Origin of the sequence: Aquitalea sp. ASV15, from assembly GCF_016429115.1 — a bacterium.
GTDB lineage: Bacteria > Pseudomonadota > Gammaproteobacteria > Burkholderiales > Chromobacteriaceae > Aquitalea > Aquitalea magnusonii.
On record NZ_JAELTZ010000012.1, the window covers coordinates 1 to 56,533 of the forward strand.

The window sequence follows — 56,533 nt, forward strand, 5'->3', positions numbered from 1 at the left end:
AGCAAGGGGCTGTCGCCGGGGACGTGGCTGTGCTCGCACCACAGCAGGGTATCGTCACGCCATAGTTCGCTGGCTTGCTGCCACAGGCCGCGATTGAAAGCTGCACCACTGGCCGGGCGTCCCAGGCAGATCACCTCGCCCGCCAGCAGGCGGGCATCGCCATGCAAACGGAAGACGTTGTCCAGCCGCACGCTACTGCCGGCAAACAATATGGTTTCCTGCGGCAGCCATTCCAGCAGGCTGCCTGACTGCTGGCGCACTTGCAGCTGCTGGCCGGCCTGCCGAGCAAAACTGTCATACCATTTGGCCGCGCCAGGGCTGGTGAGCAGTACCTGGCTGCCTGCGGCCAGGTCAATGTCCAGTGTCAGCGTATCCCCACCGGCCATACCACCGGGCGGATGCACCACAATGTGCTGGCACTGGCCATGCGCGTCGATGAAGTGCTTTTGCACCCGCAACGGCCCCTGGTGACGTCGATGCACCGGCACTGTGCGGCCCTGCACTACGGCATAGCCCAATTCCAGTGCGGCATGCCAGCCGGCTTGCAAACCGGCGGGCAAGGGAATGGCCATGCTCAGCGCATTCGGATTCATCAGCAGTCAATCAGCAAGGAGAATGGGGAAAGACACAGCAATTAACATGCCGGTTCAGATGGCCAGCAGTGCGCGCACACCGTCCTGCGCCATGTCGGAACCAGCTCCGCAACGTATCACCTCGCCGCGTGACATCACCATATAGCGATCGGCCAGTGCTTCGGCAAAGTCGTAGTACTGTTCCACCAGCAGGATGGCCATGTCGCGCCGCGCTGCCAGGTTACGGATGACTTCGCCAATCTGCTTGATGATGGAGGGCTGGATGCCTTCAGTAGGTTCATCCAGCACCAAGAGCGAGGGCTGGCTGACCAGTGCCCGGCCAATGGCCAGTTGCTGCTGCTGGCCGCCGGACAGGTCGCCGCCACGACGCTGGCGCATGTCGTACAGCACCGGGAACATCTCGTACACCGAGGCTGGAATGTCACGCCCGGCCTTGCCGCCAAAGCGCGCCAGCCCCATGCGCAGGTTCTCTTCCACGGTCAGCCGGCCAAAGATTTCCCGCCCTTGCGGCACATAGGCAATGCCACGCGCCACGCGCTGGTGCGGCGCACAGCGGCTGATGTCCTGCCCCTGCCAGCGAATGCTGCCGCTCTTGATCGGCAACTGCCCCATCAGGCAGCGCAACAGGGTGGATTTACCCACGCCATTGCGGCCAAGCAGGCAGGTGACCTGGCCGATTTCGGCTTGCAGGCTGACGCGGCGCAGAATGTGGCTGCCGCCGTAGTATTGGTCCAGTTCTTGTATGTCCAGCATGTCAGCGCCCCAGATAGACTTCGATCACCCGTTCATCCGCCTGCACTTGCTGCAAGCTGCCCTCGGCCAGTACCGCGCCCTCGGCCAGCACCGTCACCTTGCCGGCAATGCTGGCGATGAAATCCATATCGTGTTCCACCACCATCAGCGAATGCCTGCCCTTGAGGGTGAGCAACAGCTCGGCGGTCTTTTCGGTTTCGGCATCGGTCATGCCGGCCACCGGCTCGTCCAGCAGCAATAGCTGCGGCTCCTGCGCCAGCAACATGCCGATTTCCAGCCACTGCTTCTGGCCGTGCGACAGCAGACCGGCCTGCCGCGCCCGCTGCTCGCCCAGGCGGATCAACAGCAGCAGTTCGTCGATACGGTCACGCTGCTGCCCGGTCAGGCGAGCGCGCAGGCTGGCCCATACCGAACGCGGCCCGGCCAGTGCCAGCTCCAGGTTTTCCTGCACTGTCATCGCCTCGAACACTGTCGGTTTCTGGAACTTGCGTCCTATGCCCAGCTGGGCAATTTCCGCCTCGGAATGCTGGGCCAGATTGATGGTCTGGCCGAAAAAGGCCGAGCCGCTATCGGCACGGGTCTTGCCGGTAATCACGTCCATCATGGTGGTCTTGCCAGCGCCGTTGGGGCCGATGATGCAGCGCAGCTCGCCTACGGCAATGGACAAGGACAGTCGGTTGAGCGCACGGAAACCGTCAAAGCTGACGCTGATGTCGTCCAGATACAGGATCTGGCCATGGGTGACATCCACCCCCGGCTGCAACAGGCGGCCGCTGGCCGGGGTATCTCCATCCCAGCTTTCACGCTGTACCGCTTGCGAAGTAGTGACGGACATCATGCGTTCTCCTTGTGGCGGCGCAGCAGGCCCAGCAGGCCGCGCGGCAAAAACAGCGTGGTGGCAATGAACAGCCCACCCAAAAAGAACAGCCAGTATTCGGGAAAAGCCACGGTGAACCAGCTTTTGGCTACATTGATGAAACCCGCGCCCAGTACCGGGCCGATCAGGCTGCCACGCCCGCCCACCGCCACCCAGATGGCAATTTCAATGGAGTTGGCCGGTGACATTTCCCCCGGATTGATAATGCCCACCTGCGGCACGTACAGCGCCCCGGCCAGGCCGCACAACATGGCGGACGCCACCCAGATGAACAGCTTGTAATACAGCGGGTTGTAACCGCAGAACATCAGCCGCGACTCGGCATCGCGAATGGCGGTGAGGATGCGGCCGAACTTGCTGTTGACCAGCCAGAAGCCGGCCGCCAGCGCAGCCACCAGCAACAACACGGTCAGCAAAAACAGCGTGGCGCGGGTGCCGGGCGCGGCAATGCCGTAGCCGAGGATGCGCTTGAAGTCGGTAAAGCCGTTATTGCCGCCAAAGCCGGTTTCATTACGGAAAAACAGCAACATGGCGGCATAGGTGAGCGCCTGGGTCATGATGGAAAAGTACACGCCCTTGATGCGCGACCGGAAAGCCAGCCAGCCAAACACCAGCGCCAGCAGGCCGGGCACGCCCACCGCCAGACACAGCGCCCAGGCCAGATGCTCGCTGCCCTGCCAGAACCAGGGCAGGGTTTTCCAGTCGAGAAACACCATGAAGTCGGGCAGGTCGCTCTGGTAATTGCCGTCATGGCCGATGGCACGCATCAGGTACATGCCCATGCCGTAACCGCCCAGGGCAAAGAACAGGCCGTGGCCCAGGCTGAGCAGGCCGGTATAGCCCCACACCAGGTCCATGGCCAGCGCCACGATGGCATAGCACAGGATCTTGCCCACCAGCGTCAGGGTGTAGGCCGACACATGCAGGCTGCTGGCCGGGTCGGTCCACACATGCAGGGCGGGCATGGCCAGTAGCAGCGCCAGGATGGCTGCGCCTGCCAGTTTCAGCGGTAGTGGCCCGATACGGTGGGCCAGCCGCAGGGAAAGTGCGGTTTGCATGATGATGCTCCTAGTCCAGCACCCGGCCCTTGAGGGCAAACAGGCCTTGCGGACGCTTCTGGATGAACAGGATGATGAAGCCGAGGATGAGGATCTTGCCCAGCACCGCCCCCAGCGACGGTTCCAGAATCTTGTTGACGATGCCCAGGCCCATGGCCCCGGTGACGGTACCGGCCAGTTGGCCTACTCCGCCCAGCACCACCACCATGAAGCTGTCCACGATATAGCCCTGCCCCAGCTCCGGGCCGACGTTGCCGATCTGGCTCAAGGCCACCCCGCCCAGCCCGGCAATGCCGGAACCCAGACCGAAAGCCAGCATGTCCACCTTGCCGGTGGGCACGCCCACGCTGTCGGCCATACGGCGGTTTTGCGTGACGGCACGCACAAACAGGCCCAGCCGGGTTTTGTTGAGCAGCAGCCAGGTCAGCACCAGCACGCCCGCAACAAAGGCGATGATGGCCAGCCGGTTATACGGCAGGGTGAGCGCCGGGGTGATTTCCCAGCCGCCGGACAGCCAGGACGGGTTGGCCACTTCCACGTTCTGCGCGCCAAACAGCATGCGCACCGCCTGGATCAGCATCAGGCTGATGCCCCAGGTGGCCAGCAGGGTTTCCAGCGGGCGGCCATACAGATGGCGGATGATCAGCCGCTCCAGCGCCATGCCGATGACAAAGGTGACGGCAAAAGCCACTGGCAGCGCCGCCAGCAGATAGGCATCGAAAGCGCCCGGCCACCAGCTGCGGAACAAGTTCTGCACCACATAACTGGCGTAGGCGCCGATCATCAGCATTTCGCCATGCGCCATATTGATGACGCCCAACAGGCCATAGGTGATGGCCAGGCCCAGAGCGGCCAGCAGCAGTACCGAGCCCAGGCTGATGCCGCTGAAGGCATAGCCCAGCATGTTGTAACGCCACTGGCTGGACTTGATGTCAGCCATGGCCTGACTGGCGGCGGCGCGCACGCTGGCTTCCGGCTCGCTGCCGGCTACCGTCAGCGGGGCCAGCAGGCTGAGGGTGGCCGGGTCGGCACTGTCGGCCAGGGTGTGGATGGCATTCAGCCGCTGTGCGGCATCCGGGCTGGCCAGTTGCAAGCGGGCGCTGGCCATGTGCAGGGCCTGCTTGACCTGGCTGTCCTGTTCCTGCTGTTGCCGGCTCAGCAGCAAGGGCAGCAGGCCGGGGTTGGCACTGTCCTGCAAGGCCTGGATGGCGCTCAGGCGCTTGCTGCGGTCCGGGTCGGCCAGATCACCAGCCGCATGAAACGCCTCCAGCGCGCTGCGCACGCTGTTGTTGACCGGCAAGGCATCCAGACTGGCGGCATCACCTGCTACCGGCTGGCCGTTGTCTACATCGCTGAGCTTGCCGTCCGTCCCTTGCAACAGCACATGGTTGCCATCGGCGCTGGTAAACAGCCTGCCCTCTTCCAGCGCGGCAACTGCCTGACGGCGCGGGCCATCGGCCTGCACCGTCCACTGGGTGATCAGCCCGGCACGGTCGGCCGGGTCGGCATGGGCCAGCTCGGTCAGCGGGCTGGCCGCCACCAGGCCGCTGTACAGCAACAGCAGCAGGAGCAAGGGTTTGAACAATTGCATGGTGCTTTCCTTACAGGATATGCCCGCCACCACCCGGACAGGGCAGCAGCGGGCAAGGGCGTGCGTCGTCCCGTGCTGTGCCTGAAACAATCAACAAGAGCGGCTGATAAACAGGCGCAGCAGGGATGTTGTCAGCCGCTGTTACTTGCTCTTGACCGGGGTGTCGGGCTTCTTGTCATTCCCTGGGATAAAGGGGCTCCACGGCTGCGCGCGGATCGGGGTCTTGGTTTTCCACACCACCGAGAACTGACCGTTGGGCTGGATTTCGCCAATCATCACCGGCTTGTGCAGGTGATGGTTTTTCGGGTCCATTTCCAGAGTGAAGCCGGACGGGGCGGCAAACTTGATGCCGGCCATGGCCTTGGTGACGGCGGCGACATCGGTGGTGCCGGCTTTCTTCACCGCCTCGGCCCACATATTGATGCCCACATAAGTGGCTTCCATCGGGTCGTTGGTCACCAGCTTGTCGGCATTGGCCAGGCCCTTTTTCTTGGCCCAGGCGCGATAGTCGGCAATCCACTTGCTGTTCACCGGGTTCTTCACGCTCATGAAGTAGTTCCAGGCGGCCAGATGGCCCACCAGCGGCTTGGTGTCGATGCCCTTGAGTTCTTCCTCACCCACCGAGAAGGCCACCACCGGCACGTCGGTGGCTTTCAGGCCCTGATTGCCCAGTTCCTTGTAGAAGGGCACGTTGGAATCGCCATTGATGGTGGAGATGACGGCTGTCTTGCCGCCGGCGGCAAACTTCTTGATGTTGCCGACGATGGTCTGGTAATCACTATGCCCGAAGGGGGTGTACATCTCCTGGATGTCCTCGTCCTTCACCCCCTTGCTGTGCAGGAAGGCACGCAAAATCTTGTTGGTGGTGCGCGGGTAGACATAGTCGGTCCCCAGCAGGAAGAAGCGCTTGGCACCGCCGCCTTCCTTGCTCATCAGGTATTCCACCGCCGGAATGGCCTGCTGGTTGGGCGCAGCCCCGGTGTAGAACACATTGGGCGACATTTCCTCACCCTCGTACTGCACCGGGTAGAACAGCAGGCCGTTCAGCTCCTCGTACACCGGCAGTACCGATTTGCGTGAGACCGAGGTCCAACAGCCGAAGGTCACGGCTACCTTGTCCTTGCTCAGCAGTTGACGCGCCTTTTCGGCAAACAGCGGCCAGTTGGAGGCCGGGTCCACCACCACCGGTTCCAGCTTCTTGCCCAGCACGCCGCCCTTGGCATTGATCTGGTCGATGGCAAACAGCGCCATGTCCTTAAGCGAGGTTTCCGAAATGGCCATGGTGCCGGACAGGGAGTGCAACACCCCTACCTTGATGGTGTCGGCGGCAAAGGCCGGCATGGACATGAGGCCGGCGGCGGCCAGAACCAGCGGAGCGGACTTCAGAAAAGTGCGACGAGTGCTTGCCATGTGATTCCCCTGATGATTGGTATGGATGTTGCGCTGCGTCATCAGAGTACGATCCACGCCCGGCCAGCAAAATACGTTACATGACGTAGCAGCCTGCGCAGGGCGGTACAGCCGCAGGCTTGCCGTACCGCCATGCCCTTGTGCTAGGCTGTCTCTCCCCCTTGCTACCGGAGCTGTTCATGCTGCCACGCAGCGCCTGGCGTGATTTCACCGCCGTCATCTTCAGCGTGGCCCTGCTGGGCCTGGGCCTGGGCAGCACCATGCCGCTGACCGCCCTCACCCTGACCGCCCGTGGCTTTAGCCCGGAAGTGATCGGCTGGACCGTGGCGGCCAGTGCCGTGGGCGGCGTGCTGGCCACGGTGGCAGCCCCGGCGCTGGCGCTGCGGCTGGGACGGCGCAATGTGATGCTGGGCTGCCTGCTGCTGGCGACACTATCCGTCATGCCGCTGCAATACCTGGACAGCATTGCCGGCTGGCTGCTGGCGCGCATGCTGTTTGGTGCTGCCATGGCCCCCTTGTTCGTACTGGGCGAAAGCTGGATCAACACCCTGGCAGCCGACCATACACGTGGCCGCATCGTGGCCATCTACGCCACCTGCTTCACCGCCTGCCAGGTGCTGGGCCCCTTGCTGACCGACCTGCTGGCCCGCTGGCCACAGCAGGCTTTTCTCTGGTGTGGCGCGCTGTTCCTGCTGGGCGTTCCAGGCATCATGCTGGCCCGGCCAGAGCAGCGCACCGACATGCATGCGGACCACCCGCAGTCCGCAAGGGCCGACAAGGCCAGCAGTAGCGGCTGGCTGGAGATTGTGCGGCGTGCACCCGCCATCCTGCTGGGCACGGCGTTTTTTGCCTCGTTCGACACGGTGATGCTCAGTTTTCTGCCACTGGTGGCCATGGAGGGTGGCATGAGCCAGAGCCGCGCGCTGGCCTCCGCCTCCATCCTGCTGGCGGGCGATGCCACCTTGCAGTTTGGCATTGGCTGGCTGGCCGACCACCTTGGCCGCCGCCGGGTACATCTGCTGTGCGGAGTGCTGGTGTGCCTGCTGCTGCCCTTGCTGCCGTGGATGATGCAGCTACCGCTGCTGTGGGAGGTCTATCTGTTTGTGCTGGGTGGCTGCGCCGGTGCCATCTATACCTTGTCCATGGCAGCCAGCGGCGAATTGTTCAGCGGCGCGGCGCTGTTACGCATTTCCGGGCTGATTTCGCTGTGCTGGAATGCCTCCAGCAGCCTGGGCCCGGCTGCCACCGGTCTCTTGATGCAGCATGCCGGTTCGGCCTGGATGGTGGCCGTGCTATGGGCCATCGCCCTGCTGTTTGTTGTCAGCGGCTGGCGGCAAGCGGCTGCCACAATAGCAAGCGCCCGACACTGAGCGCTTGCCAATGCACTGACTTTTTCGCAGGCTGGACGCCTTGACGGTTTTCAACGGAATTCACCATGCAGCCAGCCAGACAACCATTGCGGCTACGCGCCCTGATTGCCCGTGAATGGCAGCAATTACGCAGTTTTCAAGCCAGCGACCGCCCCTGGCAGATGCCGCTGACCGCCGCGCTGGCCACCGGCCTGCCGCTCTTGATTGCCGCCTGGACCGGCCACCTGGCCTTTGGCCTGCTGTCGTCGCTGGGTGGCATGGCTTTTCTCTACCTGCCCGCCACCCCCATGCACCATCGCATGGTCACCATCATGGCCTGCAGCTTTGGCCTGATCGCCAGTTTCACCCTGGGCCTGTTAAGCCAACTCCTACCACTGGCCACAGCCCCGGTGCTGACGGTGATTACCATTCTGGTGACGATGATCTGCCGCTTTTACCGTCTGCCACCGCCGGGCAGTTATTTCTTCGTGATGGTGGCCGCGCTGGCCGCCTACACCCCGGTGCCCCTGCTGGAAATACCGCTACGGGTTGGCCTGCTGGCCATGGGCAGCCTGCTGGCCTGCGTGCTGGCCTTCGGCTATAGCCTGCATGTGTTGCGCTGGCGTACACCCAGACCGGTGCAGCCTTTGCCGGCGCCGGATTTCGACTTCGTGGTGATGGATGCACTGATCATCGGCCTCACCGTCGGCCTGTCGCTGCTGCTGGCCGAGTGGCTGCAGCTGCAACGCCCCTACTGGGTGCCGGTGAGTTGCCTGGCCGTGCTACAGGGTGCCAGCCTGCGCGCGGTGTGGAACCGCCAGTTGCAGCGGCTGCTGGGCACGGCACTCGGGCTGTTGCTGACCTGGGGGGTATTCAGCCTGCCGCTGAACGCCTGGTCGGTTGCCTTGCTGGTGATGCTGTTCACGGTGGTAGTGGAAACACTGGTGGTGCGCCACTACGGCATGGCTGCGGTGTTCATCACACCCATGGCAATCTTGCTGGCCGAAGCAGCCCATCTGGGTCAGGGCTCGGCCTTCCCCCTGATCGAGGCCCGCTTCTACGACACGCTGGCGGGCGGCCTGGTGGGCCTGCTGGGTGGACTGGCCCTGCACCTGCCACCGTTGCGACAGGGCATCAGCCGGCTGATTCTGCGTGTGCTGCCGGTGAAAGACGCCAGCTGAGTCAGTCCCGGTGGTCCTGGTGCTCCAGCGCGTCGGCATCGGCCTGCAGCCGGCTGCGCACAAAGTCGATATGGCCGCGCAGCTCGTACAGCAAATCACCAAAGGCCGCCGGTACCGTAATCTTGCTGACCGTGGCATCCACATGGGCCAGCCGGCGTAGCAATTCTTGCTGTTTGCCCGGCACAGTACGCTGCGCTACTGCCTCGCGCTCGATATCAAACAACACCCGGTACCAGCGATTGATGCCGGACTGGATGCGCCAGCGGTAAATGGCCGGTGCCACCTTGAGCGCCGGTATCAGCAACAGCACCAGGGGCAGCATCACTGCCAGCGCCCGCGCCACCAGCCCGGCCAGCCAGAAGGGGAAGGTACGGTACAGCAGACTTTTGCCAGAGGCGTAGTAACGCTGGGCATCCGGGCTGAGGCGGATTTCATGCTCCACCAGCACCGGAAACTCGCCCGCTTTCTTGAACAGGCCGGGCTTGCCATGGACCTCCCGCGCGGCATCCAGCAGCAGGTCGGACAGCGCCGGGTGCAGGCCGTCACGGGCAATCAGCTCCACGGTGGGACCAATCAGCTGGGTATCGCTTTCGGGAATATCCTTGCCCAGATCCAGCCCGCCGCGCGGCAGGGTCAGTTTGTTCAGATAGCTGACCCGGCGGGCATAGGCGTCCGCCTGGACAAAGTTGAACAAATGAATGTCCGGCGTGTGCAAGAGCTGACGCAACAGGTCGGTGGAGGTGGAATCGCCCATCACGAACAGCGCATCCACCTGCTTGTCCAGCAAGGACTTGACGGCATTGCCCGGCAGCGCGTCGAGCAAGATGGTCTTCCCGCCCGCTTCGATGCCATTGAGCTTGAGCAGCGCCAGCGCCAGGGTGTGAGTGCCGCTGCCCGGTTCGCCGATATCCAGCCGCATGCCCTGAAAGTCCGACAGCAAGGTCTTGGGCGCGCCACGGTAGAACACCATCAGCGGCTGATAGGAAATGCTGCCCAGCGACATCAGCCGGCTGCCATCCACCCCGCCGGCCTCGCCGCCCAGCACAAAACCCACATCCACCGCCTGACGCTTGTCCAGCAGGCGATGCAGATTATCCAGCGAGCCGCCGGAAGGCAGTATCTTTACCTTCACCCCCTCGCGCGCCAGGATGGCCTGATAACGCAAGGCGGTTTTCTCGAATACGCTGCCCGGTGGTCCGCTGGCGATGGTGAGGCTGGTCGGTGCCGCGGCATTGGTCAGCAGCAGCCCCAGCAGCATGATGGCCACGCCAGCCAGCACAATCATGAGCATGGACAGCACCAGGCCGCGCCCGAACAGGGCATTCAGCCGGGCGGCCAGACGGGAAAACAGGCTGCGGGGAGAGAACAAGGCAAGACTCCTGACTGGGAACGGCCTGCGCAACAGGCAGCATGGCCGGACCGCCGCAATCTACCACGGCTGCCCCGCCGCCGCGACCCTGGCCGGCGCGAGGCCGGGTATGATGGCGCTTGACTTCGAGTGCACTCCAACTTGCAGACTGCCCCCATGACCACACTCAGCATCCGCCAGATGGCCCGCCTCAGCGGACTGTCAGCCCATACCCTGCGCTATTACGAGGACATCGGGCTGATCGATCCGGTGGCGCGCAGCAGCAGCGGCCACCGCTGCTACGGCGAGCACGACCAGCGCTGGATTGCCTTCCTGCTGCGTCTGCGTGCCACCGGCATGCCGATACAGGACATGCTGGCCTATGCCACGCTGCGCCGTAGCGGCAATCAGCTGGACAGTGTGGTCGCGCGTCAGCAGATGCTGCAACAGCATGTGCTGACATTGGAAAACCGGCTGGCGTCACTGCAAGACAATCTGAGCATCATGCGCGACAAGGTGGCCTTCTACACCGGACTTGCCAGCGCCTTGCAAGCGGACGCACAGCCTGACAGCACAGGAGCAGACCATGACCAACCCTCTTTACCAACAAGGCTGGAACCGCCTGCGTGAAGTCGACGCAGAGGCAGGCGAACGCGTGATTGCCAGCTTGCAGGACATCAGCCCGGACCTGGGGCGTTACATCATCGAATTCGCTTTTGGCGAGGTGTATTGCCGCCCCGGCCTGAGCCTGCAACAGCGCGAGCTGGCCACCATTGCCGCACTGACGGCACTGGGCAATGCCACACCGCAGCTGAAGGTGCATATTGCCGCCGGGCTCAATGTCGGGCTGAGCCAGCAGGAAATCCACGAAACCATCCTGCAGATGGCGCTGTACGCCGGTTTTCCGGCCGCACTCAACGGCATGTTTGCGGCAAAGAGGTATTTGCCGAACATGACGGCTTGCGAAGTAACCGTTTCGGGCTAACAAACGCTGCGCAAACCGCGTAGCGCAGCCTGCCGCGGGAGGGGGTTAGCGGACCTTAAGCATGCCCGCGCCCCAGCGCCATGGCGGCGGCAGCGGTGCGGGTTTCCACCCCCAGCTTGGCAAACACATGCTCCAGATGCTTGTTGACCGTGCGCGGGCTCATGCCCAGGATGTCGGCAATATCGCGGTTGGTCTTGCCCAGGCTGAGCCAGTGCAGCACTTCGGCTTCGCGCTGGGTCAGGCGGAAGGCCGCAATCAGTGCCGCCAGCGTGGCTTGCAGCCCTTCTTCGCGCAGCACCACCAGCCATTCCGGCTCGCCGGGAGTCAGATGGAAGCTGGCCAGCAGCTTCTGCCCGGCTTCGCCCGGCCATTGCCCGGGCAGATCCTCGCCTTGCAGCCTGGCCTGCTGCGCCAGCGCGGCCCAGCGCCACAGTGCTTCGGGTGCCTGTTGATCCTCGACACCGAAATAGCGTTGCAATAGCTGCCGGGCCAGCGCGGTTTGCCACACCAGCCGTCCGCTGTCCGGGTTCAGAGCCAGGGTGGCCTGACCAAAAGCATCCAGCGCGCTGCTGGCCTGTTGCAGCTGACGGGCATTGGCGGTGTGGGCGGCAATGCGTGCCAGCACTTCCGGCGGGCGCAGCGGTTTGGTGACATAGTCGGCCCCGCCGGCGGCAAAGGCCGCCACCACGTGTTCGCTGTCGGTAAGGCCGGTCATGAACACGATGGGAATGGCGCGGGTGACAAAATCCTGCTTCAGGCGACGCGCCACTTCAAAGCCGTCCATGCCTGGCATCACCGCATCCAGCAATATCACATCGGGCAGGCTCAGCCTGGCCCGCTGCAAGGCGGCTTCGCCATGGGTGGCCACCAGCACGGTATGGCCTGCTGCATCCAGTGCATCGTGCAGTAATTGCAGATTGTCCGGCACATCATCCACGATCAGCACCAGGGCACTGCGATTTGCCGCCTGTTCCATCAATCTTGCTCCATCAATCTATCGCCTCTTGCTGCTGCAACAAGCTGCGCAGCGCATCAAACTGAAAGGCCGCTGCCAGGCCCTGGGCGCGGCGCAGGAATTCGCCATGCTCGGCCGCCAGTTCGGACAAAGTCTGCAAGGCCGCTTTCACGCCCTTGGGGTAACCCAGCTCCAGCGCCTCGCGCAGGGGGCGCAACAAGGCAGCATCCGGCAGGGTAAGGCTGGCGGCGCTGGCATGCAGGCTTTGCAGCGTGGTGCCAATTTCAGCCACGGGCTGGCTGTCAGTCTGCCACTCCAGCTGCAAGCGCCTGCCCAGCCAGTCGAGGATGTCATCGAGGCGGATGGGTTTGACGAAGAAATCGGCCGGCAGAATGCCGACATCGTTGTCCTGCCCCTTTTCAAAGGCATTGGCCGAGATGATGGCCAGGGCGGCGGCATCTGCCATGCCTGCCTGCGCCTGACGAATGGCGCGCAAGGTTTGCCAGCCATCCATGCCGGGCATGGCCAGGTCCATGAACACCGCATGCGGGCGGAAGGCCGGCAGCTGTGCCAGACAGTCCTCTCCGCTGCTGGCCTCGGCCAGCTCAAAGCCCAGCGCGTGCAGCATGTGGCGCAACATGGTGCGGTCCACCGCCTCGTTGTCCACCAGCAGCACCCGGCGGCGCGGACCCAGATAGCCGGTGCGCTGCTGGCGTGGCAGGGCCTGTTCGGCTTGCTGGCCGTGCAGGGCAGGCAGGAACAGCCGCACGGTAAACAGCGCGCCCTGCCCCGGCGTGCTGTCCAGGCGGATTTCCCCACCCATCAGGTCGGTCAGCATCTTGCTGATGGTCAGGCCCAGCCCGCTGCCGCCCTGCTGCGACTGCTTGCCACGTTCAAACGGTTCAAACAGCCGTGGCTGGTCGGCCGGGGCAATGCCCGGGCCGGTATCGCGAATGGTGAAGGTGGCCATTTCACGCTGGTAGCGCAAGCCCAGGCTGACCTCGCCACGCTCGGTGAACTTGACCGCATTGCCCAGCAGATTGATCAGGATTTGCCGCAGCCGCTTTTCATCCGCCCGTACCACCGTTGGCAGCTCGCCTTGCGGGACAAAGCTGAAATCCAGCCCCTTTTGCTGCGCTTGCAGGCTGAACATGGCCACCAGCTGCTGCATGAAGGCGGTGAAGTCCAGCGGGCGCATGTCCAGCGTCAGCTTGCCGCTTTCGATACGGGCAATGTCCATGGTGCCTTCAATCACCGACAGCAGGTGGTCGCCACTCCTGCGCACCACCTCCACCGACTGGCGCGCCGCCGCTGGCAGGCTGGCATCAGCATGCAGGATTTGCGCATAGCCCAGAATGCTGTTGAGCGGAGTGCGCAACTCGTGACTGATGGTGGTGACATAGCGGCTCTTGGCCTGATTGGCCTGTTCGGCCGCTTCCCGCGCTTGTTGCAATAGCTGGTCGGTCTGGCGGTGCAGGTCGATTTCACGCTGCAGCAGACCGGTCTGGCGGCGCGATTCCTCCTGCGCCACCTGTCGGCTGTTATGGGTCAGCACCATCCACCAGGCCAGCACACTGCTGGCCAGCAACAACACGGCAAACAGGCGGAACAACAAGCCGCCCAGCCCGGCCACCGCACCTTCCTGCACGGCAATGAAGTACAACAGGCCCAGCAAGAGCAGCCAGAAAGTGCTGATACCGGCCATCAGCAATAAATAATGCCCCAGCCCGCGTTGCAGATAAGGCTGCAAGCCGCGTGGCAGCAGCCGCTGCAACAAGCCCTGCCATTGCGCCGCCAGCGTGGCCTGCGGCTTGCACAAATCACCGCAGCGCACGTCCAGCGTGCAGCACAGCGAACAGATATGCCCCTGATACGCCGGGCAAACCACGATGTCCTCGGCCTCGTACTCGCGCTGGCACAGCACGCAGCGGTGATGGGCGTGCGTACTGGCCGAAGGTCGGCGCGCCAGGTAGTAACGCCCGCCGCTCAGCCAGGCAAACAAGGGCGAGAGCAGCAGCGCCGCACACATGGCCACCAGCGGTGATAGCGCCTGTGCCACCTCGCCTAAAACCCCCAAATGGGCGGCCACCGCCAGCAAGGAGGCCAGCGTCATTGCCCCCAGCCCCACCGGATTGATGTCGTACAGATAGGCCCGGCGAAACTCGATGCCGCGCGGGCTCAGGCCCAGCGGCTTGTTGATCAGCAAATCCGCCACCACGGTCATGATCCAGGAAATGGCGATATTGCTGTACAAGGCCAGCACCTGACCCAGTGCCTGGAAGACTTCCAGCTCCATCAGCAACAGGGCAATCAGGGTGTTGAACACCACCCATACCACCCGTCCCGGATGGCTGTGGGTGAGGCGGGAAAAGAAATTGGACCACGCCAGGCTGCCGGCATAGGCATTGGTGACGTTGATTTTCAGCTGGGACACGATGACAAACAGCGTGGTGGCGGCAATGGCCAGCTTGCCGTCGCTGAACACGTGGGAATAGGCAATCAGATACATCTGGTTCGGGTCCACCGCCTTGGCCAGCGGCACCGCATTGCGCAGCGCCAGCCAGGCCAGCAGCGCACCGCCCAGCATCTTGGCCACGCCCGGCAATACCCAGCCCGGCCCGCCCAGCAGGCAGGCCAGCCACCAGCTACGGGCATTGCCGGCAGTGCGCGGCGGCATGAAACGCAGATAGTCGGCCTGCTCGCCCATCTGGGTGATCAGCGCAATGCCCACGGCAAAAGCTGCACCAAAACGGCGCAAATCAAACTGCATGCCTGCACCCTGCCCACCAGGGTAATGCCACAGCCCTTGCAGGACTGCGGGTTCCTGCCACAGCAAACAGGCATAGGGCAATACCAGCAGCAGCAACCACAAGGGTTGGGTCCAGCTTTGCAGACGGCTGATGGCGGTGACGCCGTGGGTGACCAGCGGCAGCACCAGCAAGGCACACAGCAGGTAGCCCGCCACCGGCGGAATGCCAAAACCCAGCTCCAGCGCGTAGGCCATGATGGCCGCTTCCAGCGCAAAAAAGATGAAAGTGAAAGAGGCGTAGATCAGCGAGGTAACGGTGGAGCCGATATAGCCGAAACCCGCACCACGGGTGAGCAGATCCATATCCACCCCGTAGCGGGCGGCATACACCGAGATGGGCAGCCCGGCCAGCAGGATCACCAGTCCGGTCAGCAGGATAGCCAGCAAGGCATTGAAAAACCCGGCTTGCACCAGCATGGTGGCACCCACGGCTTCCAGCACCAGAAAAGACGCGGCACCGCCCAAGGCGGTATTGGCCACCCGCCACAGCGACCACTGGCGAAAGCGGCGCGGGGTAAAGCGCAGGGCGTAGTCTTCCAGCGATTCACGCGCCACCCAGCTGTTGTAGTCACGACGCAGCTGGATGACATGCTGGGGTGGCGATGGCGGCTCTGCGGACACGGGGCAATCCTGTTGGCGATGACCTGCAGGGCAGATGCAAGAAACCTGCCAGCCCGGCTTGGCTAGCCTCCAGCAGGCCAATGGTGCAGGCGGGCCAGCATCATGCTGAAGCCTGGTCCGGCACCAGCTGCAGATAGCCGTCCACCAGCGCCAGCAAAGCTGCCGCCGCAGGGGTGGGGCTGTCGTGACTGGCCAGATACACCCGGCGGCGCGGGCCATCAAGCACCGGCCGCGTCACCAGCCCGGCATGCTCCCCGGCCCCCAGCGCCGGCACCATGCCCACCGCACAGCCAGCACGCACCAGGTCCACCAGCATGTCGGCATGGTTCACCTCGAACGTCACCCGCCGCTTGATGCCCAGGGCGGCAAACGCCATATCGGTCTGTTGCCGCGGGCCGCTGCCGGCCGGCCAGTCCACCAGCGTGCAGCCAGCCAGCTGTTGCAAATCCAGCTGCGGCAAGGCGGCCAAGGGGTGATCCGGGTGCAGCAGGGCCAGCAGGGGTTCTTCCCACAGCAGACGGGCATCCAGGCCCAGTACCGGCTCGCCCGGCCATACGCCGAGAAAGGCCACGTCAATCTGCTGCAAGCGCAGCTCTTCCATCATCACATCGCTCATGCGCATGGCCAGTTGCACATCCACCTGCGGATGGCGGCGGTGGTATTGCGCCAGCAGGGCCGGCAAATCCAGCCGGCCAAGCGTGGAGATACTGCCAATGCGCAGGCTGCCGCGGATTTCCCCGGTGGCGGCCGCCATTTCGTCCTCCAGCCTTTGCGCCGCTTCGCGCACCTGACGGGCATGCCTGACGAAGGTGAGCCCGGCAGGGGTCAGCGTGACCTGGCGCGAGGTGCGCTCAAACAGCCTGGCACCAAACTCCTGTTCCAGCCGGGCAATCTGGTGGCTCAGCGCCGATTGCACGGTATGACAGCGCTCGGCGGCACGGGTGAAGTTTTCTTCTTCGGCCACCGCCAGCACGTAATCAATCTGGCGCAAGTTCATTCAATCCATCTCGTTTCACGATGAAAAACATGAAAACAATACATTGGAGTCATTCTTTAGGCCAGTAGATACTGCCCCGGCATGCATTAAAAGCCGCTGACAAAACAGCGTAGCGTCCCTGGAGCAAGGCGCACCGACGCCGACACTACACAAAAGTACGGCAAGGAGGCGCAACGCAGCAGCAGGGTTTTTGTTAGCGGCTCTGACCACACCCTGCGCAGCCACACCGAAAGCACACACATGCACACCACCCACACCCTTCCCCACTCCGGCCAAGCACATGGCGGGCTCAGCCCGCTGTTGATGTGGCTGATGACGTTAGCCACCGGCCTGGCCGTGGCCGGTAATTATTACGCCCAGCCCTTGCTGCCGGAAATCAGCCGCGCGCTGGGCATTCGCGCGGCCAGTGCCGGCAGCATCATCACCACGGCACAACTGGGCTATGCCCTGGGTTTGCTGCTGATTGTGCCCTTGGGCGACATGCTGGAGCGGCGGCGACTGATCATCAGCATGATGCTGCTGGCCAGTTGCGGCCTGTTGATCAGCGCCACGGCGGGCAGCATCAGCCAGCTATTGCTGGGCACCGCCATGGCCGGTGTGTGTTCGGTGGTGGCGCAAATCCTGCTGCCGCTGGGTGCCAGCCTGGCCAGCGAAGCCGAACGCGGCCGGGTGGTGGGCACCATCATGAGCGGCCTGCTCACCGGCATTTTGCTGGCGCGCACCGTGGCCGGCAGCCTGGCCGACCTGGGTGGCTGGCACACCGTGTACTGGTGCGGCAGCGGCGGCATGCTGCTGATGACGCTGGTACTGGCCCGTCAGCTGCCGCACACGCCTGCCACAGCGGGCTTGCGCTATGGACAGCTGCTGCAGTCGGTGTTGCGCCTGTTTGTGGAAGAACCCAGCCTGCGTCTGCGCGGCCTGCTGGGCGCCATGTCCTTTGCCACCTTCAGCGTGATGTGGACTTCGGTCGCCTTCTTGCTGTCTGCGCCGCCGTTTGGCTACTCCAACAGCACCATCGGCCTGTTTGGCCTGGCGGGGGCCGCCGGGGCCTTGTCGGCCAATATCGTGGGACGGCTGAGTGACCAGGGCCGTGGTGCGCTGGCCTCCCGGCTCAGCCTGGGTCTGATGTTGCTGGCCTGGTTGCCGCTGGCCTTGGCACCGCACTCGATTACCGCCCTGCTGCTGGGCATCCTGCTGCTGGACCTGGGTGTGGCGGGCTGCCATGTCAGCAATCAGGGGGCGATTTACCGCATCCGGCCGGAAGCGCGTAACCGGCTGACCTCGGCCTATATGACCAGCTATTTCATCGGCGGGGCGGCCGGTTCGCTGGCATCCGCCTGGGCCTATGGCCACTGGGGCTGGACGGGCGTAGTGCTGACCGGCGCAGCGTGCAGCCTCACCGGCGTGTGCGCCTGGGCCTTGTCCGGCCCGCGCTATCAGGGCCTGGCGACGGGGGGTGCCAACAGCTGACAGTCATGGTCCTGCACATCCCCTTCGGAGGAGGCAAAGTTACCGGCCAGCACATCCGCCTTGCTGGCCAGTAGCCAGAAGCCCGGCCCGTCGGCCAGGCGGGTGGCAATCACCGCCAGCGTGTAGCTACCCATCTGCCCACTGGCGCCGGCCACCTCATCGGCCAGCAAGCGAAACGGTTGCACGCCATCCAGCGTGTCACCCGGCACGGCACGCGCCAGATAGGCATGGCCGTTGATGCCACCAGGCAAGGGTTGCCACTGCGGGCCAATGCCGGCTTGTTGCAAGCGGGCCGGCAGTTCTGGCCGGACGCAGGAAACATGGATATGCAGCTGGTTCTGGCTGCGGCCCCATTGCGAGTTCACCGTCAGCGCCAGCGCCTCGCGCGGCAAGGGGCTGCCGTGCAGCCGCTCCATCCACCGCCCTGCCCGCCAGGCGGCGGCCCAGTAGTCCGGGGCATCCGCCTGCAATAGCAAGGGGCTTTCAATACCACTGACCCGTGCGGTAGGAATCAACAGATATTGCAGCACACCGTGGATGTCCTTGAGCACGGCATACCCCTGTGCCTCGCCCTGCGCCATGTCAAGTTGGGCACACGGGGCCGGGTCCTCTGCCTGCTGCCAGTGCGGCACACATTGCTGATGCACGATTTGCCACAAGGCATCGGCATTGGCGGCATGCACCGCCCACGACACCAGTAAGCCCAGCAGCGCCAGCGCGGCACTGCCGCGGAAGATTTTCACCGTCATGGAATGGTGCTTTCGCCAGAGGAAAAACCGCATGATCAATCAAGCAGGTGACAAACCGTCGCTCAGCGCGGCGGCAGCAGGCTGGGCAGCGGCCAGCGCTTGACCGTCCACCAGGCATAGCCGCCCAGTGTGGCCGACAAGCCCAGCGACACCACGAAATAACCGGCCGGACCGATGGCGGCCATCACCGCCGAGCACAACAGCGGCCCCAGCGTGCCCCCCAGCGCATACACCATCAGCAGCGAGGCACTGACCTCCACCCGATGGCGCGCTGGCATGGCATCGTTGGCGATGCCGCTAAGCGTGCCGTAAAAGGTAAAGGCCACCGACACATACACCATCACCAGCGGCAGCATCCAGCCGGTGTTCAGCAACTGGGTCAGGATCAGCGACAGCACCGCCACCACCAGCGCGCAGCGCGCCAATAGTGTGGCGCGGTCGCTGCTGTCAGCCCATTTGCCCATCGGCCATTGCAATAGCGGTGCCGCCAGCAAGGCCAGGCCCATGAAGCTGGCAATGTCCGCGGGCGTGCGGCCGGACTGGCTGAGCATGGCCGGCAGCATGGTATAGAAGGCACTGTTGAAGCAACCGGCCAGCAAGGCTCCGGCCAGACTGAGCGGGGCACGCCGCCCCAGCAGGCGCAGGGTGCGCATGGCCCGCGCCAGCACATTGCCCGGCGGCTGTGCCGCCAGCACTTGCGGACGCTGCTGGGTCAGGGTGACCGGGATGATGGCCAGGGCAAACAGCATGGCCACAATGATGAAGGGCCAGCCAGCCTGGCTGAACGGCAGCTTGAGCAGCCACTGGCCGGCACTGGCGCCCAGATAGCTGATGATCAGGTACAGGGAAAACAGCTGGCCGCGCTGGCTGTTGCTGACACAACCGTTAAGCCAGCTTTCCACCACCATGTAGATGCCCACCATGGCCAGACCATTGCCCAGCCGCGCCAGCAGCCACAGCCAGGGCGTGGTGAACAGCGCCTGGCACAGGGTCAGCACGCAGATGATGGCGGTGAGCGCGGCAAAGGCACGGTGATGGCCATACTGGCGGATCATGCCGCTGCAAAAGAAACCGCCCATGAAAAAACCGGCATAGTAGGCCGACTGCACCATGCCGGCCACCGCTACCGGCACGCCATTGGCCAGCAGGCTGAGCGAGGTTTCGGTGCTGCCCAGCGCATTGCCCACCACCAGCAAGGCATAGGCCAGCAACAGGCTGGCCACCGCCCGCAGCATGCTGCGCCAGCTACGCTCCACCACCGTCAGCCCATCCATGCGCATGCCACCCCTTGTCACGCCGGTTCAAAACAATGTCATTATGCTGCCACATCAGCAGCCCTGCTGTTCACCATCCGACCTGTGCGACCTGGCTTGCGCATGGCACGCGGCATGACGGGACAAACAGAAACCGCCCACAGGGAAGTGGGCGGCCTCTTGTCATACCGCTGCCGCGGCGCTTCAGCCGGCCAAAGGCTGTAGCGCCCGCTTTTCGACAAAGCGCTGCACATAGTGATCGGCAGGTCGGGTGAGGATATCAGTTGGCGTGCCGACCTGCACCAGCTGACCGTCACGCAGGATGGCTATGCGGCTGCCAATGCGTAGCGCTTCGTCCAGATCATGGCTGATGAACACGATGGTCTTGTGCAGGCTGGACTGCAACTGCAGCAATTGTTCCTGCATCTCGCTGCGGATCAACGGGTCCAGCGCGCTAAACGCCTCGTCCATCAGGATGATCTCGGTATCCGCGACCAGCGCACGCGCCAGGCCAACCCGCTGCCGCATGCCACCGGACAGTTCATCCGGATACTTGGCCTCATAGCCGGCCAGCCCCACCTTGCCCAGCCAGTTGCCGGCCCGCGCCAGTGCCTCGCCGCGCGCCACCCCCTTGGTCAGCAGCGCATAGGCGGCGTTTTCCAGCACGGTCTGGTGCGGCAACAGGCCAAAGCCCTGGAACACCATGCTGATCTTGTTACGGCGCAAGTCCTGCAATTGTTTTTCGTCATAACGCAGGATGTCTTCGCCGTCGATCAGGATTTCACCGCTGCTAGGATCGATCAGGCGGTTCAGATGCCTGACCAGCGTGGATTTGCCCGAGCCGGACAGCCCCATGATGACAAAGATTTCCCCGGCCTCGATGCTGAGGCTGACATCGATCAAGCCGACATTGGCACCGGTCTTTTCCAGCACCTCGGCCTTGTCGCAATGCTGGCGCAACAAGGCCATCCCCCGCTCGCCCTGTGGCCCGAACACCTTGTATACATGGCGCACTTCTATCTTGCTCATGCTGTTGCTCCTGCCGTTTTTTTCAGCCGCAGCGCCTTTTTCAGCCGGCCGTCCTGCCCATAAGCCTGGCTGATGCGGTCGATGACGATGGCCAGGATGACAATGGCCAGGCCCGACTGCATGCCCTTGCCCATATCCATATTGTTGATGCCGGCCAGCACATCCTCACCCAGGCCGCGCGAACCGATCATCGAAGCGATCACCACCATGGCCAGTGCCATCATGATGGACTGGTTGACGCCGGCCATGATGCTGGGCCGGGCCAGCGGCAGTTGCACGCCAAACAGCAATTGCCAGCGGGTGGTGCCAAAAGAACGGGCAGCCTCCAGCAAGTCGCCATCCAACTGGCGTATGCCCAGATCGGTCAGCCGCACCAGTGGCGGCAAGGCATAGATGACCGTGGCGAAGATGGCCGGCACCTTGCCCAGGCCAAACAGCATCAGCACCGGAATCAGGTAGACAAAGGTGGGCAGGGTCTGCATGACATCCAGCACCGGCACCAGCAGCCAGCGCAGGCGCTGACTGCGCGACATCATGATGCCCAGCGGCACGCCGACCAGCATGGTCAGCACGGTGGCCACCACCATCAGTGCCAGGGTCTGCATCAGCTTGTCCCACAAGCCCAGGCAGCCTATCAGGTACAGACCGGCCACCATCAGCGCGGTCACCCCCTTGCGGCGGGTGCCGTGATAACACAGCACGGCCACCGTCAATAACACCAGTAGCGGCGGCAGGGCGAGCAAGGCCTGTTCCAGCGGCACCAGCAAGGTGGTGAGCAAAACGGCCGTCAACTGATGGAACAGGTCGCCGTATTCGCGCACCAGCCAGCTGACAAACTGGTTGATGCTGTCGGCAAACGAAAACTGCAGAAATATATCCGGCATGGAATCATCCTTTTCATGCGAATCCGAGACACCGGTCGCCGTACTGTGGACCGGTGTCGCCGCCTCACTTCACCGCCTGCTGCACCTTGACGGCGACATCGGCCGGCACCCAGGCCTTCCAGAGGGCGGGCTGCTGCTTGAGGAATTCACGCGCCGTCGTCTCAGGGCTCTGCTTTTGTTCGCTCATTCGGGCGATGGTGCGGTTAAGCAGTTCCGGGCTGAGTTTCACCTTGTTGATGAAGGCAACGATGACAGGCTCGGCTGCCATGAAGTTGCTGGCGATGCCCACCTGCAAGGTGGTCGCCGGCGTGGCGGAAGGGCAAGGTGCCTCGCCCTTGTTGGCCTGCAGTGTGGGCCAGCACCTGGCGTTGTAGGCTGGCTCCCGGAGCTGGATGAACCGGTAGCGCCCCATCAGCGTGGCCGGTGCCCAGTAGTAGAACAGCACCGGCTTGCCGCGCTCATAGGCCGAGGCAATCGCCGCATCCATGGCCGACCCCGTACCGGCGCGGAAATTGGTATAGCTGCTCTCCAGCTGGTAGGCCTTCAGCTTCTGGGTATTGATGCGCTCGCAATCCCAGCCGCTGGGACAGTTCAGAAAGCGTCCCTTGCCGGGTTCTTCTTCATCCTTGAACAAATCCTTGTAGCGCGGCAGATCCGCCACCGACTGCAAAGCCGGTGCCATGGGCTTGATGCCGCGTCGCGCATCACCCTTGATCACATAATCCGGTACGAAAAAGCCTTCATAAGCACCGCCTTGCAGCAGATCGCCAATCAGTTTGATCTTGCCGGATGCCAGACCCTTCTTGATGATGTCGGTGCGGTTCCATTGCTCGGTCCACAGCTGCAAATCGCCATTGACCAAGGCCGTTTCGGTGGCTGCGGTGCTGCCCGGTACGGTTTCAACCTGGCAGCCATAGCCGGTGCGAATGATTTCACTGATGAGGGCTGCGTAGAATTGCCCCGACTCCCAGGTGATGCCGGCCAGCCTGACTGGCTTGCCGGCGGCACACCAGCTGCCTGCCATGCTGGGGCTGCTGCTGGCCAGCAGCAGCATGGACAGGGTGCATCCGAGTAAATGTTTGCCTTGCATATTGTCTCTCCTGTTGTTCTCTTTGGCTTGAAGGTAGTACCGGGGCGTCAGGTACGGTTCATGAGCTTCCCCTTTCCCGAGAGTGGAGTTGCGGCTAGTGGCAATGGCATCACAGCCCGCCAAAGCACAGGTATTTGCTTTCCAGATACTCGTCCATGCCGTAGCGTGAGCCTTCGCGCCCCAGGCCGGACTGCTTGATGCCGCCAAAGGGGCCTACTTCATTGGAAATCAGGCCGGTGTTGATGCCCACCATGCCGCATTCCAGCTGCTCGGCCACCTGCCAGGCGCGCGCCAGGTCACGGCTGTAGAAATAGCCGGCCAGGCCGAATTCGCTGTCATTGGCGGCGCGGATCACCTCGTCGATGTCATCGAAGCAGAACAGCGGGGCCAGCGGACCAAAGGTTTCTTCACGGGCAAACAGCATTGCCGGGCTGGCATCGGCAATGACCGTGGGTTCAAAGAAGCTGCCGCCCAGGGCATGGCGCTGCCCACCGCACAGCAGCCTCCCCCCTTTGGCCAGGGCATCGGCAATGTGCTCTTCCACCTTGGCCACGGCCCTGGCGTCGATCAACGGCCCCTGTGTGCTGCCCGGCGCCATGCCATCGCCCACCTGCAAGGCCTGTACCGCAGCCACCAGCTTGGTGGCAAAGCGCTCATACACCGCGCGCTGCACATAGATGCGGTTGGCACAGACGCAGGTCTGACCGGCATTGCGGAACTTGGACACCATGGCGCCTTCCACGGCGGCATCCAGGTCGGCATCCTCAAACACGATGAACGGGGCGTTACCGCCCAGTTCCAGCGACAGTTTCTTGATGGTGGGGGCGGATTGCGCCATCAGCTGCCGCCCGACTTCGGTCGAGCCGGTAAAGCTGAGCTTGCGCACCAGCGGGCTGGCGGTCAGCACCTCGCCGATCAGGGTGGCCGAACCGGTCAGGACATTGAACAAGCCGGCGGGGAAGCCAGCCTGTTCGGCCAGCCAGCCCAGTGCCAGTGCGGTCAGCGGGGTCTGACTGGCCGGTTTCAATACCATGGCACAACCGGCAGCAAAGGCTGGGGCGGCCTTGCGGGTGATCATGGCGGCCGGGAAATTCCATGGCGTGATGGCCGCAGCCACACCGACAGGCTGCTTGAGCACCACGATGCGTTTGTCCGCCTGCGGGCTGGGCGCCACATCGCCATAGCCCCGTTTGGCCTCGTCGGCAAACCAGTCCACAAAGCTGGCGGCATAGGCGATTTCGCCGCGCGCTTCGCTGAGCGGCTTACCCTGCTCGCTGGTGAGAATGACCGCCAGGTCCTGCTGATTGGCCATGATCAACTCATACCAGCGCCGCAGCAGCACAGACCTGGCCTTGCCGGTCTGCAACTTCCACTGCGCCTGGGCTGCGGCAGCCGCGGTGATGGCGCGCCGGGTTTCTGCCTGGCCCATGGCGGGTACCCGGGCGATCAGCTCGCCATTGGCCGGCTTATGCACCGCCAGATGCTGGCCATCGTCGGCATCCAGCCACTGGCCGTTAATCAGCGCCTGCTGGCGCAGCAGTGCGGGATTGAGCAAGGGGAGCATGGTGTATTCCTCAGCGGGGCGTGCGCGGAATGCGCCGCGCATTGTGGTGGTCGTTGATCACATCGCACGGGGTGTAATGGCGGTCGATTTCAAAACACTCGGCATCGCTCAGCCGCAGGTCCAGCGCCGCAACCGCCAGCTCCAGCTGGGAGACGGCATCCGCGCCCACCAGCATGGAAGTCACCCCCGGCCGCTGCAGCACCCAGGCCTGGGCGACTTGCGCGGCGGCCACCCCACGCGCGGCGGCAACCCGCTCCACCGCCTTGCCAATCTGCCAGGACACTTCGTCGCCGTAGAATTCCTGGGTGAAATTGTCGGTCTGCTTGCGCAGCGAATCGGCGGCACCGGACAACAGGCCGCGTGCCAGCGGGCTGAACGGCGTCACCGCAATGCCCTGATCCTGGCAGTAGGGAATCATTTCCCGCTCTTCCTCGCGGTAGGCGGCATTCAGCTGGCACTGCATGGAGATGAAGCGGGTCCAGCCATTGCGTTCCGCCACATGCTGCATCTTGGCAAACTGCCAGGCGTACATGGTGGAGGCGCCGATATAGCGGGCCTTGCCGCTTTTGACGATGTCGTGCAGGGCGGCCATGGTTTCTTCGATGGGCGTGTCCGGGTCGAAGCCATGCACGATGTACAGGTCCAGATACTCCGTACCGATGCGCCGCAGCGAAGCATCAATGGCATCCAGCAGATGCTTGCGCGACAGGCCGCCATCATTGGGGCCCTTGCCCATGGCGTAAAAAGCCTTGCTGGCCAGCACCAGCTGTTCGCGTCGGGCATGTTGCAGCAGGGTGCGGCCGACCACCTCCTCGCCGACACCCAGCGAGTAGAAATCGGCCATATCGAAGAAATTGATGCCCAGCTCCAGCGCCCGCAGCAGGATGGGACGGCTCTCCGTCTCATCCAGCACCCAGGGCCGCCATTGCGAACTGCCAAAGGACATGGTGCCCATGCACAGGCGGGAAACTTTCAGACCGCTACGACCCAGATTGAGGTATTGCATGGCGGTCTCCTCAGGCTGCGCTGTCGAAAAAGGGATTGGCCGGCCGCGCGCTGGCTGCCGCCGCCTGTTGCAGCGTGGGCAGATTGGCCATGGCACGCTGGATGGCTTCGCGGGTGGCTTGCAGATTATTGGCGAACACCTGGCTGGCATTGTCTGCGCTCCAGTTCACCCATACCGCGGCCACCACCGCCCAGTCGTTTTCGGCCTCGGGTGGCAAGCTGCCATCCAGCAGGCAGTCCTGCACCCCCTTGGCCACGCCAGCCTGCGCCGGGCCCCAGGTCATGGTTTCGTGGGTTTCGCCGCGCAGATCGGCCTTGGCCACGAACAGGGTGGCCGGCTTGACCGGCACATTGGGTTGGAGGCAGGCCATGAAGGGGATGTAACCCAGCCGTGGCGCAGCCAGGCTATTGGCCAGAGACTGGCCTACCGGGCCGCTGCGCGGGCCGATCAAGACATTGATATGTGCTGCATTGGGTCCGCTGCCGACAAAGGATTCGCCGATATGCATGATGCTGACTCTCCAGGGGGAGTGAGAAAACAGGGTGAGTGACTGAGCAAACAGCTCACCACGCCAGGCCGTACCGCGCCCTTGCTCCAGGGGGCCGCCGGGTGCTGCTGCCGCCCCCTGCCCGTTTGCTGTTTGGCCGGTGTTGTGGTGAAGGATTGCTTCGGTTTGCAGCAGAGTAATCGCTCTAATTGACGCGCCACAATGCAGTCAATTTGAGTAAATGACTGCATACAATTCCGCGACAAGCACTGCTACCATGCCGACAGCGTCATCACGGCCCTGCCGGCCCCGCGAGGAAATCATGGATCTGGTATTGCGCATCAAAAGCTGGCTTCCCGACCTGGAAAGCTGCGCCCAGCCTCGCTATCAGGCTATCTGCGATGCCATCTGCGCAGTCATCGATGGCGGCCAGGTTGTCATTGGGGAAAAGCTGCCGCCCCACCGTACCCTCGCCAGCGCCCTGCACGTTACGCCAGGCACCATCAGCCGGGCCTACGCCAGGCTGGAAGAACAGGGGCGGGTCATGTCGCGCATTGGCGACGGTACCTATGTACTGGCACGACAGGTCGCCGGTGACGGACCGAACGACTTGACGCAGCAGGGGGATGAGGGGCTGATCGACCTGGGACAGAACGTGATTGTGGCGGTAGGACAAGACCTGGCACTGGCGCAAACCCTGCTGGATATCAGCCAGGATGCCGAGGCGCAGCGCCGGGTGCTGGACTACCAGCCGGAATGCGGCCATCACCGCCATCGGGCGGCGATTGCCGGCTGGCTGCGCCGCTTCGGCCTGGCAGGCGAGGCTGACCGGGTGGCCATCACCAATGGTGCGCAGCATGCGCTGGCCTGCCTGTTTCGCATTCTCACCATGCCGGGCGATACCGTGCTGTGCGAAGTGCTGAGCTATCCCGGCATCGTGGCATTGGCCCAGCAGATGCGCTTGCAACTGATAGGCGTGGAGGTGGATGAGGAAGGGCTGATTCCGGAGTCACTGGAGCAGATGTGCCGCGCCGTCAACTCGCGCGTGCTGTTTTGCGTGCCTACCTTGCACAATCCCACCACCGCCACCATGAGCGAAACGCGGCGGCGGCAGATTGTCGATATCGCCCGGCGCCAGCATTTGCAGATTATCGAGGATGCCACCCCTGCGGCCATTCTGCGCGACCCGCCCCCTGCCCTGGCCGCCTTGCTGCCGGAACAGGTGTTTTTTGTCTGCAGCCTGTCCAAATCGGTGTCGCCGGGGCTGCGGGTGGGCATGGTACAGGCGCCGCATGCCTGGTCAGGCAAGCTGGCCGCCATCATTCGCGCCAATTGCTGGATGGCGACGCCGTTATCGGTGGAAATTGCCTGTCGCTGGATGGAAAACGGTGTGCTGCACCAGTTACTGCAGGCACAGCGCCTGGATATTGCCTACCGGCGCAGCCTGGCCGAACCTCTGCTGCAGGGCCTGCCCATGCTCAGCCACCACGGCAGTCCGCACCTATGGCTGACGCTGCCGGCACCATGGCGCAGTACCGAGTTCGGCACCATGCTGCGGCGACGCAAGGTGATCATCAAGCTGGGCGATGCCTTTACCGTGGGCCGCACCGCGCCGCCGCATGCGGTCAGGCTGTGCCTGAGCGGCAGCGCCGATCCCTTGCAGATGGAACAGGGGCTGCGCATTATCGCCGCCACCCTGCGCGATGGGCCGGAAGGTTATTTCACCTCGGCCTGAGCCGCCGGCTCAGCCTATGCGCGCGGCCAGCTGCCTGGCCGCCTGGATCAGGGCGCTGGAATAACTGCGGCTGGCCGGCTCGCTCAGTTCATCACTGGCAACACAGATGCTGATGGCCGCTATCGGCTCATGGCTCAGATTGACCACCGGCGCGGCCAGGCAGCTGACACCGCTCTCGATTTCCCCGTGGGTCACGGCATAACCCAGGCGCTGGGCCCGCTCCAGCTGGCTGCGCAGCTCCTGCGGCGCGGTCAGGTACTCGCCATCCAGATAGGCTTGCAGATAGTCCGTGCTGCGCAGGCTGAGAATGGCCTTGCCGGCAGCCGCACGGTGCAAGGGCAGGGTCTGGCCGATATAGGAGTGGAAGCGGTGGCTCAACGCTGACTCCAGCTTGGCCACCACCACCACGGTATTGCCCACCGGCATGCTCAGCAGCACGGTTTTGTGTACTTCGTTCTTGAGGATTTCGGCAATCGGGTGGAAATAGGGAATGATGCTTTGCCGGCCATAGATGGTGGAGGCCATCTGGAAAATCTTCGCGCCGATGCAGTAGGACTTCTTGCGCCCCGGATCCATTACCACCAGCTGGGCCTGTAACAGGCTGCCCAGAATACGGTAACAGCTGGCAACGGGAATACCGGTCTGCGCACTGATCTCGGCCTGGGTCAGCGGGTAGGAGGCATTGACCAGCAACTGCAAAATGGCAATGGAGCTGTCGACAGCAGGTGCGGTTGGTCGCGCTGGCAAGATACTTGTCCTGTGACAAAGCCCTGTGCTGTCGGCTCAGGCAGCCAGCGCAGGGCCTGGTTGATAACAATGGTGGCGGCTGGGCGGCTCAGCGCCAGTCTTGCAAAATCATGGCCGCCGCCTTTTCCGCCACCATCATCACCGGCGCATTGGTATTGCCGGAGGTGATGTTGGGAAAGATGGAAGCATCCACCACCCGCAGCCCGGCCACCCCATGCACTTGCAGCCGGTGCGAGACCACCGCGCTGGCCGGATCGGGGCCCATGGCACAGCTGCCGCACAGATGATAGATGGAACCGGACTCCTCGCGGAAGAAGCGCAACATGCTGTCATCGTCCGCCACCCGGCTGGCTGGCGACACTTCTTCCACCGTGATGCGGCGCAAGGCCTCGGCCTGCATCAGGCGGCGGATGAAACGGCTGCCCTGCACCGCCTCGCGGCGGTCCTTGTCGGTGGACAGATAATTGGGACGGATGCTGGCCGCGACCCCGGGATCGCGGCTGCTGATGGCAACCGCGCCCCGGCTGCTGGGGCGGCAGGGGTTGAAGCACACCAGAAAGCCGGAATAGGGTTCGGGCTTGAGCGCCGCCTTGGCGTCCTTGGGAATGCTGTAGGACAGCGGATTGAAATACAGTTGCAGATTCGGCCGCTCCTCCTGTTCACTGCCGCGGAAAAAGCCCCCGGCCTGATTCACGCTCAAGGCCAGCGGCCCTTTGCGGGTAAAGGCATAGCGCAAGGCCGCCAGCCCCTGCCCCCACAGACTGCCCAGCTCATCATTCAGCGTCTTGCAATTGGCGCGGTAGTAAAAGGACACGCACAGATGGTCTTGCAGATTCTGCCCCACCGCCGGCAGGTGCTGGCGCAGGGGAATGCCCAGCCCTTGCAGCAAGGCGGCATCACCGATGCCGGACAATTGCAGCAGCTTGGGTGAATCCACCGCACCGGCAGCGACAATCACTTCCTTGCTGGCAAAAAACTGGCGTGCCACGCCGTTTTGCCGGACCGCAACGCCATTGGCACGGCCCGTCTCGTCAAACAGGATGGCTTCGGCCTGACAGTGGGTCTCGACTGTGAGATTAGGCCGGCTCATGGCCGGATGCAGATAGGCCGCGCCACTGGATGCGCGTTCGCCATGCTGGATATTTGCCTCGTAAATGCCCGCGCCTTCAAACCGGGCTGCATTGAAGTCGTCGTTAAGCGGCAAACCCAGCTGTTGGCAGGCTTCCAGATAATTCTGGCAGATGGGATGCGCCTGCTCGCGCATCGGGGTGATGCCGATCAGCCCCTTGCTGCCATGCCAGGGCGTATCGCCAGCCGGATGGTTTTCCAGCTGCTTGAAGTAAGGCAGCACATCGCGGTAGCCCCAGCCCGGATTGCCTGCGGCCTCCCAGTCATCGAAATCGGCCGGCTGCCCGCGCACATAGATCATGGCATTGATGGCACCGGAACCACCCAGCACCTTGCCGCGCGGTGCGTACAGCTTGCGCCCGGCCAGCTCGGCCTCCGGCTCGGTGTAATACATCCAGTTGGTTTGCGGGTTGTAATAGTTTTTGACATAGCCCACCGGCAGGCGGAACCAGAAGGAATCATCCTTGCCACCCGCTTCCAGCAACAACACGCGATGCTGGCCGGACTCGCTCAGCCGGCTGGCCAGGATGCATCCGGCAGAACCCGCGCCCACGATGATGGAATCGTATTGCTGGCTCATAGGCTTTTATCCGTATTCCAGCGGTTCTTCCAGGCAGCGGATGACTGCGTCCGCACATCAAACGGCTTGGGGTCCATCAGCAGGTGCAGGCGTTCGCCCTGATAAGGCGAGTGCGCCTTGACCACCTCCATGTTCAGCTCCACGCCAAGGCCAGGCTCGGTCGGCGGGATGATGAAGCCATCCTCCCAGCGGATAGGCTGCTTGAGCACCTGGGAATGGAAACCATCCCAGGTCATGATGCTTTCCTGGATCAGGAAATTGGGCGTGGCGGTCGCCAGTTGAATGCTGGCAGCGGCACCGACCGGCCCGTTATACAGATGCGGCGCAATCTGGGCGTAATAGCCTTCGGCCATGCCGGCAATTTTCTTGGCTTCCAGAATGCCGCCCACCCGTCCCAGATTCATCTGCAAGATGGAGGCCGCGCCCTTTTGCAGCAGTTCCAGGAATTCATACTTGGTGGTCAGCCGCTCACCGGTGGCAATCGGGATGCTGGTCTTGCTGGCCACTTGCGCCATGGCATCGGCCTGGCCGGGGGGGACTGGTTCCTCAAACCACAGCGGGTCGTATTGCTCCAGCCGTTTCGCCAGGCGGATGGCCGAGGCCGGCGTCATCTGACCATGGGTACCAAACAACAGATCGCACTTGCTGCCGACCGCCTCGCGGATCCTGCGGCAGAACAGCTCACACTGGTCCATCACCTCCAGCGACAGATGATGGCCGGAATACACGCTATAAGGCCCGGCCGGGTCGAACTTCAGCGCGGTAAAGCCTTGCTGCATGTATTGCGCGGCGCATTCCGCGGCCAGATCAGGGTCGTCATAGTCGTACTGACCATGGGCATTCCTGGGATAAAGATAGGTGTAGGAGCGCAGGCGCTCATTCACCTTGCCGCCGATCAGCTGGTAGACCGGCTGATTGGCCGCCTTGCCGATGATGTCCCAGCAGGCCATTTCCAGCCCGCTGGCAATGCCCATCATGCTCAGGTCCGGGCGCTGGGTGAAACCGCTGGAATAACACTCGCGGAAGAAGCGCTCCACCTGATGCGGATCATGGTTCAGCAGATAGCGCTCGAACACATCGCTGATGGCCGGCACCATCACCTTGGGATGGAAGGTGGCGGCATACACTTCGCCCACGCCCTCGATACCGCAATCGGTTTTCAGCGTGACAAAAATCCAGTACATACCGCCAACATGTGGCGGAGGAACCGCGACGACATGTGTTTCCATGGAGATGATCTTCATCACACAGACTCCCGTTGTTTATTCAGATGTTTGAAGTAAAACACTGCAACCGTGCCCAGCAAGCCGCAGCAGGCGATATAAGCAAAATAGAAACGGGTGCTATCGATGCCGGGATAATGTGCGGCAAAAGCCGCATTGATCATGGGCAGGAAAATATCCGGCAAATAACCGATCACCGAAATCAGGCCGATGGCCAGGCCGGTCACCGACAGCGGCACCCGGCAGGCATCCAGCAAGGACCAGTACAAGCCGCGGATGGCATAGGTCAGCACGCCGAGCAGCAGCACCAGTGCCAGCAGGAAATAAAGACCGGCACTGCCTGGAAAAAAGATCAGGCCAAACAGGCTGAGCGAGGAAAACAGCATGCTCAGCCCCAGCACACCTTCCTTGGAAAAACGGTCGCCGAGAAAACCGCCACCGATCCCGCCGATGGGACGCATCCACAATTTGGTGACGGTAATGAAGCCGGCAGCCACTGCGCTCATGCCATAGCCCTGCTGCAAATAGGCCGAAAAGGAATAGGTGGCCCAGAACAGCTGGTAACCGCAGAAGATGATCAAGGCCAGCAGCCAGACTTGCGGTATGGACAGCAACAGCCGCAAGTCGGCCAGCACCGTGTTCTGGCGTTCAGCCTTGCTGTCGCGCTCGGCCACGCCCTTGTCCAGGAATAGCAGAATCAGTACGGCAATGCCCAGGCAGGTAAAGGAATACAGATAAATCACCTGCCGCAGTGCCAGCCTGGAGTCTTCTCCCTGCTCGACATGAAAGGCAAAGATGGCCAGCGCAATGGAGGCCAGCACCGCTTCGACCAGGCCACGGCCACCATCCAGAATGCCAAAGAAACGCCCCTGCTCATTGGCCGCGGCCAGCATCTTCACCCCCTTGAGCAGGGCCGCCCAGAAGGTAAGCCCCGCCGCCAGCCCCCAGCCGACAAAGATGAACTCCAAAGACTGATACGGCGGGAAAGTGGCAAACCACAAGCCCAGACCGCCAACCACAGACAAGGAGAAGGCAATCAGCAAGCGCGGAGGAAAACGGTCGGCCAGCCAGCCACTGGGCAAATAGCTGAGGGCATACACCACGCCCAGCATGGAATAGAACACCCCCAGATCGCTGCTGCTGATGCGGAAGCTTTGCAGGATGGTGGTTTCGAAGTTTTGCCGCAGGTATAGCAAGGGATAGATGGCACCTGCGGCCAACAGCAGCAAGCCAAACTGGAAATAGCGCAGACGATTGCGGGCATGCAGCGGCGCTGCTGTCGCCAAAGAGTCAGCATGATTCATCTTGATGGTGTCTCCTGCTGCACCGCAGGACTTTTATCCGGCCTTATCGCTTGGCCATCCTGTCGTGTGCAGACTTGTTGTGATGCCGGGTGAATGACCGGGAGTAAGCTCAGTATTTCAGGACGACCAGCCGCGTCTGGGTGAACTCCAGCATGCCGTGCTTGCCGTCGTCGCCCCCCAGCCCGGAGCGTTTCCAGCCGGCGTGGTAGCCCTGGTAAGGATCCGCGGGGGTGCGGTTGACATAGAGCTCGCCGGCTTCGATGTGGTTGGCAAAACGCATGGCGGTCCGGTAGTTTTCGGTGTACAGCACCGAGGCCAGGCCAAACTGGTGGTCATTGGCCAATTGCAAGGCTTCGTCGGCACTGCGGTATTTCAGGACACACAGCACAGGGCCGAAAATTTCTTCCTGCACGATTTCCATGTCCTGACGACAGCCGGTGAGCAAGGTGGGCGGGTAAAAATAACCAGGGCCTTCCGGAATGAACCCACCGGTTTCCAGCGTGGCCCCGTCATCCACCGCACGCGCCACCATCTGGTGGATGTTCAGCCGTGCCGTGGCATTGACCAGCGGGCCCATATAGTTGGGATTATCGGCACGGTTGCCATACTGGCGGACAGCAAAACGCTGTTTGAGCAGGCGGACAAAATCTTCATACACCTCCTCCTGCACATACACGCGCTCGACCGAGGTACACAGCTGCCCGCAATGGCTGAGAGCCGAGCCGACGATGTCATTGGCCGCCTGCAGCAGCCTGGCATCCGGCTCGATGATGGCCGGCGTCTTGCCACCCAGTTCCAGCGATGACTTGGCGATATTCACCTGGGAATACTCCAGCACCTTGCGCCCGGCCCCCACGCTGCCGGTCAGGGTGATCATGCCCACCTTGGGATGCGTGCACACCGTTTCCGCCACCACATGGCTCATGGTCAGGATATTCACCACCCCGGCAGGCAGACCGGCATCCAGCACCGCCTGGGCAATTTCAAAGGCCGAGCACGGGGTGTTGTTGCTGGGACGCACCACCACGGTATTGCCGGTGATCAGTGCTGGCGCGATCTTGCGCAGCAAGGTGTAGACGGGAAAGTTGAAGGGAATGAGGCATGCCACCACCCCAATGGCTTCGCGCAGCAGCAGCAGGTTTTCCTGCGGGGTGTCGCTGGGAATGACCTCCCCTTCGATACGCCTGGCCCATTCGGCGTGAAAGCGGGTGATTTCAGCCGCATAGCCAGCTTCGGCCGTGGCATCGCTCAGGCTCTTGCCAGACTCGGCGGCCAGCGCAGCGCCGATCTGCGGCGAACGCGCCTGCAATGCCTCAGCCAGTTTGTGCAGGTACCGGCCACGCTCACAGGCCGGCAAGGCGGCCCAGGCTTTTTGCGCTGCCGCCGCGGCATCCACCGCATGTCGTGCTTCGGCAGGGGTGGCTGCCGACACCTTGGCTTGCGCCTGGCCGGTGGCAGGATCCAGCACAATGAAACCGGCATCGCTGTCCGGCGTGATAAAGCAGTTGTTGATGAAATTCTGGTAAGTGCGCATCAGGCCAAACCCCTCGATTAGAGTATTAGCCCTATCAAACCAGCCACCGACCGCGCGGTCAAAATAATTTCAGATATGAATAATTTATTTTACCAGTGAAATTTCCTGCCTATTTGAACAGGCAGATTGACTGGCGAGAGGCCGTAAACAGGCCCTCAACTCACTGGTCCCGTTGCCGCCAGGCGGCCAGCTCGCTCAGCTTCAGCCCGCGTGGAAAGGGGGGTGTTTGCCGTGGGCAATGCGTTGCGAACGGTAAATACCGCTATGGCCGGAAAAATAATAGCTGGCCACGCAAGCCAGTGCGGCGTAAATACCCACCTCGCTACCAAACAGCTCCATGGCCATGAAGGTGGAGGCCAGCGGCGTATTGGCCGCGCCGGCAAACACGGCGACAAAGCCCAGTCCGGCCAGCAGGGAAAACGGCAGCTGCAACAGCGGTGACAAGGCATTGCCCAGCGTGGCACCGATGAAAAACAGCGGGGTCACTTCGCCGCCCTTGAAACCACTGGCCAGCGACAGCACGGTCAGGCTCAGCTTGGCGGCAAAATCATAAGGCGGCAGCGGCTGCTGGAAGGCCTCGACGATCACCGGGATACCCAGGCCGACAAAACGATCCGCCCCTGTCGGCCAGACAATGGCCAGCAGCAACACACCGCCCAGCAAGGGTCGCAGCGGCGGGTACTTCAGCAGTTGCTTGATAACTGCGGCCAAGGCATGGGTGCTGTCGGCAAACAGCTTGCCGACCAGGCCAAACAGCGCCCCGGCCGCCAGCGTGGCCAGCAGCGTCCAGCCACTGATGGCCGGAATGAATTGAATGGCATAGTGGGTATGCTGCACGCCCCAGGCCAGGCCCACCTGGTCGGCCACGATGGCCGCCAGCAGGCAGGGAAACAGCGCGTCGTAGCGCATGCGGCCTATGGCCAGCACTTCCAGCGCAAACACCGCACCGGCCAGCGGCGTGCCGAATACCGAAGCGAAACCGGCAGCGATGCCACACATCAGCAGGATGCGCCGGTCGGCATTGCCCAGTCGCAGCACATGGGTGATCTGGTCGGCCAGCGCCCCGCCCATCTGCACGGCGGTGCCTTCGCGCCCGACCGAGGCGCCAAACAGATGCGACATCACCGTGCCCCACAGCACCAGCGGCACCATGCGCAGGGGAACGATACGGGTGGGGTCGTGGATTTCGTCGATCAGCAGGTTGTTGCCCGCTTCCACCCGGCTGCCATAGCGCAGATAGACCCAGCCAACCACAAAGCCGGCCAGCGGCAACAAGCACAGCAAATAGCGATGGCTGTCACGCATGGCGGTAGCCCACACCAGGCTGTGCAGGAAAAAGGCCGAGGCCGTGCCCGCCAGCAAGGCGACAACACAGGACAGCAGCAGTAATTTGGCCATGCGCGGCAGCATGGCAAGGGTTTCACAGCGGGAAATGGCAGACATGGCGTTCTTCTGAATAGCAAAACAGGGGCACCACCCGGTACTGACGCGCGCAAGCCTGCAGCATCCCCAATACCGGGAATCATGCAGGCATCATCAGCCCGGACGGGCGGTTTGCTGTCACCGCCGCGTCAGGTCGTGCGGCAGGACAAGCGGGAGGCATGCCATCTCCCACAAAGAACAGCCATGCTAGCGGCAAAGCCCGAGCGAGACAAGCAAAAAGCCGGATGGCTCCCCAGGAGCCATCCGGCTTGGCACAAGGCCCTGCATCCGCGCCTGCTCAGCCCAGGGTGTCGCCTTTCTCGTCGCGGGTCTTGTACAGCGAATACAGCACGCCGCTGACCAGCAGCCCCAGTGTCACCACCAGTGACACGCCGGTGGGAATGTGGAACTGCACCAGCTGGATGTCGTTGAGATACACCAGCCCCACTTTCACCCCGATGAACACCAGCACGATGGCCAGCGAATACTTGAGGTATTCGAAGCGGTGCACCATGGCCGACAGGGCAAAGTACAGCGCACGCAGGCCGAGGATGGCAAAGATGTTGGAGGTGTAGACCAGGAAAGGATCCTGGGTGATGGCGAAAATTGCCGGAATGCTGTCCACCGCAAACACCAGGTCGGCGCTTTCCACCAGGATCAGCGTCAGCAGCAGCGGCGTGGCCCACCAGCCACGGGACAGACCGTGCTGTTCACCACGCACCAGGAAATGATGGCCATGCAGGGTGGGCGTGAAGCGCAGGTGGCGGCGCAGCCACTGATAGAGCTTGTTGTCATCCAGCGAGGGATGGCCCTCCTCCTTGCCCAGCAGCATCTTGATGCCGGTCAGCAGCAGGAACAGCCCGAACAGTACCAGCACCCACTTGAACTCGGCCACCAGCACCGCGCCCAGGCCAATCATGATGGCACGCAGCACGATCACCCCCAGAATGCCCCAGAACAGCACCCGGTGCTGGTACAGCCGTGGCACCGCCATGCCGCTGAAGATCAGCGACATCACGAAGATGTTGTCCATCGACAGCGATTTTTCCACCAGATAGCCGGTAAGGTACTGCATGCCGGCATCGCCGCCGCGATACCACCACACCCAGCCGCCAAAGGCCAGGCCCATGGCGATGTAAAACGCCGACAGCTTGAGGCTTTCCTTGACGCCAATCTCGTGGTCGTCCTTGTTGAGCACGCCCAGGTCAAACAGCAGCAAGGCCGCCACGATGGCCATGAACATCAGCCACATCCAGAGCGGTGTGCCTGCAAACAACATATTCAACCATTCCATCATCTTGTTCTTTCACGATAACGCAGCCTGCACCGAAGCCGGCTGCGGGGTAAAACGGCGATGAGCAGGACCAGCCTGCTCATCGTCATGTACTCAGGCGATACGGCGGCTTAGCGCACAGCTTGCAGCGCGGCGATGCGCGACTCCAGCGAGGGGTGGCTGGACAGCAGCCCCATCAGGCCGGCGACACCGGCGATGCCGGAGGCCGCCATGTTCTGCGGCAGCTCGCCGGCATGCACGCCACCCAGGCGGTGCAGTGCGGCAATCATCGGCTGCGGGCTGCCCAGCAGCCTGGCCGCACCGGCATCGGCACGGTACTCACGCTGACGCGAGAAATACATCACGATGAAGGACGCCAGGATGCCGAACACGATTTCACACACGATCACGGTGATGAAGTAGCCAATGCCGGTGCCGCTGGACGACTCCTCGTCGTTGCGGCGCAACAGGTTATCCACCAGATAGCCCACCACGCGCGCCAGGAAGAACACGAAGGTGTTGACCACACCCTGGATCAGCGTCAGCGTCACCATGTCACCGTTCTGGATGTGGGCGATTTCATGCGCCAGTACCGCTTCGACTTCCTGCTCGGTCATCGAGGACAGCAGGCCGGTGGACACCGCCACCAGCGAACTGGACTTGCTGGCACCGGTGGCAAAGGCATTGGGCTCGCCTTCATACACGGCGACTTCCGGCATGGGCAGGCCGGCGCGGTCGGCCAGCTTGCGCACGGTAAACAGCAGCCAGCGTTCGGTTTCGTTACTCGGCTGCTCAATGACGCGGGCACCGGTACTCCACTTGGCCATGATCTTGGACATCCATAGCGAAATGAAGGCACCGCCGAAACCCATCAGTCCGGCAAAGGCCAGCAGGCTGCCCATGTTCAGGCCGCCAGCGGTGATAAAACGGTTGATGCCCAGCAACTGGGCGGCGATGCTCAGCACCAGCATCACCGCGATATTGGTGGCGATCAGCAAGATCACGCGTTTCATGATCAGTCCTCTCAGTAGTGGTGAATGACAGGTCGGCGCTGAGTGCCGGCCCGCATGAAGCAGATGCTGCATGATAGAGCTTTCCAGTCGACGAAAAAATCAAATAAACTAGTAATATTCATCAGATTTTTTCGAATAATTATGCTCAGCGATCTCAATTACAAGCATCTGCACTATTTCTGGGCGGTGGCCCGTGCCGGCAGTGTCACGGCGGCGGCACGGCAGCTGGGCATGACGGCACAGACCGTCAGCGGCCAGATCTCGCGGCTGGAACAACATATCGGCCGCGCCTTGTTTACCCAGCAGGGCCGTGGCCTGGTGCTGACCGAAGCCGGCCGCATGGCCCTGGGCTATGCCGACCGGATTTTCCAGCTGGGGGAAGAATTGCAGGAAATGCTGGCCGACGAGCAACTGGACCACACCCTGCGGCTGAGCAGCGGCATCAGCGATGTGCTGCCCAAGAGCATTGCCTACCGCCTGCTGCAACCCGCGCTGGCCTTGCCACAGCGCGTCAGGCTGCATTGCACCGAGGGGACGTTCGACCAGTTGCTGCACGAGCTGAGCAGCCACAGCCTGGACCTGGTGCTGGCCGACCGCCCGGCACCGGCAGCGGCACAGCAGACGCTGCAATCCTATTTGCTCGCCCGCTGCCCGGTGATGATTTTCGCCACGCCGGCACTGGCCGAGCGCTACCAGCCGGGATTTCCGCACAGCCTGCAGCGGGCACCGCTATTGCTGCCCAGCCGCGACAATGTGCTGCGCGGCCAGCTGGAACACTGGCTGGACGAACGTGGCATTCGCCCGGACATCGTCGGGGAATTCAAGGATGGCGCACTGCTGCATACCTTTGGCGAACAGGGTGCCGGCCTGTTCCCGGCGCCGGCCTTTGCCGCCAGCGATATCACCGGCAGCGGCAAGCTAAGCCTGCTCGGCCCGGTGACCGGTGTGGAAGAGCAGTATTACGCCATTGCCAACCGCCGCAAATTGCAGCATACGGCGGTACAGGCGATCATTCAGCTTGCCGTGTCGGAATAATCGCCACGCGGAAAAGTACGGTTCTGCTGTGCGATTTTTCCCTGAAAAACTGAACCAGCAGTATATCAGCATGGTCTGATTTGACTGCTTACGCCGCTCGCTGCCAAAAACGGCGGTGACTACTGTTGTTCTGCCGGCGAATTATCCATACTGCATGACAAGCCGGCTGCCCGCAGCCGGCATACACTGGCCTGACACTATCTGACTGAATGACCAATTTGCCCAATCCGACTCTCGATGCCATCTTTCAAAGCCTGAGCGCAGGCGAGTGCAGCGGTGCTGCCGCACTGGCCGATCTGGTGCGCAGCCTGCGCCCGTCCAGTGCCACCGATCATGAACAGGCGGTGATGAATCTGCGTGCGCTGGCCTGGCTGCTGGAGCACCATCCGGCATATCGCCAGGCACTGCGCACTGCCCTGCTGGAACTGCTGACCCAGACCCGGCAGATACCGCTGTATACCGAATCGGGCATTCTGGCCAATACCGGCTTTTTCTCCACGCTGTCCAAGCGGGTGGGTGAACGGCTGCTGCCCATGCCCATTCGCGAAGATTCGCTGCAGGACCGCTTCGGCCGCCTCTTCCGCTGGAAGCAGGACCATATCTGGCTGGCCGGCATCCCGGATGAAACCTGGCAGCAGCTATGGCAGGCCATGGCCTGGCAGGAAGAAGCCGACCGCGCCGGCTGGGTACAGACCCGCCTGCAAATGGTGGAGGCGGTACAGATCCTGTCGGCCCGCGTCACTGCCATCGGTCTGGAACCGGAGCTGGTGCGGGTGTATCCGGAAATCGAGCGCTTCGAATCGCCCTTCCTGCACCTGAACGCCGCCGTGCTCAGCTATGCCGACAGCTATCGCCGGGCGCTGGCCGATGACACGCCGCAGGCAGAAGACGACAAGCATGTGCTGGTGCTGCTGGATCAGTGCGAGGAAATACTGGGGAAAATCCGCAAGAATGCCTCGCGCAACGGCATCTCGGTCAACCTCACCTATCAGGCCCTGCGCCTGCTGCAAAGCCTGCACCGCCTGCGCGCCCTGCTGGCGCTGCTGGAGCCGGGCCACGATCCGGGACACAACCCGGCACTGTTTCATCTGATTCAGGATTTCGCCCGCGCCGAAAACCGCAAATACAGCGTCAGCGATGTATTCAAGTCCAATACCGAGCTGCTGGCACTGCAGGTAACCGAGCATGCCGGCCGCCACGGCGAACACTATATTGCCGAATCGCGCCGGGAATGGGCGGGCATGGCCAGGGCGGCCATGGGTGCGGGGCTGATCGTGGGGGTGATGGCGCTGATCAAGCTGCTGCTGGCCCAGGCTCACCTGCCACTGCTGTGGGAAGGGCTGTCCTATGGCCTTAACTACGCCATCGGCTTCATCATCGTGCAATTGCTGCATTTCACCATTGCCACCAAACAGCCGGCGATGACTGCCGCCCGCATTGCCGCCGCCCTGCACCAGCAGGAAAAAAGCGGCAGCAAGGTGCCGCTGGATGAGCTGGCCGAGCTGGTGGTCAAGGTGATGCGCACGCAGTTTGTCGCCATCCTGGGCAATGTGCTGCTGGCCATCCCCACCGCCGCCCTCATCGCCCTGGGCTGGCAGGCAGTGTTCGGCCAGCCAGTGGTTGGCACCGCCAAGGCGCAACACCTGCTGCACGACCTGGACCCGCTGGGCAGCCTGGCCCTGCTGCATGCCGCCATTGCCGGGGTCTATCTATTCCTGTCCGGGCTGATTGCCGGCTATTACGACAACAAGGCCATCTACCGGCGCATCCCGGAACGCCTGGCCGCCCATCCGCTGTTGAACAAGCTGCTGGGCAAGCATCGCGCCTGGAAGCTGGGGCATTATGTCGAACACAATCTGGGGGCACTGGCCGGCAACTTCTATTTCGGCCTGTTCCTCGGGCTGACCGGCACCATCGGCATCATTCTCGGCCTGCCACTGGACATCCGTCACATCACCTTCTCCGCCGCCAATCTGGCATTCGGTCTGGTGGCGCTGGACTTCCAGCTGCCCTTGGGGATGATTGCCCTGTACTGCGGCGGCGTGGCGCTGATCGGCTTCACCAATCTGGCGGTCAGCTTCAGCATGGCCTTGTGGGTGGCGCTGCGTTCGCGCAAGCTGAGCGGCCGCCAGGTGCTGCCGCTGCTGCCGCTGTTGCTCAAACGCTTTATCCGCCAGCCGCTGCAGTTCTTCATCCCGCCCGCTGCGCCGCGCCCGGCGACGGACGAGGCCGCCGGGGACAAGCCGGCCGGTTCCTGAGCAGCCCGCAAGCCAGCGCCAGACCCGCTTTCAGCCGGGCTTGCGCCAGCGCTGATTGCGTCGGCCCAGCAGCCGCTCCAGCAGGCTGAGCAGCAAGGACAGCCCGGCCGAGCTCAAGACCACCAGCGTGGCCATGGCCGCTGCCGCAGCGGTATCGCCGGCATCGTCCATGGTGATGATGGACACCGCGGCCAGGCTGTGTTCCGGCGTCATGATAAAGATCAGCGCCGACAGCGTAGTCATGGCCGACACAAACAGAAAGCGCGCCACATCCACCAGCGCCGGCAGGCAGACCGGCAGGCTCACCCGCCACCAAGTTACCCAGAACGGCACTTTCAGCGAAGCGGCCACCGCTTCGAACTCGCCATCCAGCTGCTTGAGTGCCGTGGCGGCGGTCAGGTGCGCCGTGGTATAGAAGTGGGCAATGCAGCACAACACCATCAGGCCCAGGCTGCCATACCAGCCATGCAGCGGATTGGCCGGGTGATTGAAAAAGAACACATAGCCCAGGCCCAGCACCAGCCCCGGCACCGCCATCGGCAACATGGCCAGAAAGCGCAGCAGGCCGCGCCCCAGCGCCATGCCCGGCAGTTTTTCGCAGACACAGGCCCCGACAAACACCAGCAGGCTGCCCAGCACTGCCGTGGCCGTGGCCAGCTGCAGGCTGTTGACATAGGCCGACCAGCCGCCGCCATCCACCGTGTCGAACTGATAATGGGCCAGGGTAAAGTCCAGATTGTACGGCCAGTACTTGATGAAGGACGCCGCCACCCCCACCCCCAGCAGCGCCAGCAGCAAGAGGCTGATGGCCAGCAACAGCAGCAGGGCGCAGGCATCGCGCAGCCATGATGGCGCCGGGGCAAACGGCTGCGCCCGCGCGGTCAGCGCCGCCTGCTGCCGCCTGGCCATGCGCCGCTCCACCAGACAGGACAGGATGGCCGGCAGCAACAGCAGCAAGCCCACTACCGCCCCGCGCGGAAAGTTCTGCTGGCCGATCACCTGCTTGAAGGCTTCCACCGCCAGTACATTGAAATCGCCCCCCACCACCTTGGGCACGCCGAAATCGGTCAGCACCAGGGTAAATACCACCAGCCCCGCCGAAACCAGCCCGTAACGCACTCCGGGCAGGGTGATGGTGAGGAACTGGCGCAGGGGCCCGGCCCCCAGCACCCGGCCAGCTTCGTATAGCCGGGCATCGGCAGCGGACAGCGCCGTCATGATGATCAGCAAGGCATGGGGAAAGGTATAGAACAACTCGCCCAGCACCACGCCCCAGAAGCCATAGATATTGCCGCCGTGCAGCCAGTCCTTGAGCAGGCCCTGGTTGCCGAACAGGTAAACCAGCGAAATGGCCGGCATCAGCGACGGCGCCAGCAGCGGCGACAAGCCGATCTGCCGCCACAGCCCCCTGCCCCACAGCCGGCTGCGCAGCAGGGCCCAGGCAAAGGCAAAGGCCAGTGGCAGCACCAGTGCGGTGACGGTCAGCCCCAGTTGCAGGCTGTTACTGCTGGCGCGCATCAGGCCCGGTGATTGCAGCACCTGGGCAAAATTGACGAGGCCGACAAAGCCGCCGTCGCCATCCTGTACCGCCTTGGCAAAGATAAACAGCAAGGGCAGGCCCAGCCCCAGCAGCAACACCGCCACCAGCGCCCACAACAGCAGGCTGGCAATGCGCGCCTCGCCTGCGATGCCGGTCTGCCCGCCACGCGGCAGCCAGCGTAATACCGCGCTCAGCATGGCAGGTCTCCGGCAAAGGCCAGCAGGCGGGCCGCCGGCAGTTCCACCGGCACGATCTCCCCCGGCACCAGCGGCTGGCGGTCCAGCATGCCGGGACAGACTTCGGCATACAGCACCTGGCCGGGCATGCCTTCCGGCAGCAGGCGGATGCGGGTCAGCGCACCGCCAAAACTGATATTGTCGACGCGGGCCAGCACGGTATTGGGCGCGTTTTCCCAGCGCGGCTTGATGATGACGTCCTCCGGCCGCAAAAACAGCTGCAAGGCCGGGGCTGGCGGCAGTGGCTGTTGCAGCCGCAGCGCATGGTTGCCCACGCGTACCTCATGCGCGCCGCAGGCCGTGGCCGGCAGCCAGTTGGCCTCGCCGACGAATTCCGCCACAAAGCGGCTGCAGGGCTGGCGGTAGATTTCCGCCGGCGTGCCGATCTGCTCGATCCGGCCGGCATTCATCACCACCACCCGGTCGGCAATGGCCAGCGCCTCTTCCTGATCATGCGTCACCATCAGCGTGGTCACCCCCAGGCGCTGCTGCAAGCCTTTCAGCTCCTCGCGCAGCTTGTCGCGCACCCGGGCGTCCAGCGCCGACAGCGGTTCATCCAGCAACAGCAGGCCAGGCGAGGTCGCCAGCGCGCGCGCCAGTGCCACGCGCTGCTGCTGGCCACCGGATAATTGCGCCGGGTATTTGTCCTCGGCACCGGGCAGGCCCACCATGTCCAGCAGCTCGCGTACCCGCAGGCGGTGGCGTTGCCGCTCATGCCGTGGCTTGAGCCCGTAGGCGATATTGTCCGCCACGCTCAGGTTGGGAAACAGCGCATAGCTCTGGAAGACGATGCCGTAATCACGCTGCGCCGGTGCGGCACGGGTGATATCGCGCGCTTGCAGCGCAATGCTGCCGGCATCCGGCAGATCAAGCCCGGCAATCAGGCGCAGCAAGGTGGTCTTGCCGCAGCCGGAAGGCCCCAGCAGGCAGACGAACTCGCCCTTGCGTATGGATAGCGATACCGCATCCAGCGCGGTAAAACTGCCAAAGCGGCGGGACAGCCCGCGCATGGTCAGGTGATCGCTCAAGCCGTGTTCGGCCGGTTTCATGAAACACTCCTTCTGCCACCGCCGGCAAGCGCTACCGGCATGCGTGGTATAAATCGACAGACAACAGGCTGACCAGCTGATTGGGCCAGGGCCGGCACGGCGCAATGGCCGGCCCGGCAAGTGGCGGCAGCGCCAAACAAACGACACCAACAGTCGGCGGACTGCTGGTGTCGCGGGTAATGGACAACTAGCCGTTCAGCACACCGCCTCAGTTCTTCGGCGCGGCCTTGCTTTCATAACGACGCGACCATTCCTGCAGGATGGCTTCGCGGTTCTTGGCGGCCCAGGCAAAGTTGTTCTTGCTCAGGCGCTTGGCGTAGTCGGTGGGGATATAGGGGTTCTGCTTGGCCACGCCCGGCATGGCCACCACGGCGTAGTTCTTTTCATACAGCTGCATGGCCGGCAGGCTGACCGAGAAATCCGCCAGCTTTTTGGCGGCGGCCAGGTTCTTGCTGCCCTTGAGGATGGCCGTGGCTTCCAGATCCCAGCCCAGACCTTCCTTGGGATAGACCAGATCGATCGGTGCGCCCTTTTCCTTCAGCTCGGCACCGCGGTATTCAAAGGAAATGCCGATGGGGTATTCGCCGGCGGCGGCCATCTTGCACGGCTTGCTGCCGGAATGCACATACTGCGCCATGTTGACGTGCAGTTTGTCCATGTAGTCCCAGCCCTTTTTCTCGCCCATCATCTGCAGCCAGGCGGACACATCCAGATAGCCGGTGCCGGACGAGGCCGGATGCGGCATCACGATCTGACCCTTGTAAACCGGCTTGGTCAGGTCGGCCCAGCTTTCCGGCTTGGGCAGGCCTTTCTTGGCGGCTTCCACGGTATTGAAGCAGATGGTGGCGGCCCACACGTCCATGCCCGTCCACTTGGGCGGGTGCGCCTTGTCGACGAATTCGCGATTGAGCTTTTCCACACCCTTGGGCGCATAGCCTTGCAGCATGCCCTGCTGATCCAGGATCATCAGGCTGGTGGCAGCCAGCCCCCACACCACGTCGGCCTGCGGATTGTTCTTTTCCGACAGCAGCTTGGCGGTGATCACCCCGGTGGATTCGCGCACAAAGCGCAGCTCGATATCCGGATTGGCCTTTTCAAAGGCTTCCTTGTAATCCTTCACCTGGTCGGCTTCCAGTGCGGAATACACCGTCAGGGTGGTGGTGGCCTGTGCCAGCGGAGCCATCAGGCCGGTACACACCAGGCCAATACATGCAGCCATCTGCTTTTTCATCGACATTACTCCATTGATTTAGACGTATAGACAAATTTACCGGCACTTGAAGGCTGGTCGGCCAGTCAATGGCTGCATCTTGACCGGCATGAATGACAAGGCAGTTAAACCGACATGAAACTTGTCTTGCGCTGCTAGACCTTTCCCGCAAACTGTCCGCCCAGCGTGGCGCTGCCGATTTTCTTGGCCGCAGCCAATGCCCGCGGTATACACTGCAAGCATAAAATAAACGGACCCCGAAGCTGCCCAATGACCCTGCGTCGCATCTTTGACAGCATCATCACCCGCTTGCTGATCCTGGTGGTCTGCCTGGTGTGCATCGGCTCGCTGGCACGCTATTACGCGCTGGGACATTTCCTGCGCCAGGATCTCAGCACGGTGGTGCAGGAACAGCAGCTGGCGCTGGCCAGCTATGTGGCGCGTGATATCGATGACAAGATCAGCCAGCGCCAGACCCTGCTGACCCATCTCGCCAGCGATCTGCCACAAGCCTTGCTGCAGCGACCGGAGCAGCTGCGCCAGTGGCTGCGCCAGCAATACCAGTACCAGAACCTGTTTTCCGGCGGCCTGTTCGTGGCTGATCTGCACGGCAGGGCCGTGGCCGACTACCCGGTAGCGCCTGGCCGCACCGAACGCAACTATATCGACCGCGACTACATCCGGGCTGCCTTGCAGGGCAGCAGCTATATCGGCCGCCCGGTGCTGGGCCATGCCCTGGGCGTACCGGTATTGCCGATGGCCGTGCCGGTGTTCAATCGCGACATGCAGGTGGTGGCCGTGCTGGCCGGCATCACGCCACTGGCGGCACCCGGCTTTCTCGACCTGCTGCAGAAAGCCCAGATCGGCCATGACAATGGTGGTTTTGTGCTGGTGTCGCCGCGCGACAACCTGTTCGTGGCCTCCTCGCAAAAGGGCATGAACCTGCAAAAGCTGCCCGCCAGCGGCATCAACCCCTTGCATGACCGCGCCATGGCCGGCTATCGCGGCAGCGGCATCACCACCAATGCCGAGGGTCAGGAAGAAGTTGCCGCCATCGTGTCGGTGCCCAGCAGCGGCTGGTTTGTGGTGGCGCGCCTGCCCAGCAGCGAGGCCTTTGCCACCGTCGGCCATGTGCAGACCTTCGCCATTCGCGGTGCCATCGTGGCCACCGTGCTGTTTGCCTTGCTGGCATCGGCCTGCATGTATTACGTGTTGCGGCCGCTGTTTCATGCCGCCGCCGACGCCGAACGCATGACGCGCGGCGAACTGCCGCTGGTGCCGCTGGCCATCCGCCGCAATGATGAAGTGGGCCACTTCATCGCCGCCTTCAACCGGCTGCTGCGCAAGCTGCACGAACAGCAGGCGCAGCTGGAACGCATCGCCCACCACGACACCCTGACCGGGCTGCCCAATCGCCTGCTGCTGGCGGACCGGCTGAAACTGGCGCTGGCACAGTCACGCCGCCACGGCAAGCACGTGGCCCTGCTGTTCATGGATCTGGACGGATTCAAGCACATCAACGACAGCCTGGGACATGATGCCGGCGACGAGGCCTTGCGCATGGTCACCACCCGGCTGCAAGCGGTACTGCGCGAAACCGACACCCTGGCGCGTATCGGCGGTGACGAATTCGTGCTGCTGCTGTGTGACCTGGACGAGCAGGCCAGGGACATTGCCCGCATCGTGGCGGAAAAATGCCTGGCCGCCATGCAGCCGCCGCTGCGCATCGGCACGGAGGAATTCCAGCTGGGCATTTCCATCGGCCTGACCCTGGCCCGGGCCGACAGCACGCCCGATTCGCTGCTGCAGGAGGCGGATCAGGCGATGTATCTGGCCAAACATGCCGGTGGCAACTGCCTGATGCGCAGCTAGCAGCGGGCCGGGCGGCACGCTGCTGTTTGACCATGATCAAACCAATCCGACCAGTTAAATTTTTCAGTACATTCTCACCAAAAATAAGAAATATCCGAAAAATAACCCTACCCTGGCGAAAAACTACAGTGAATACCCCTGTCGACGCCTCCATATACTACAAAACATCCCGCCACGGGATCGGACCCCGGCCAGCCCTGGCCACGCCAGTCGGCATGCAGCATGCCAGTGCGCCGCCGTCCGGATGACAAGCCCTGTCATCGCTGCCTGACCGAGCAGGCCGCCTGTCACCAACAGGTCGCCCGGCTACCTGCCCAAGACGTTTGCTGTTGCTTCCATCCAATAACAGAAGGAGACGGTAATGTTGATCGGTGTTCCCAAGGAAATCAAAAACCACGAGTATCGTGTGGGTCTCACCCCTTCCGGCGTGCGCGAACTGGTCGCCCACGGCCACAAGGTGCTGGTGCAGACCCAGGCCGGGCTGGCCATCGGTTTTACCGATGAACAGTACATCCAGTCCGGGGCCTCGATAGCTTCTTCGGCAGAAGAGGTATTTTCCAAGGCCGAGATGGTGGTGAAGGTAAAAGAACCGCAGCCGGTGGAGTGCCGCATGCTGCGTACCGGCCAGATCCTGTTTACCTATCTGCACCTGGCGCCGGACCCGGAGCAAACCAAGCTGCTGACCGAATCCGGCGCGGTGGCCATTGCCTACGAAACCGTGACCGACGAGCGCGGCGGCCTGCCCTTGCTGGCCCCGATGTCGGAAGTGGCCGGGCGCATGGCCATCCAGGCTGGCGCCCATGCGCTGGAAAAAGCCCAGGGCGGACGTGGCGTGCTGCTGGGTGGCGTGCCGGGCGTGGCACCGGCGCGCGTGGTGGTGATCGGTGGTGGTGTGGTGGGCCTGAATGCGGCGCGCATGGCGGCCGGGCTGGGCGCCGATGTCACCATTCTGGACAAGTCGCTGCCGCGCCTGAAGGAAATCGACATGGTGTTCGGCGGCCGCATCAAGACCCTGGTGTCCAATACCGCCAATATCGACGAATCCATCCGCGAAGCCGACATGGTGGTCGGTGCGGTGCTGATTCCGGGTGCGGCGGCACCCAAGCTGGTTACCCGCGCCATGCTGGGCAATATGAAACCGGGTGCGGTGCTGGTGGATGTGGCCATCGACCAGGGCGGCTGTTTCGAAACCAGCCGCGCGACGACACATCAGGACCCCATCTATGTGGTGGATGGCATCGTGCATTACTGCGTGGCCAATATGCCGGGCGGCGTGGCCCGCACCTCCACCCAGGCACTGAACAATGCCACCCTGCCCTTCACGCTGGAACTGGCCAACAAGGGCTGGCGTCAGGCACTGCTGGACAATGCCCACCTGCGCAATGGCCTGAATGTGTGCCATGGCGAGATCACCTACAAGGCGGTGGCCGATGATCTGGGCTACCCCTATGTCGATCCGGTGGAAGCCATCAAGACCGCCTGATTCCCCTCAGGCTGTCCGCTGCTGACAAGGCCGGCCCATGCCAGGATCATGGCGCTGGCCGGCCTGATTGCATCAGCGTTCAGGCCAGCAGCAGGGTCAGCAGCCGCTGGCCGGCCTGCTCCAGCGCACCATCATTCTGCAGCACGATACAGCCCGGCGGCGGCTGATAGGCATCGGCCTCACGCAGGCGGGCGGCAATCTGCTGCGGCGTTTCGCGGCCACGCGCAGCCAGCCGCGCGGCCCGGACCTCGGCACTGGCGGTAATCCACACCGCTTGCAGCGCGGGAAACACCGCCTGCGCCTGGGGCAGGGTGGCACGCGAACCATTCACCACCACATCCAGCCCGTGTGCCAGCCAGCTTTGCACCTCCACCCCCAGCGCATAATCCAGGCCATTGCGTTGCCAGCACAGGGCAAAGCAGCCGCTGGCCTGGCGTTGGTGGAATTCCGCGCCGCTGAGCGCGATATGGTTTTCGCCGCCGGCATCGGCCGCGCGCGTGATATAGCGGTGGGCAAACACCACACCGGCCGCGGCCGGCAGCTGCTGCCGCACATAGGCCAGCACGCTGTCCTTGCCCGCCGCCGACGGCCCCATCACATACCACAGCCTTCCCGGTTCAACCCACATGCTGCAGCACTCCATCAAAGCTGCAGCTGGCCAGATAGCGCAGGGGGCTGGCCGGCTGCGGCTCGACAAACAAGGCCAGCCGGTCCACCAGCAGGGGCGGCAGGTCGGCAAAATGGCGCTCGGCCGCCTGCAACAGCTGCTGTGCTTCGCTGGCATCCGCCAGCGTATCGCTCAGGGTGAAGTGGCAGCGGTATTGCTCGAACACATAGGGATAGCCCCAGCGCTGCTGCAATTGCTGCTGGCGTTCGCTCAGGCCGGGCCGTGGCCGTATGGCTTGCTGCCGCTCGACCAGTCCATCCAGCGCCACCACGCAGCTGCTGGCCAGCTCATCCAGCATGGCGCTGGGGGCAGACGGGCGCAGGGCGAGAAAATCACCCAGTCTGGCCGGCTGCAGCGGCAGGCTGAATGGCTGGAAACGCCGGGCCAACGCCAGCAGCTGCTGCAACAGCATGGCCTCGCTGACCTGGGCGGCCGGCACAAACGGCGCTTTCAGCGTGGCATGCCAGCCATAGCGCGCTGGCGTGCGGGTAAGCAGCTCGAGACGTTCGCCACTGATGCCAGCCAGCGCGGGCTGCAGCACCGCCACATCGCGCGCGGCATCCCGGCCCAGCCAGTGGCAACCGGCCTGCCACCAGCGGCTGTCGGGGGCAGGTGCCAGGTAAACGGCATAGCGCATCACTGATCCTCCATCACCAGCTGCACCAGGTCACCATTGAAACAGGTGATGCCGTACTGCACCGGACGACCGTCGGGATCGACGTTCAGCGATTTGACATGCAATACCGGGCGGTTCTTGGGAATGCCCAGATAGTCCACCACCTCGCTGTCCGGCAGCCGTGCCGTCACCCGGGTAAAGCGGCGGGTGTAGTCCTGGATGCCGAAGTGCTGCAGGGTAAGGGTGACCGAGCGCTGCTGCTGGTAGATGGCCGGCAGATCGGGAAAACGCGCCGCCGGGAAAAACATGGTGGCGTAGTCCACCACCCGGTTTTCCACCCGGCTCAGCGTCTTGATGCGAAACAGCAGCTCACCGACCTTCACCTCCAGCAGGGCGGCCAGCTCGGCATTGGCCGCCAGGCTGTCGCTGGCCACCACATCGATGTCCGAACTGAGATTCTGCCGGGCCATATTGCGGGAAAAACGCGTGCGCTTGCTGATGGCGTAGTCGATGGCATTGTCCTGCACGAAAGTGCCGCGCCCCTGCTCCACCCGCAACAGGCCGCGTTCCACCAGCGTGGCCACCGCGCGCCGTATGGTATGGCGGTTGACGCGGAAGCGTTCCGCCAGTTGCAGCTCGGTAGGCAGTTGCTCACCGGCCTGCAGCTGGCCGCAGGCAATTTCCTCGGCCAGACTGTTTTCGATCTGACGCCATACCGCCACCCCTGAACCGCGTTCAATCATCTTTTTTCTCCGTCACCGCCAATGGTCTAGCGGCGCAATCCAAGCTTCACAAAAACTTCACGCTGACGTGCTGTTCACTTATCGACTGCTGCCATTATCATGCAGTCGTCTATACGTTTATATGAATTTTTCTTGAAACCAGCACAGGTTCACCACCCACATGGAAACCACGACAAGACAATACTGGCTCAGTCTGCTGGCACACAGCCCGGCACCACGGCTGGCCGAGCTGCTGCAACAGCACCTGCCGCCGGCTGACGACATCAGCTGGCTGCGGCGCGCCCAGACCGGCCTGGTGATGTTGCAGGGCCGCAGCGGCGGCAGCGGCAGCCGCTTCAATCTGGGCGAGATCAGCGTCACCCGCGCCAGCTGCCAGATCGCCGGCTGGCTGGGGCATGGCTGGGTACGCGGCAGCGATGGCCAGCATGCCGAGCTGATTGCCCAGGCCGATGCGCTGCTGCAAAACCCGCAATACTACCCGCCGCTGCAGGCAGCCCTGCTGCAGCCGCTGCAACAGGAACTCAGCGCACGGCGCGAACAGAGCGCCCGTGCGGCGGCGGCCAGCAAGGTCGAGTTCTTCACCATGGTCAGGGGGGACTGATGCTACTACAAGCTTTCGACAATATGGTGCAGGACTGCCAGCAGGTATTCCGCTGCACCCTGGCGGCGATGGCCGAGCCACTGCTGCCGCGCACCCTGCCCTGCCTGCCGCCGGCGCTGCCCGGCCTCAAGCCGGCCACCAGCGCCTTGCTCTATACCCTGATCGATCAGGATGTGACGCTATGGGCGCCAGCGCTGCCGCCCGCCACGCTGGCCAGCCTGCGCTTTCATTGCGCGCTGCGTCTGGCAGATACACCAGAGCAGGCCGATTTCATTTTGCTGCCGGCCGGCAGTGCCTTGCCCCCCTTGTCCAGCCTGCGCGCAGGCAGCCCGGAATACCCGGACCGCTCCGCCACTGTGCTGCTGGAAGTGGAAGATTTTACCCCGCAGCAAGTGGAAGCCAGCGGCCCTGGCTTCGCCAGCCCACGCCGCTTTGGTGCAACAGGACTGCCGCCGGCGTTCTGGACGCAATGGCAGGCCAACCATGCCCGTTTCCCGCTGGGTGTGGATGTGCTGCTGATTTCCGCCACCCAGCTGGCCGGCTTGCCGCGCAGCACCGTGGTACAGGAGGGATGACATGTATGTAGCCGTAAAAGGTGGCGAAACCGCCATTGCCCGTTCCTGGGATTTGCTGGCCGCCGCGCGCCGTGGCGACAGCGCACTGGCCGAGCTGAGCCTGGGGCAGATCCGCCAGCAACTGCGCCTGGCCGTGGCCAGGGTGATGCAGGAAGGTTCGCTCTACGACGAAGAACTGGCCGCGCTGGCGCTGAAGCAGGCCGCCGGCGACACGGTGGAGGCGGTCTTTCTGCTGCGAGCCTTCCGTACCACCCTGCCGCGCTTTGCCAGCAGCAAGCCGCTGGATACTGCCGCCATGCGGGTACGCCGCCGCGTGTCCGGCACCTTCAAGGATGTGCCGGGCGGCCAGATACTGGGCCCCACTGCCGATTACACCCAGCGCCTGCTGGACTTCTCGCTGGGCCACAGCAGTGAAGTGCCGCCCTGCACCCTGGCCGACAGCGGCGTACCGCAGCCCTTGCCCAGCGTGCTGGAAGTACTGGCCGCCGAAGGGCTGATCGAAGCCGAGCAGCCCTTGCCCGGCGACCCGGAGCCGGCCGACCTCACCCGCCAGCCGCTGATGTTCCCGGCCGACCGCGCTACCCGCCTGCAAAACCTGGCGCGTGCCGATGAAGGCTGGCTGCTGGGTCTGGCTTACTCCACCCAACGCGGCTACGCCGAAAGCCACCCCTTTGCCGGCGAAATCCGCATGGGCGAAGTCAGCGTCAGCGTTTGCCCGGAAGAATTGGGCTTTGACATCGACATCGGCGAAATCACCCTGACCGAATGCCAGATGATCAACCAGTTTGCCGGCAGCAAGACCGCCCCGCCGCAATTCACCCGCGGCTATGGCCTGAGCTTTGGCGAAGCCGAACGCAAGGCCATGGCCATGGCGCTGGTCGACCGCAGCCTGCGTGCCGAAGAGCTGGGCGAAGCGGCCCACGCCCCGGCCCAGCAGCAGGAATTCGTGCTGTATCACAGCGACAATGTGGAAGCCTCCGGCTTTGTCCAGCATCTCAAGCTGCCGCATTACGTCGACTTCCAGGCCGAGCTGTCGCTGATCCGCACCCTGCGCGCCCAGGCCAACTCCTCCGCACCACAAGAGGCCGCCCATGACTGAAGCCTGTCATAGCCAATGGCAATACAATTTTGCCTTTCTCGACGAAAACACCAAGCGCATGCTGCGGCGGGCCTTGCTCAAGGCGGTGGCCATCCCCGGCTACCAGGTGCCGTTCGGCAGCCGGGAAATGCCGCTGCCCTATGGCTGGGGCACCGGCGGCATCCAGCTCACCGCTAGCATCATCGGTCAGGATGACGTGCTCAAGGTCATCGATCAGGGGGCAGATGACACCACCAATGCCGTCAACATCCGCCGCTTCTTCGCCCGTGTCACCGGCGTGGCCACCACCAGCAGCACCGCGGCAGCCAGCCTGATCCAGAGCCGTCACCGCATCCCGGAAACCCCGCTGCAGCCAGGGCAGATCATGGTGTTCCAGGTACCGGAGCCGGAAGCGCTGCGCACGCTGGAAGCCAGCGAGGTGGAAACCCGCAAGCTGCATGCCCATCAGGAATACGGGCTGATGCACGTCAAGCTGTACGAAGACATCGCCCGCTTCGGCCATATCGCCACCAGCTACGACTACCCGGTGATGGTGAACCAGCGCTATCTGAGCTCGCCCTCGCCCATTCCCAAATTCGACAACCCCAAGCTGCACATGAGCCCGGCCCTGCTGCTGTTTGGCGCCGGCCGCGAAAAGCGGCTGTATGCCATTCCGCCGCATACCCGGGTGGAAAGCCTGGCGTTCGAAGACCATCCCTTCAGCGTGCAGCGCTGGGAGCAGGCCTGCGCCCTGTGCGGCAGCCATGACAGCTATCTGGATGAAATCATCACCGACGACGCCGGAGCCAGGATGTTTGTCTGCTCCGATACCGATTACTGCCAGCAACAGCAGGAGGGCAAGGCATGAGCCAGCCAGTACTGAGCGTGAGCGGCCTGGCCAAGGACTATGGCAACGGGCAAGGCTGCTTTGACATTGATTTCGAACTGTACGAGGGCGAGGTGCTGTGCATTGTCGGTGAGTCCGGCTCGGGCAAATCCACCCTGCTCGCCACCCTGGCCGGCCGCCTGAGCGCCGATGCCGGCAGCGTGCGCTTTCGCGACCGCGCCGGCAGCAGCCACGAACTGACCACCCTGGCCGAAGCCGAGCGCCGCCGGCTGGCACGCAGCGAGTGGGGCTTTGTCACCCAGCATGCCCGCGACGGCCTGCGCATGAATGTATCGGCCGGCGCCAATGTCAGCGAACGGCTGATGGCGCTGGGCCAGCGCCATTACGGCCAGCTGCGCGAAACCGCCGCCCAGTGGCTGGAAAAAGTGGAAATCAGCCGCGAGCGGCTGGACGACCGCCCCACCGCCTTTTCCGGCGGCATGCAGCAGCGCTTGCAGATCGCCCGCAACCTGGTCACCCAGCCGCGGCTGGTGTTCATGGACGAACCCACCGGCGGGCTGGATGTCTCGGTCCAGGCGCGCTTTCTCGACCTGCTGCGGCGGCTGGTTCACGATACCGGCATCGCCGTCATCATGGTGACGCACGATCTGGGCGTGGCGCGGCTGCTGGCGCAGCGCACGCTGGTGATGCAACAGGGCCGGGTAGTGGAAGCCGGGCTGACCGACCAGATCCTGGATGATCCGCAACACCCTTACAGCCAGCTGCTGGTGTCCTCCATTTTGCAGGCCTGAAATCATGAAGCTACTGATCGATGCTCAACAGCTGAGCAAAACCTTTGTCCTGCACCAGCAGCATGGACTGGCGCTGCCGGTGCTCGCCGACGTTTCACTGCAAGTGGCCGCAGGCGAATGCGTGGCACTGACCGGCCCCTCCGGTGCCGGCAAAAGCACCCTGCTCAAGGCACTCTATGCCAACTACCTGGTAGGGGCTGGCAGCATCCGCATCCGGCACCAGGGCAGCTGGGTCGACATGACCACCGCCCGGCCCCATGAAATTGCCGCCGTGCGCCGCCATACCCTGGGCTATGTCAGCCAGTTCCTGCGGGTGATTCCACGGGTGTCGGCCCTGGATATCGTGGCCGAACCGCTGCTGGAATGGGGCTACTCTATGCAGGAAGCCCAGCAGCAGGCCGGCGCATGGCTGGCGCGGCTGAATATCGGCGAGCGGCTGTGGCAGCTGCCGCCGGCCACGTTTTCCGGCGGCGAGCAGCAGCGGGTGAATATCGCCCGCGGCATGATCGCCCCCCGCCCCATCCTGCTGCTGGATGAACCGACCGCCTCGCTCGACGCGGCCAATCGCGCCGTGGTGGTCGAGCTGATGCTTGAAGCACGCCAGCGCGGTGCGGCGCTGGTCGGCATTTTCCATGATGAAGACACCCGCGCCGCCGTGGCCAGCCGCATTTTCGATGTGCCGCTGGCCCCTGCCCTGTGCGCCTGAGCCCTGACTGCGAAAGAAGCCCGATGAAACACCTGCTCAACAATGCCCGCCTGATCCTGGCCGACCGCATCATCGAGCGCGGCGCGCTGGAAATCGACAACGGCCTGATCAGCGCCGTGCATGAACAGCCGCTGCCGCCCGACACCCCCGCCTGCGAAGACCTGCACGGAGACGACCTGCTGCCCGGCCTGGTGGAAATCCACACCGATAATCTGGAAAAGCACCTGATGCCGCGCAACGGCGTGCTCTGGCCCATGCTGCCGGCGGTGGTCACCCACGATGCCCAGTGTGCGGCAGCCGGCATCACCACGGTCTTCGATGCGCTGGCCGTGGGCGATCTGGAAGGCGAAAGCGTGCGGCTCGACACCCTGCACACCGCCTTTGCCGCCATCAACCTGGGCATGGAGCAAGGCGTGTTCCGCGCCAATCACCTGTTCCATCTGCGCTGTGAGCTGGCCTATCCCGGCCTGCTGCAAGAATTGCAGCCGCTGATCGGCCACCCTGCCGTGCGCCTGCTATCGGTGATGGACCATACTCCGGGCCAGCGCCAGTATCGCGATATCGAGCAATACAAAAAGTACTACGGCAAGAAAAAGGTCGGCTGGAACGAACAGACCTTCCTGCAGGCAGTCAGTGAACGCCAGCACATGCAGCAACAGTATGCCGGCCGGCACAAGCAGGCCGTGGTGGAACTGGCGCGCCAGCATGGCATTCCGCTGGCCAGCCACGACGATACCGACCTGTCCCATATCAGCGAGGCGGTGCTGGATGGCGTGACGATTTCCGAATTCCCCACCACGCGCGCCGCTGCCCAGGCCGCCCGCGAGCACGGCTTGCACACGGTGATGGGCGCACCCAATGTGGTGCGTGGCGGCTCGCATTCCGGCAATGTCGCCGCGCTGGAACTGGCGCACCACGGCCTGCTGGACATCCTGTCTTCCGACTATGTGCCGGCCAGCCTGCTGCACGCCGCGTATTTGCTGGTGGCACAGGCCGGCTGGAGCTTGCCGCAGGCGATTGCCACCGTCAGCCACAATCCGGCACAGGCAGTGGGGCTGAGCGACCGCGGCCGGATCGCCGTCGGCCTGCGTGCCGACCTGCTGCAAGTGCGCCCGCACCCGGCAGTGCCGCTGGTACAGCAGGTGTGGAACGCCGGGCGGAGGGTATTCTGATGCCGGATACCATCACCACCCTGCGCCGCCTGCTGC

Annotated in this window: 49 protein-coding genes, 1 pseudogene and 1 riboswitch (1 of these 51 cut by a window edge); of the genes and pseudogenes, 18 read left to right on the forward strand and 32 right to left on the reverse strand. The window is 63.3% G+C overall.

Annotation, left to right across the window (positions count from 1 at the left end):
• The 6 genes and pseudogenes from JHD64_RS07085 to urtA form a co-directional block, all read right to left on the reverse strand.
• Positions 1-593, reverse strand: a 593-nt coding sequence (locus tag JHD64_RS07085) for an urease accessory protein UreD (RefSeq protein WP_233170381.1), incomplete at its 3' end; no start/stop codon positions are given.
• A gap of 54 nt (positions 594-647) precedes the next feature.
• Positions 648-1,346 carry an urea ABC transporter ATP-binding subunit UrtE gene (urtE, locus tag JHD64_RS07090; protein WP_199052759.1) on the reverse strand — a complete coding sequence of 233 codons (699 nt, stop codon included), beginning with the start codon at positions 1,344-1,346 and terminating at the stop codon, positions 648-650.
• A 1-nt stretch (position 1,347) separates the two neighbouring features.
• Positions 1,348-2,184 (reverse strand): urea ABC transporter ATP-binding protein UrtD, encoded by an 837-nt coding sequence (gene urtD / locus JHD64_RS07095; RefSeq protein ID WP_233170382.1) that lies wholly within the window; start codon positions 2,182-2,184, stop codon positions 1,348-1,350.
• Positions 2,181-3,281 carry an urea ABC transporter permease subunit UrtC gene (gene urtC, locus JHD64_RS07100; RefSeq protein ID WP_199052760.1) on the reverse strand — a complete coding sequence of 367 codons (1,101 nt, stop codon included), beginning with the start codon at positions 3,279-3,281 and terminating at the stop codon, positions 2,181-2,183. Before urtC ends, urtD begins: the two co-directional genes overlap by 4 nt.
• Before the next feature lie 10 nt (positions 3,282-3,291).
• Entirely contained in the window at positions 3,292-4,872 is a 1,581-nt protein-coding gene (gene urtB, locus JHD64_RS07105) for an urea ABC transporter permease subunit UrtB (protein WP_199052761.1), read from the reverse strand.
• A 141-nt stretch (positions 4,873-5,013) separates the two neighbouring features.
• Positions 5,014-6,201 (reverse strand): annotated as a pseudogene (urtA, locus tag JHD64_RS07110) (urea ABC transporter substrate-binding protein); the annotation flags it as partial.
• Between the two features lie 260 nt (positions 6,202-6,461).
• Here urtA and JHD64_RS07115 point away from each other — a divergent pair.
• Both JHD64_RS07115 and JHD64_RS07120 read left to right on the forward strand, forming a co-directional pair.
• Complete coding sequence (locus JHD64_RS07115; protein ID WP_199052763.1) at positions 6,462-7,652, forward strand: MFS transporter; 1,191 nt, start codon at positions 6,462-6,464, stop codon at positions 7,650-7,652.
• 65 nt (positions 7,653-7,717) lie between these two features.
• Positions 7,718-8,812, forward strand: coding sequence for an FUSC family protein (locus JHD64_RS07120; RefSeq protein ID WP_059286987.1), 1,095 nt, complete (start codon positions 7,718-7,720; stop codon positions 8,810-8,812).
• Between the two features lies 1 nt (position 8,813).
• On the opposite strand, the gene JHD64_RS07125 is transcribed toward JHD64_RS07120, so the two are convergent.
• Positions 8,814-10,181, reverse strand: coding sequence for a TAXI family TRAP transporter solute-binding subunit (locus JHD64_RS07125; protein ID WP_199052764.1), 1,368 nt, complete (start codon positions 10,179-10,181; stop codon positions 8,814-8,816).
• 156 nt (positions 10,182-10,337) lie between these two features.
• On the opposite strand from JHD64_RS07125, the gene JHD64_RS07130 reads away from it, so the two are divergent.
• The gene (locus JHD64_RS07130) at positions 10,338-10,790 is read left to right on the forward strand and encodes a MerR family transcriptional regulator (protein WP_199052765.1); all 453 of its coding nucleotides are present in this window, start codon (positions 10,338-10,340) and stop codon (positions 10,788-10,790) included.
• Positions 10,747-11,145 (forward strand): carboxymuconolactone decarboxylase family protein, encoded by a 399-nt coding sequence (locus tag JHD64_RS07135; RefSeq protein ID WP_199052766.1) that lies wholly within the window; start codon positions 10,747-10,749, stop codon positions 11,143-11,145. Before JHD64_RS07130 ends, JHD64_RS07135 begins: the two co-directional genes overlap by 44 nt.
• A 55-nt stretch (positions 11,146-11,200) precedes the next feature.
• On the opposite strand, the gene JHD64_RS07140 is transcribed toward JHD64_RS07135, so the two are convergent.
• The 3 genes from JHD64_RS07140 to JHD64_RS07150 form a co-directional block, all read right to left on the reverse strand.
• The gene (locus JHD64_RS07140) at positions 11,201-12,121 is read right to left on the reverse strand and encodes a DNA-binding response regulator (protein ID WP_199052767.1); all 921 of its coding nucleotides are present in this window, start codon (positions 12,119-12,121) and stop codon (positions 11,201-11,203) included.
• Between the two features lie 13 nt (positions 12,122-12,134).
• Positions 12,135-15,530: an ATP-binding protein gene (locus JHD64_RS22455; RefSeq protein ID WP_199052768.1), complete on the reverse strand. Its 3,396-nt coding sequence runs from the start codon at positions 15,528-15,530 to the stop codon at positions 12,135-12,137.
• A gap of 100 nt (positions 15,531-15,630) precedes the next feature.
• Positions 15,631-16,527 carry a LysR family transcriptional regulator gene (locus JHD64_RS07150; RefSeq protein WP_199052769.1) on the reverse strand — a complete coding sequence of 299 codons (897 nt, stop codon included), beginning with the start codon at positions 16,525-16,527 and terminating at the stop codon, positions 15,631-15,633.
• Positions 16,528-16,839: 312 nt separating this feature from the next.
• Between JHD64_RS07150 and JHD64_RS07155 the strand changes: the two genes are divergently transcribed.
• Complete coding sequence (locus JHD64_RS07155) at positions 16,840-17,997, forward strand: MFS transporter (RefSeq protein WP_255524333.1); 1,158 nt, start codon at positions 16,840-16,842, stop codon at positions 17,995-17,997.
• Here JHD64_RS07155 and JHD64_RS07160 read toward each other — a convergent pair.
• The 8 genes from JHD64_RS07160 to fae form a co-directional block, all read right to left on the reverse strand.
• Positions 17,964-18,746, reverse strand: coding sequence for a CDP-diacylglycerol diphosphatase (locus tag JHD64_RS07160; RefSeq protein ID WP_199052771.1), 783 nt, complete (start codon positions 18,744-18,746; stop codon positions 17,964-17,966). The two genes, JHD64_RS07155 and JHD64_RS07160, sit on opposite strands and share 34 nt — an antisense overlap.
• Before the next feature lie 62 nt (positions 18,747-18,808).
• A complete protein-coding gene (locus tag JHD64_RS07165; RefSeq protein WP_158527680.1) occupies positions 18,809-20,020 on the reverse strand; it encodes an MFS transporter in 1,212 nt (403 codons plus the stop codon).
• Between the two features lie 183 nt (positions 20,021-20,203).
• Complete coding sequence (locus tag JHD64_RS07170) at positions 20,204-21,028, reverse strand: glycine betaine/L-proline ABC transporter ATP-binding protein (RefSeq protein WP_199052772.1); 825 nt, start codon at positions 21,026-21,028, stop codon at positions 20,204-20,206.
• The gene (locus JHD64_RS07175; protein WP_199052773.1) at positions 21,025-21,912 is read right to left on the reverse strand and encodes a proline/glycine betaine ABC transporter permease; all 888 of its coding nucleotides are present in this window, start codon (positions 21,910-21,912) and stop codon (positions 21,025-21,027) included. Before JHD64_RS07175 ends, JHD64_RS07170 begins: the two co-directional genes overlap by 4 nt.
• A 64-nt stretch (positions 21,913-21,976) precedes the next feature.
• Positions 21,977-23,002, reverse strand: coding sequence for an ABC transporter substrate-binding protein (locus JHD64_RS07180; protein WP_199052774.1), 1,026 nt, complete (start codon positions 23,000-23,002; stop codon positions 21,977-21,979).
• A gap of 109 nt (positions 23,003-23,111) precedes the next feature.
• Positions 23,112-24,566: an NAD-dependent succinate-semialdehyde dehydrogenase gene (locus tag JHD64_RS07185; protein WP_199052775.1), complete on the reverse strand. Its 1,455-nt coding sequence runs from the start codon at positions 24,564-24,566 to the stop codon at positions 23,112-23,114.
• 10 nt (positions 24,567-24,576) lie between these two features.
• Complete coding sequence (locus JHD64_RS07190; RefSeq protein ID WP_199052776.1) at positions 24,577-25,572, reverse strand: aldo/keto reductase; 996 nt, start codon at positions 25,570-25,572, stop codon at positions 24,577-24,579.
• A 10-nt stretch (positions 25,573-25,582) separates the two neighbouring features.
• A complete protein-coding gene (fae, locus tag JHD64_RS07195; RefSeq protein ID WP_110312978.1) occupies positions 25,583-26,080 on the reverse strand; it encodes a formaldehyde-activating enzyme in 498 nt (165 codons plus the stop codon).
• Positions 26,081-26,381: 301 nt separating this feature from the next.
• Here fae and JHD64_RS07200 point away from each other — a divergent pair, with 301 nt between their 5' ends.
• Positions 26,382-27,794, forward strand: coding sequence for a PLP-dependent aminotransferase family protein (locus tag JHD64_RS07200; RefSeq protein ID WP_199052777.1), 1,413 nt, complete (start codon positions 26,382-26,384; stop codon positions 27,792-27,794).
• A gap of 9 nt (positions 27,795-27,803) precedes the next feature.
• Here the strand turns inward: JHD64_RS07200 and JHD64_RS07205 are convergent, their stop codons facing one another.
• The 8 genes from JHD64_RS07205 to htpX all read right to left on the reverse strand — a co-directional run bounded on the left by JHD64_RS07205 (position 27,804) and on the right by htpX (position 38,018).
• Positions 27,804-28,541, reverse strand: coding sequence for an IclR family transcriptional regulator (locus tag JHD64_RS07205; protein WP_199052778.1), 738 nt, complete (start codon positions 28,539-28,541; stop codon positions 27,804-27,806).
• An 88-nt stretch (positions 28,542-28,629) separates the two neighbouring features.
• Positions 28,630-30,249, reverse strand: a complete 1,620-nt coding sequence (locus JHD64_RS07210; RefSeq protein WP_199052779.1) for a GMC family oxidoreductase — start codon at positions 30,247-30,249, stop codon at positions 28,630-28,632.
• On the reverse strand, positions 30,246-31,493 hold the full coding sequence (locus tag JHD64_RS07215) for a mandelate racemase/muconate lactonizing enzyme family protein (protein ID WP_199052780.1): 1,248 nt from the start codon (positions 31,491-31,493) through the stop codon (positions 30,246-30,248). The genes JHD64_RS07210 and JHD64_RS07215 overlap by 4 nt, the downstream gene beginning before the upstream one ends.
• A complete protein-coding gene (locus JHD64_RS07220; RefSeq protein ID WP_199052781.1) occupies positions 31,493-32,776 on the reverse strand; it encodes a nitrate/nitrite transporter in 1,284 nt (427 codons plus the stop codon). Before JHD64_RS07220 ends, JHD64_RS07215 begins: the two co-directional genes overlap by 1 nt.
• Positions 32,777-32,885: 109 nt before the next feature.
• Positions 32,886-34,310 (reverse strand): aldehyde dehydrogenase, encoded by a 1,425-nt coding sequence (gene aldA, locus JHD64_RS07225; RefSeq protein WP_199052782.1) that lies wholly within the window; start codon positions 34,308-34,310, stop codon positions 32,886-32,888.
• Between the two features lie 201 nt (positions 34,311-34,511).
• Positions 34,512-35,753, reverse strand: a complete 1,242-nt coding sequence (locus JHD64_RS07230; RefSeq protein WP_233170383.1) for a voltage-gated chloride channel family protein — start codon at positions 35,751-35,753, stop codon at positions 34,512-34,514.
• Between the two features lie 77 nt (positions 35,754-35,830).
• Positions 35,831-35,931, reverse strand: a riboswitch (Fluoride riboswitch).
• 99 nt (positions 35,932-36,030) lie between these two features.
• Positions 36,031-37,011, reverse strand: coding sequence for a TerC family protein (locus tag JHD64_RS07235; protein WP_233170384.1), 981 nt, complete (start codon positions 37,009-37,011; stop codon positions 36,031-36,033).
• A 125-nt stretch (positions 37,012-37,136) separates the two neighbouring features.
• A complete protein-coding gene (gene htpX / locus JHD64_RS07240; protein WP_199052783.1) occupies positions 37,137-38,018 on the reverse strand; it encodes a protease HtpX in 882 nt (293 codons plus the stop codon).
• Between the two features lie 141 nt (positions 38,019-38,159).
• On the opposite strand from htpX, the gene nhaR reads away from it, so the two are divergent.
• Both nhaR and JHD64_RS07250 read left to right on the forward strand, forming a co-directional pair.
• Positions 38,160-39,053: a transcriptional activator NhaR gene (gene nhaR / locus JHD64_RS07245; RefSeq protein ID WP_199052784.1), complete on the forward strand. Its 894-nt coding sequence runs from the start codon at positions 38,160-38,162 to the stop codon at positions 39,051-39,053.
• Positions 39,054-39,262: 209 nt separating this feature from the next.
• Positions 39,263-41,311 carry a site-specific recombinase gene (locus JHD64_RS07250; RefSeq protein WP_110312981.1) on the forward strand — a complete coding sequence of 683 codons (2,049 nt, stop codon included), beginning with the start codon at positions 39,263-39,265 and terminating at the stop codon, positions 41,309-41,311.
• A 30-nt stretch (positions 41,312-41,341) separates the two neighbouring features.
• Here the strand turns inward: JHD64_RS07250 and JHD64_RS07255 are convergent, their stop codons facing one another.
• The 3 genes from JHD64_RS07255 to JHD64_RS07265 form a co-directional block, all read right to left on the reverse strand.
• Positions 41,342-43,048 (reverse strand): putative 2-aminoethylphosphonate ABC transporter permease subunit, encoded by a 1,707-nt coding sequence (locus JHD64_RS07255; protein ID WP_199052785.1) that lies wholly within the window; start codon positions 43,046-43,048, stop codon positions 41,342-41,344.
• Positions 43,042-44,136: a putative 2-aminoethylphosphonate ABC transporter ATP-binding protein gene (locus JHD64_RS07260; RefSeq protein ID WP_059287394.1), complete on the reverse strand. Its 1,095-nt coding sequence runs from the start codon at positions 44,134-44,136 to the stop codon at positions 43,042-43,044. Before JHD64_RS07260 ends, JHD64_RS07255 begins: the two co-directional genes overlap by 7 nt.
• A 208-nt stretch (positions 44,137-44,344) precedes the next feature.
• Positions 44,345-45,367, reverse strand: a complete 1,023-nt coding sequence (locus JHD64_RS07265) for a putative 2-aminoethylphosphonate ABC transporter substrate-binding protein (protein WP_233170385.1) — start codon at positions 45,365-45,367, stop codon at positions 44,345-44,347.
• 249 nt (positions 45,368-45,616) lie between these two features.
• On the opposite strand from JHD64_RS07265, the gene JHD64_RS07270 reads away from it, so the two are divergent.
• Entirely contained in the window at positions 45,617-47,218 is a 1,602-nt protein-coding gene (locus JHD64_RS07270; RefSeq protein ID WP_199052787.1) for a sensor domain-containing diguanylate cyclase, read from the forward strand.
• A 361-nt stretch (positions 47,219-47,579) separates the two neighbouring features.
• Positions 47,580-48,701 (forward strand): alanine dehydrogenase, encoded by a 1,122-nt coding sequence (gene ald / locus JHD64_RS07275; protein WP_199052788.1) that lies wholly within the window; start codon positions 47,580-47,582, stop codon positions 48,699-48,701.
• 79 nt (positions 48,702-48,780) lie between these two features.
• Here the strand turns inward: ald and phnN are convergent, their stop codons facing one another.
• Genes phnN through phnF form a run of 3 tightly spaced genes read right to left on the reverse strand, consistent with a single transcriptional unit; the run spans position 48,781 to position 50,727 of the window.
• Positions 48,781-49,329 carry a phosphonate metabolism protein/1,5-bisphosphokinase (PRPP-forming) PhnN gene (gene phnN, locus JHD64_RS07280; RefSeq protein WP_199052789.1) on the reverse strand — a complete coding sequence of 183 codons (549 nt, stop codon included), beginning with the start codon at positions 49,327-49,329 and terminating at the stop codon, positions 48,781-48,783.
• Positions 49,319-50,005, reverse strand: a complete 687-nt coding sequence (locus tag JHD64_RS07285) for a DUF1045 domain-containing protein (protein ID WP_199052790.1) — start codon at positions 50,003-50,005, stop codon at positions 49,319-49,321. The genes phnN and JHD64_RS07285 overlap by 11 nt, the downstream gene beginning before the upstream one ends.
• Complete coding sequence (phnF, locus tag JHD64_RS07290) at positions 50,005-50,727, reverse strand: phosphonate metabolism transcriptional regulator PhnF (protein WP_199052791.1); 723 nt, start codon at positions 50,725-50,727, stop codon at positions 50,005-50,007. Before phnF ends, JHD64_RS07285 begins: the two co-directional genes overlap by 1 nt.
• Positions 50,728-50,887: 160 nt before the next feature.
• Here phnF and phnG point away from each other — a divergent pair, with 160 nt between their 5' ends.
• The 8 genes in view from phnG to JHD64_RS07330 are tightly spaced (at most 23 nt apart) and all read left to right on the forward strand, a layout consistent with a single transcriptional unit that may run on beyond the window.
• A complete protein-coding gene (phnG, locus tag JHD64_RS07295) occupies positions 50,888-51,328 on the forward strand; it encodes a phosphonate C-P lyase system protein PhnG (RefSeq protein ID WP_199052792.1) in 441 nt (146 codons plus the stop codon).
• Positions 51,328-51,903, forward strand: coding sequence for a phosphonate C-P lyase system protein PhnH (gene phnH / locus JHD64_RS07300; protein ID WP_059287561.1), 576 nt, complete (start codon positions 51,328-51,330; stop codon positions 51,901-51,903). Before phnG ends, phnH begins: the two co-directional genes overlap by 1 nt.
• A gap of 1 nt (position 51,904) precedes the next feature.
• Positions 51,905-53,002: a carbon-phosphorus lyase complex subunit PhnI gene (locus JHD64_RS07305; protein WP_110312988.1), complete on the forward strand. Its 1,098-nt coding sequence runs from the start codon at positions 51,905-51,907 to the stop codon at positions 53,000-53,002.
• Positions 52,995-53,849 (forward strand): alpha-D-ribose 1-methylphosphonate 5-phosphate C-P-lyase PhnJ, encoded by an 855-nt coding sequence (locus JHD64_RS07310; RefSeq protein WP_199052793.1) that lies wholly within the window; start codon positions 52,995-52,997, stop codon positions 53,847-53,849. Before JHD64_RS07305 ends, JHD64_RS07310 begins: the two co-directional genes overlap by 8 nt.
• Positions 53,846-54,619 (forward strand): phosphonate C-P lyase system protein PhnK, encoded by a 774-nt coding sequence (phnK, locus tag JHD64_RS07315; protein ID WP_059287500.1) that lies wholly within the window; start codon positions 53,846-53,848, stop codon positions 54,617-54,619. The genes JHD64_RS07310 and phnK overlap by 4 nt, the downstream gene beginning before the upstream one ends.
• Positions 54,620-54,623: 4 nt before the next feature.
• Positions 54,624-55,325: a phosphonate C-P lyase system protein PhnL gene (gene phnL, locus JHD64_RS07320; RefSeq protein WP_233170386.1), complete on the forward strand. Its 702-nt coding sequence runs from the start codon at positions 54,624-54,626 to the stop codon at positions 55,323-55,325.
• 23 nt (positions 55,326-55,348) lie between these two features.
• Entirely contained in the window at positions 55,349-56,497 is a 1,149-nt protein-coding gene (locus JHD64_RS07325) for an alpha-D-ribose 1-methylphosphonate 5-triphosphate diphosphatase (protein ID WP_199052794.1), read from the forward strand.
• A protein-coding gene (locus tag JHD64_RS07330) for a phosphonate degradation HD-domain oxygenase (protein ID WP_199052795.1) crosses the window boundary here: on the forward strand, positions 56,497-56,533 show its start. The gene runs 533 nt beyond the window's last position; the window shows 37 of its 570 coding nt (coding positions 1-37); it begins with the start codon at positions 56,497-56,499; the stop codon falls past the right edge of the window. The genes JHD64_RS07325 and JHD64_RS07330 overlap by 1 nt, the downstream gene beginning before the upstream one ends.

What these genes read in the sequence shown, in the direction of transcription:
- urtE (WP_199052759.1), bottom strand. Translation starts at nt 1,346, where the DNA reads ATGCTGGACATACAAGAACTGGACCAATACTACGGCGGCAGCCACATT.
- urtD (WP_233170382.1), bottom strand. Translation starts at nt 2,184, where the DNA reads ATGATGTCCGTCACTACTTCGCAAGCGGTACAGCGTGAAAGCTGGGAT.
- urtC (WP_199052760.1), bottom strand. Translation starts at nt 3,281, where the DNA reads ATGCAAACCGCACTTTCCCTGCGGCTGGCCCACCGTATCGGGCCACTA.
- urtB (WP_199052761.1), bottom strand. Translation starts at nt 4,872, where the DNA reads ATGCAATTGTTCAAACCCTTGCTCCTGCTGCTGTTGCTGTACAGCGGC.
- JHD64_RS07115 (WP_199052763.1), top strand. Translation starts at nt 6,462, where the DNA reads ATGCTGCCACGCAGCGCCTGGCGTGATTTCACCGCCGTCATCTTCAGC.
- JHD64_RS07120 (WP_059286987.1), top strand. Translation starts at nt 7,718, where the DNA reads ATGCAGCCAGCCAGACAACCATTGCGGCTACGCGCCCTGATTGCCCGT.
- JHD64_RS07130 (WP_199052765.1), top strand. Translation starts at nt 10,338, where the DNA reads ATGACCACACTCAGCATCCGCCAGATGGCCCGCCTCAGCGGACTGTCA.
- JHD64_RS07135 (WP_199052766.1), top strand. Translation starts at nt 10,747, where the DNA reads ATGACCAACCCTCTTTACCAACAAGGCTGGAACCGCCTGCGTGAAGTC.
- JHD64_RS07140 (WP_199052767.1), bottom strand. Translation starts at nt 12,121, where the DNA reads ATGGAACAGGCGGCAAATCGCAGTGCCCTGGTGCTGATCGTGGATGAT.
- JHD64_RS07150 (WP_199052769.1), bottom strand. Translation starts at nt 16,527, where the DNA reads ATGAACTTGCGCCAGATTGATTACGTGCTGGCGGTGGCCGAAGAAGAA.
- JHD64_RS07155 (WP_255524333.1), top strand. Translation starts at nt 16,840, where the DNA reads ATGACGTTAGCCACCGGCCTGGCCGTGGCCGGTAATTATTACGCCCAG.
- JHD64_RS07160 (WP_199052771.1), bottom strand. Translation starts at nt 18,746, where the DNA reads ATGACGGTGAAAATCTTCCGCGGCAGTGCCGCGCTGGCGCTGCTGGGC.
- JHD64_RS07165 (WP_158527680.1), bottom strand. Translation starts at nt 20,020, where the DNA reads ATGGATGGGCTGACGGTGGTGGAGCGTAGCTGGCGCAGCATGCTGCGG.
- JHD64_RS07170 (WP_199052772.1), bottom strand. Translation starts at nt 21,028, where the DNA reads ATGAGCAAGATAGAAGTGCGCCATGTATACAAGGTGTTCGGGCCACAG.
- JHD64_RS07175 (WP_199052773.1), bottom strand. Translation starts at nt 21,912, where the DNA reads ATGCCGGATATATTTCTGCAGTTTTCGTTTGCCGACAGCATCAACCAG.
- JHD64_RS07180 (WP_199052774.1), bottom strand. Translation starts at nt 23,002, where the DNA reads ATGCAAGGCAAACATTTACTCGGATGCACCCTGTCCATGCTGCTGCTG.
- JHD64_RS07185 (WP_199052775.1), bottom strand. Translation starts at nt 24,566, where the DNA reads ATGCTCCCCTTGCTCAATCCCGCACTGCTGCGCCAGCAGGCGCTGATT.
- JHD64_RS07190 (WP_199052776.1), bottom strand. Translation starts at nt 25,572, where the DNA reads ATGCAATACCTCAATCTGGGTCGTAGCGGTCTGAAAGTTTCCCGCCTG.
- fae (WP_110312978.1), bottom strand. Translation starts at nt 26,080, where the DNA reads ATGCATATCGGCGAATCCTTTGTCGGCAGCGGACCCAATGCAGCACAT.
- JHD64_RS07200 (WP_199052777.1), top strand. Translation starts at nt 26,382, where the DNA reads ATGGATCTGGTATTGCGCATCAAAAGCTGGCTTCCCGACCTGGAAAGC.
- JHD64_RS07210 (WP_199052779.1), bottom strand. Translation starts at nt 30,249, where the DNA reads ATGAGCCAGCAATACGATTCCATCATCGTGGGCGCGGGTTCTGCCGGA.
- JHD64_RS07215 (WP_199052780.1), bottom strand. Translation starts at nt 31,493, where the DNA reads ATGAAGATCATCTCCATGGAAACACATGTCGTCGCGGTTCCTCCGCCA.
- JHD64_RS07220 (WP_199052781.1), bottom strand. Translation starts at nt 32,776, where the DNA reads ATGAATCATGCTGACTCTTTGGCGACAGCAGCGCCGCTGCATGCCCGC.
- aldA (WP_199052782.1), bottom strand. Translation starts at nt 34,310, where the DNA reads ATGCGCACTTACCAGAATTTCATCAACAACTGCTTTATCACGCCGGAC.
- JHD64_RS07230 (WP_233170383.1), bottom strand. Translation starts at nt 35,753, where the DNA reads ATGTCTGCCATTTCCCGCTGTGAAACCCTTGCCATGCTGCCGCGCATG.
- JHD64_RS07235 (WP_233170384.1), bottom strand. Translation starts at nt 37,011, where the DNA reads ATGTTGTTTGCAGGCACACCGCTCTGGATGTGGCTGATGTTCATGGCC.
- htpX (WP_199052783.1), bottom strand. Translation starts at nt 38,018, where the DNA reads ATGAAACGCGTGATCTTGCTGATCGCCACCAATATCGCGGTGATGCTG.
- nhaR (WP_199052784.1), top strand. Translation starts at nt 38,160, where the DNA reads ATGCTCAGCGATCTCAATTACAAGCATCTGCACTATTTCTGGGCGGTG.
- JHD64_RS07250 (WP_110312981.1), top strand. Translation starts at nt 39,263, where the DNA reads ATGACCAATTTGCCCAATCCGACTCTCGATGCCATCTTTCAAAGCCTG.
- JHD64_RS07255 (WP_199052785.1), bottom strand. Translation starts at nt 43,048, where the DNA reads ATGCTGAGCGCGGTATTACGCTGGCTGCCGCGTGGCGGGCAGACCGGC.
- JHD64_RS07260 (WP_059287394.1), bottom strand. Translation starts at nt 44,136, where the DNA reads ATGAAACCGGCCGAACACGGCTTGAGCGATCACCTGACCATGCGCGGG.
- JHD64_RS07265 (WP_233170385.1), bottom strand. Translation starts at nt 45,367, where the DNA reads ATGAAAAAGCAGATGGCTGCATGTATTGGCCTGGTGTGTACCGGCCTG.
- JHD64_RS07270 (WP_199052787.1), top strand. Translation starts at nt 45,617, where the DNA reads ATGACCCTGCGTCGCATCTTTGACAGCATCATCACCCGCTTGCTGATC.
- ald (WP_199052788.1), top strand. Translation starts at nt 47,580, where the DNA reads ATGTTGATCGGTGTTCCCAAGGAAATCAAAAACCACGAGTATCGTGTG.
- phnN (WP_199052789.1), bottom strand. Translation starts at nt 49,329, where the DNA reads ATGTGGGTTGAACCGGGAAGGCTGTGGTATGTGATGGGGCCGTCGGCG.
- JHD64_RS07285 (WP_199052790.1), bottom strand. Translation starts at nt 50,005, where the DNA reads ATGCGCTATGCCGTTTACCTGGCACCTGCCCCCGACAGCCGCTGGTGG.
- phnF (WP_199052791.1), bottom strand. Translation starts at nt 50,727, where the DNA reads ATGATTGAACGCGGTTCAGGGGTGGCGGTATGGCGTCAGATCGAAAAC.
- phnG (WP_199052792.1), top strand. Translation starts at nt 50,888, where the DNA reads ATGGAAACCACGACAAGACAATACTGGCTCAGTCTGCTGGCACACAGC.
- phnH (WP_059287561.1), top strand. Translation starts at nt 51,328, where the DNA reads ATGCTACTACAAGCTTTCGACAATATGGTGCAGGACTGCCAGCAGGTA.
- JHD64_RS07305 (WP_110312988.1), top strand. Translation starts at nt 51,905, where the DNA reads ATGTATGTAGCCGTAAAAGGTGGCGAAACCGCCATTGCCCGTTCCTGG.
- JHD64_RS07310 (WP_199052793.1), top strand. Translation starts at nt 52,995, where the DNA reads ATGACTGAAGCCTGTCATAGCCAATGGCAATACAATTTTGCCTTTCTC.
- phnK (WP_059287500.1), top strand. Translation starts at nt 53,846, where the DNA reads ATGAGCCAGCCAGTACTGAGCGTGAGCGGCCTGGCCAAGGACTATGGC.
- phnL (WP_233170386.1), top strand. Translation starts at nt 54,624, where the DNA reads ATGAAGCTACTGATCGATGCTCAACAGCTGAGCAAAACCTTTGTCCTG.
- JHD64_RS07325 (WP_199052794.1), top strand. Translation starts at nt 55,349, where the DNA reads ATGAAACACCTGCTCAACAATGCCCGCCTGATCCTGGCCGACCGCATC.